The following is a 56,872-nucleotide window of genomic DNA, read 5'->3' as shown; positions in this document are numbered from 1 at the left end:
GGGCGCGCGCGGCGGCTTCGGCGTCCGGCTCCACGCCGATGGTGCGGATGCCGGCGGCGGCCAGCCGCCGGGCCAGTCCGGCGCCCGCGGCGCCGAGTCCGACGACCGCGGCGGTGCCGGTCGTGCTCGCTGTCATGGGGTTCCTGCCTTCCGGGGCGGGCCGGCCGGCGACCGGCCTGCCCGCCGGGGGTCAGTACCGGTCGCCGACGGGCGCGGGCACCGCGTCCAGCTCCGCGAGGTCCTCGGGGCTCAGCCGGAGCGCGGCGGCGCCGATGTTGTCGGCCAGGTAGCGCGGGTTCTTGGTACCGGGGATGGGGACGACGTGCTCGCCCTGCGCGAGCGTCCAGGCGATGGCCACCTGGGCGGGGGTCGCCCCGTGCCGGGCGGCGACGGAGCGGACGGTCTCCACGATGCGGAGGTTGGCGGCGAACGCGGCGTCGCCGAAACGGGGGTTGGTCGCCCTGAAGTCCCCCTCCTCGAAGTCCGGCCGCTCGAACGAGCCGGTCAGGAAGCCCCGGCCGAGCGGGGCGAAGGGAACGAAGGCGGCGTCGTGGGCGGCGCACCATCCGAGGACGTCCGTGCCCGGCGCCTGGGCGTCCCGCGTCCACAGGGACAGCTCGGACTGGACGGCGGAGACGGGGTGCACGCGGTGGGCCCGTCCGGCCTCCTCGACGGTCACCTCGGACAGGCCGAGCCGGCGCACCTTGCCCTCGCGCACGAGCTCGGACAGCTGCCCCCAGGACTCCTCCAGGGGAACGGCCGGGTCCACGCGGTGGAGGTAGTACAGGTCGATGACGTCGGTGCCCAGACGCCGCAGGCTGGCCTCGGCGGAGCGCCGGATGTGCGCGGGCGAACCGTCGCGGCGCATCGCGCGCGTGGCCAGGTCCGTGGCGACCATGCCCACCTTGGTGGCCACGACGGCCTCGTCCCGGCGGCGCGCGAGCACCCGGCCCACCAGGGACTCGTTGTGCCCGTCGCCGTAGACGTCCGCGGTGTCGATGAGCGTGACACCCGAGTCGAGTGCCTGCTCGACGACCGCCACGGACAGCTCGTCGTCGCGCCGGGACTCCGCGTACCCCCAGCTCATTCCCATGCAGCCGAGGCCGATGGCGCCGACCAGGGGACCTGTACCGCTCAACTGACGTGTGCGCACGCGCTCTCCTATGTGTTCGTCGGATGGTGGTGGAGTGGCCCGGGGCGGGGCGGGGAGGGCCCCGCCCCGGTCTCAGGCCGCGGTGAGCACGAGTGCCGCGTTGTGCCCGCCGAAACCGAGGGAGGTGCTGACCGCCACGTCCAGATCCACCGTCCGGGCGCCGCCGGTGACCACGTCGACGTCGACCTCGGGGTCGAGTTCGCGCACGTTGGCCGTGGGCGGCACCGAGCCGTGGCGCAGCGCCAGGGCGGTGTAGGCGACCTCGATCGCCCCGGCGGCGGCCAGTGTGTGGCCGGTGACGCCCTTGGTGGAGGTCACCGCGGGGCGGGTGCCGAGCACCCGGCGCAGGGCCCGCGCCTCGACCAGGTCGTTCATCGGCGTCGACGTGCCATGGGCGTTGACGTGGCCCACGTCGCCCGGGGCGACCCCCGCGTCGGCCAGCGCCGCGCGCAGCGCCCGCTCCAGCCCCGCGCCGTCCGGATGGGGGGCGGTGGCGTGGTACGCGTCCGAGGAGGCGCCGAAGCCGGTGATCCGCGCGTACGTCCGCGCGCCCCGGGCCCGCGCGTCCCGCTCCCGCTCCAGGACGAGCACCGCGGACCCCTCGCCGGCCACGAAGCCGTCCCGGTCGGCGGCGAACGGGCGCGACGCCGCGCCCGGGTCGTCCCGGCGGCTTGAGAGCGCGCCCATCCGGGAGAGCCCGGTCAGGGTCGCCGGGCTGAGCGCCGACTCGGTGCCGCCGGCCAGGACGACGTCGCACAGACCGGCGGCGAGCCAGTCCCGGGCGATGCCGACGGCGGCGGCGCCGGAGGCGCACGCGGTGGCGGTCACCAGGCTCGGGCCGAGGACCTTCTGGTCCATGGCGACGTAACCGGCCACCATGTTGACCATCCCCATCGGGACCATCAGCGGTGACACGTCCTCGGGGGCGCCGTCGTAGAACGTGCGGTGCTGCTTCTCGAACGTCGCGGTGCCGCCCAGGGAGTTGCCGAGGACGACGCCGACCCGTGCCCCGTCCCAGGAGGCGGAGTCCAGGCCGGAGTCCGCGACGGCCTGCCGCGCCGCCACCAGCGCCAGCTGGACGAAGCGGTCCAGCTTCCACGCCGTGCGCCTGCCGAGCAGGGCGTCGGCGTCGAAGTCCGGGACGCGGCAGGAGAAGTCGACCTCGGCGCCGTCGAGCGCGGGGTCGGTGGCGGCCGCGGAGACTCCGGAGGTGACGCGCCGCCAGTTGTCCTCGACACCGGAGCCCGCGGGGGTGACCAGCCCCATGCCGGTGATCGACACGGTGCGGTCCTTGGCGGTGGCGCTCACACCCGCGGGCCCTTCGCCTCGATGACGGTCACCGCGTCGTCGATCGTGTGGGACGACTTCAGCTCGCCCTCCTGGAGCACGACGCCCATCTCCTTGCGGAGGATGAGACCGAGCTCGACGAGGATCAGCGAGTCGATGTCGAGCTCCTCGAAGACGGCGCCGGAGAGGATCTCCTCCTCCGGCAGGCCGAACTTCTCGCTCAGGATGGACACCACACGGTCCTTGATCTTCTGCGTCGCTATTGCCGTGGTCATGACTATTCCTTCCGAAGGGTAGGCGTGGGGTCGGGGACAAGGGCCAGATCCGGCCAGCACAGAGCGGCCGATCCCCAGGTCAGGCCGCCGCCGAAGCCGGTGAGGAGCACCCGGTGGCCAGGCCGGACGTCCCCGGCGGCCACCGCGTCGGCGAGGGCGAGCGGGATGGAACCCGCCACGGTGTTGCCGACCTTGTCGAGATTGACGACGATCTGCTCGTCGGCCAGGCCCAGTTGCTCGCCGACCGCGCGCAGGATGCGCACATTGGCCTGATGGGCCACCACCCGGTCGACCGCGGCGTCCCCGGTCCAGCCGATCCGGTCGGTCAGGTTCTGGGCGGACTTGCTCATGTTCAGCACCGCCTCGGTGAAGACAGCGCGGCCGGCCATCGAGAAGTACTGGTCGCCCTCGGGGGCCGGCTCCCCGGTGGAGCGCTGCCGCGAGCCGCCGGCGCGCACAGTGATCATGCCGGAGCCCGCGCCGTCGCTGCCGAGGTCGAAGCCCAGCAGGGCCCCCGGCTCGTCCGCGTCCCCGGTGCGCAGCACCACCGCGCCCGCCCCGTCGCCGAAGATGGCGCGGGTGGTGCGGTCCCCGGGGTCCAGGATCGTGGAGAAGGTGTCCGCGCCGATGACCAGCGCGCGCCGCGCCGTCCCGGCCGACAGCATCGAGGCCGCGACCGCGAGGGCGTAGACGAAGCCGGTGCACACGGCGCCCACGTCGAAGGCCGCCACGCCGCCCAGGCCCAGCCGCTCGGCCACGACGGGCGCCGTGGCCGGGCAGGGGTGGTCGGGGGTGCTGGTGGCGAGCACGACCAGGTCGATCCCGTCGGCTTCCTCACCGTCCCGGGCGGCCGCCGAGGCCAGCGCCCTGCGCCCGGCCTCGACCGCCAGGTCGGAGGTGGCGTCGCCCGGCTCGATCACATGCCGTCGCTCGATGCCCGTCCGGGTGCGGATCCACTCGTCCGAGGTGTCGAGCTGCTCTGCCAGCACGTCATTGGGCACGACCCTCGGCGGCACCCAGGCGCCGAGGCCGCACACCACGGCGGCCCGGCTCACGACGCCGCCTTTTCCGGGGTTTCGGGCTTTTCCGGCGCGGTCTTCTCCGCCTTCCTGGGTATCGCCTGCGGTGCCGGGGCGCCCGCTGCCGCGCTCGCGCCCATCTCGGTGACGGTCTCGGTGCCCACTCGCCCGGTGCGCGGCAGGGCCGAGAGCACCACACGGGCGCGCCGCAGGGCCATCCTCAGCTCCGCCGGGTCCAGACCGGTCAGGGCCGCGATGTGGCCGTCCGGGCGGACGAGCACGGCCCGGGGCTCCTTGCCCAGCAGCGGGGCGAAGCCGGGCCAGGCCGAGACGTCCTGGGCCGGAAAGCCGGCCGGGAGGGTCGCGATCAGCGCGTCGCGCTGCCGGACCCACGTCTCGTTCTGTCGCTCGCCGGCCCACAGCAGGACGGTCGGGCCCGCGGCGTCGACGGACGGCCAGCGGCCCCCGCCCGCCACCGGGCCGTCACCGGCCGAGCCGTGCCGGCTGAAGACCGGAAGCCGGTCGCCCGCCCGCACGGCACTGGTGAGCCCCGGCAGCGTCTGCCACAGCGACTCGGCGGGCCGGTAGGTGACATCGTGCTGCGCCATCAGCGGGGCACCGAACCGCTGGAGGACTCCCGTACGCTGCGCGGCCCGCACCAGGGTGTCCCGGACGGCGACCTCCCGGCGGCCCCGGAACAGCCCCCAGCTGGTCTGCTTGGCGGTGGTCAGGACCACCCGCTCGGCTGCCAGCCGGCGCTCGGAGTCGTAGGTGTCGAGGATTCCGGGCTCCAGGGTGCCCCGGATGACGCCCGCCAGCTTCCAGCCCAGGTTCACCGCGTCCTGGATGCCGGTGTTCATGCCCTGGGCGCCCGCCGCGCTGAAGATGTGGCCCGCGTCGCCGGCGAGGAAGACCCGGCCGTCGCGCAGGGTCTCGGCGACCCGCCGCCGCGCCCGGAAGATCGTCGTCCAGTCCAGTGGCCCGATCAGGCCGGGGCGCGGGGCCCGTTCGTCCATCACGCGCTGGAACAGCTCGCGCGGCGGCGCGTGATCCTCCGTCCAGCCCGGCACGCTCACCGCCAGCCGGAACCGGCCGTCGCCGAACGGTGCGAAGCCGAGCGCCCCGCCCCGCGTGTAGCAGTAGAGCAGCTCGTTGTCGTGCAGATCGCCGTCGATGGGTCCGTCGCCGATGGCGAAGAGTACGTCCTCACCGCTGCCGAGGAACTCGATGCCGGCGAAGCGGCGCACCGAACTGTGCGCGCCGTCCGCGCCGATGACCCAGTCGGCCTCGATCTGCTCGGTACGGCCGTCCGTCCACGCCACGTCGACCACGGGCCGCCGGCCGGAGTTGTCGAGCCCGGTCACCGTGCCCTGCTCGACCTTCCCGCCGAGCGTGATCAGCCGGTCGCGGACCACGTCCTCCGTGCGGTGCTGGGGGATGACCAGGCCGAAGGGGTAGGGGGTGTCCTTGAGCCGGCTCATCTCGATCGAGCCGAGCGGCCGCTTCTGCGAGAAGTAGGTCACCGCGTCGAGCCGGTTGCCCGCCTCGGCGAGCGGCTCCGCCGCCCCGATCCGGCCGAGCAACTCCAGGCTGCGCGGCCACACCACGATGGCGCGGGAGTGCAGCGAGGAGCCCGGCGGGGTGCCGTCGACGACCCGCACCGGCACACCCTGGCCGAGGAGTTCGCACGCGAGGACCAGACCCACCGGCCCGCCGCCCACGATCAGCACCGGCCGTTCCCCACCGGAGTGCTCACGCAGGGGAATCGTCATCATCACGCCTTTCCGTTTGCCGTTCTATTGCCGTTCTATTGCCGGATCGCCGAATGGACCCGGGACCAAGCTGAGGAGGGGGCTGGGGCACGGCTCAGGGGCGGTGCACCACGACACCGCTCCAGGTGAACCCGGCGCCCGCGCTGAGCACGACGGCGTGCTCGCCGGACCGCAGCCCCCACGGGCCGTCGCCGGCCAGCGCCGCGAGGTTCGAGAAGAGGTCGCCCGCGCCCAGATGACCGGTGCCCGCGCCCAGGTCGACGACCGGGGCCGAGGTGACCGCCGCCACCGCCGGCCCGTAGATGTCACGCGCCGTCGCCCGCCCGAGACGGGGCAGCAGCACCGCGCGCGGGGCCGGGTCGTCCGGTCCGAGGCCCGCCTCGGCCAGCGCGGCCGCGACCACGCGGGTCGTCGTCTCCCGCAGCCGGCCGACGAACGGCTCCCGGCCCGTGCCCGTCAGGAACGCCTTCTTGGTGCGCCGCACATCGACCGTGGTACCGGCCGACAGGGGCGCCTCCTGGAAACGGGACACATCGCGGTGGACGACCTCCAGATCCGGCGCGGCCTCGGTGACCAGGGCGTCCAGGACGAGCGTGGCTCCCGCCGGTCCCTCGCGGCGCTCCAGCACCGCGGCCGTCGCCCCGTCCCCGTACCAGACCCCGTAGTCACCGCGCCAGCGGTCGAACCCGGGGCCGCAGAACCGGTCGCCCGTCGTCACCAGCACCGGGCCGTGGTCCGGCATCGCCACCAGCCGGGTCAGCGCGGTCTCCAGGGCCGCCGCGCCGCCGTTGCACATCTGCTGGATGCCGACGGGGACACTGCCGGTCGCGCCGGTCCGGTCGGCCACGTAGTGCGCCGGGGACCAGAAGTCGTGCCCCTGGTAGTACGTCCACGCGTGCAGCACGGCCCGCACCGACGCCGGTGCCACACCGGCCCGCTCCAGCGCCTCCCGGCCGGCCAGCACCGCCATCTCGGGGGCCGACCGCTGCCCGGACACGGGAAGCTCGTCATAGCCGATCGCTTCGCTCTCGTCCTGGGTGACCAGGCCGTCGGCGAGCGCCTCCACCGCCTTGACGGTGGTAGCCGGCAGCCATTCGGAAGGAGTGAGGAGGACTCCCCGGGGTGCCCTCACACCATCACCTCCTGCATGGCGGCCGCGTAGGCGCGGGACGTCGTCGTGTGCATCCGTCCGGTGGCGATGACCGCGCCGTCCTGCTCGAACTCCACATGGAACGTCCACAGTTCCGGCAGCGATGCGCCGAGCTCGTCCACATGGGCGTACGGCTCGGTCCTGCGGACGTGCACGGTCGTGGGGGAGTCCAGCTCCGCGTAGCGCGTGAAGGAGAAGTCGAAACCGGCGACCGTGGTGCGCGGCGTCGAGGCGCCGTGCGACTCGGAGGCGGTGAACAGGCACAGTTGCCGGGCCGCCTCCATCAGCACCATGCCCGGCACGTGGTCCTGCGCGTGGTCGAACATGCTGCGGTTGTCCACGGGCACCCGGAGCGACGCGGAGGCCCCGTCGGGGCCGGTACGCACGTCGCCGAGCACCACGTTGGCCGGATTGACGCGGCCCACGAGGGACGGCGCCAGCCGCGAACCCGCCCGGGGGAGGTCCGTGAACGGAGTGAGCGGCCTGCCCCGGCCCCGCTCGCGCACCATGGCGTACACCTCGCCGGGTATGTACCCGACGTCGATGCGCACCGTGCCCAGACGGTGCCGGGAGAGCTCCATCTCCGCCTCGTACGTCAGCCGACGGATATCACCGGCCGCCCCGCGGCGGTTGCTCGTGCGCATCCGTATCGCGAGCTCGCCCGGCCGGTCGGTGACGGGCGCGGTCAGCAGCCCCGGCAGGGACATCGACCACGAACGCAGCAGGAACTTGCTGTCCCGGGGCACACCGAAGAACGCGTGGCCCCCGTACGTCTCCGCCTGCCGGCAGCACTCCAGCAGGAGCAGCGGATCCGGCACGCCGAGCCGGGAGCACCCCTCCGTGTAATAGGTGTGCGACGGCGGCAGTTGAGCGGCCGCGAGATACGCGGACTCGCTCACCCGGCGGGCGTCCGTCAGGAACACCTCGGACAGGGCCCAGCGGTGCAGCAAGGACCGGTCGACGGTCCGGTTGAATTCGAGGGTTTCCGTTCCGGACAGACCGCTTCGAGGGACCTTGGATTCCATGAACACCTCCAGAACCTCCGCTATCGCGTTTCCCGCGTACAAATCTCCGGTCACCTCTCTGGCCATCTCGGTGGTGCGCGTAATGAGAGTCTCCCGACGTCGGCACACGCCCCGCTCAAGGCGTTCGGCGGAACCGGGCCGCGAGCCCGGCGCGAGAACCAGGATTCAGCGCCCCGGCCAATATTCAACTCAAGTCCCGCACCAGTGGCCCGGCGATGACCGGCGCTTGTCCCCCGCTTGAGCCGCTGGTGCCGACACTCGATCCGGCACCCGATTCACCGGAGGCATGGAACAGACCGGAGGAAAAACACCGATGGCCACTACACGCGACACGCACGGCATTGGTGCGACGCCGTTCGCCGCCCTCTTCCCGGGGCAGGGGGTACAGCGGCAGGGCATGGGCGCCCGCTGGCGCGGCACGCCGTCGTGGTCCCTGGTCGACACGGTCTCCGAGGCGTCGGGACACGACGTCGCCGAACTCCTCCTGGAAGCCGGCACGGAGGCCCTGGCCCGCACCGATCTCGCCCAGATCAGCGTCTTCACGGCGTCGTTGCTGTCCTGGACGGAGTTCCGGGACGCCCACCCGGAGGCCCGCGTCACCGCCTTCGCCGGGCACAGCCTGGGGGAGTACACGGCCCTGGTGGCGGCCGGGGCCCTCACCGCCGCCGACGGCGCCCATCTGGTCGGGGCGCGCGGCCGCGCGATGGCCGACGCCGCGCGCCACCGGCCCGGAGCCATGGCCGCCGTCATGGGCGCGGACCCCGCGGACGTCGAGGAACTCACCGACCGGGTACGCCGCGACGGCGCGGACCTGTGGGTCGCCAACCTCAACTCCCCGCAGCAGACGGTGATCGCGGGCGCCCCGGACGCGGTCGAGGCCGCCGGGGCGCGGGCCCTCGCGAACGGCTGGCGCTACAACGTCCTGCCGGTGTCCGCCGCCTGCCACACCGCCTACATGGCACCCGCGAGCCAGGCGCTAGCCGCAGCACTGAACGAGGTCACGTTCCGGCCCGCCCACGCGCCGGTGATCTCCAACGTGGACGCCCGCCCGCACACCGACGGCCACGGCTGGCCGGCGCTCTGCGCACGCCAGCTCGTCTCCCCGGTGCGCTGGAACGACACGCTCCACGCGCTGGTGACCGACCTGGGCAGCGCCCGGCTCACCGACTTCGGCCCGGGCCGCACCCTGGCGGACCTGGCCCGCCGCGCCCTCCCGGACGTCCCGGCGGAACCGGTGGGGGGTCGGCGGACGGTTGTCCACGAATAAAGGAGTGGCGGGTACTCGAGCGAGTACCCGCCACTCCTTGTCGTGCCGTGTTCAGGACCGGGTCAGCCCCGATCCGACCACCAGGCCGGTGACACATCGATGTACAGCACGTCCCCCACCCGCTTCTCCATGGGGTCGTCCGGATCGATGTCGCCGTTTCCATAGGGATCCGGATCGGCGACGACGAAGATCCTCGCGCCGGACCCGGACACCCGGTACCTGTGGAAGTCGTCCGTCACCGACGCGTCGTCGTCCGGCTCGACCGAATGCCCCATATCCGTGATCAGGGCACGCAGGTCGTCGAATCCGACTCGATGAGTGAATTCACCGTACGCCTCCTTCAGGGCCGGAGGTACGACGCCCGCGCCGCGGATCAGGCTCCGCATCCGCACCTTGATGCCGGTGCACGACCAGATGCCCTCGTCCTCCTGGAACGACAACTGCACAAGTCCGTAGTCCCGGCCGATGAGGCCCGCCGACGTGTTGTCGGCGTAATCGGGCCCCAGTTTTTCCTCCCATACGGCAGGCCGGGACCCGATTCCCGCCCCCAGTACGTCACCACAAGTGGCGACGTGGGCGTAGAACGCCAAATCGGACATCTCGATCTTCTCCCATGCCCCGATTACGGAATGTTCTCCAGTGCGTCGATCAGGTCCTGAATTTCCTTCGACCGGTCGTTCTCGAACTTCCACTCCGGCTTACGGCCCTCCTTCATCGCCTTGGCGCTGTACTCGAACTTCTCCTTGGCGGACCGTGCGACTCTCAGCATGTCCGCACGGCGCTTCGGATTCGTCCTGAGTTCCTCGAGGGCGGCGTCGATCTGCTTCTGCGAAGGCTCGCCGATCGAACCCTTTCGGCGCCAGGGCAGGCCCATGATGCCACCCTTGCCGTCCGCGCGGATCAGCACCTCCGTCTCGTCCGCCATATTGACGTGAGCGCCCTTGTGGACCCAGTCACCGTCGACCTGGGCCACGTGATCGATCTCGAGGCACTTCTTCTTCTTGGCGTTGTGGACGAGGATCGCCGTGGTGCCGGCACCGACGTAGTAGGTGTGGACGCCGTCGACGGTGAGGTTGTAGACCTTGCGCGTCTCGGTCCACGCCCGGGTGCCGACGACCTCGTTCAGCCCGCCGTCGGGGGTGCGGAGCCGGTCGCCCGCCTTGAGGTCCGCCGCCGTGAGCCAGCGGTGCTGGTTGTCCACCCAGAACGGGTGGTTGCCGGTGGCGGTGACCTTGCCGGTGGCGTCGCCCGACGCACCGTCGGTGTCAACCGTGACCTCGACGAGGTTCTTCTGACCCTGGCCGATGATCACGTTGGTGACCATGCGTCCCTCGGTCCTGCCGGTCTGGGGGTCGGTGGCCAGGACGTCCTGACCCGTCCGGACGTTCTCGATCGGCTTGCGGGTGCCGTCCGCCATCAGGACCGGGGTCCGCGGCGTGAAGCTGTTGTCGGGGAGTTCCTCGGCCGCTTCGATGAGGCATTCCGCATGCACCTTGCGGAGGGCATCGAGGACGCCCTTCCCCTTGTCGATGAGCTTCTTCGCCGTGGCCGACTCCTCCAGGAGCTTGCCGATGTTGGCCAGACGCTTGATGGCCTTGGCGATCTCCGGGAACTTCTCGATGGCTCGGAGAGCCTTGCCCCAGGGGAGGTTGTTCACCAGCGCCCAGAAGCACGCCTCGACGTTGCCGTCGCTGATGCACTTCTTGATGTTGTTGATGTCGAAGTAGTCCGCGAGGAGACCACCACCGATCTCCACCAGGAGGTCCGCGAAGTCCTTGCCCGCGAGCTTCCGGGCCTTCTCATATTCCTCGCGGGAGATGCCGCTCTTCTCGAGGACCTCCAGCTCGTCGTCGGTCAGCTGAGGACTGTCGCTCTTGTCCGCGTTGGCGGCTTCCTCACGCGCCTTGCGCTCTTGCTCGCGTGCTTCCGCCTCGGCCTTCTTGGCGGCCTCGTCGGCCTGCTTGGCGTAGCCGAGGGCGTTGTTGGCCGCTTCCTTCGCCGACGCGGCGTGCTTCTCGGCGGATTCGGCGAGCTTGCCTGCGGCGTCGGCGTCCTTGCGGGCCTGTTCGGCCGCGCCCTGGGCGGTGGCGGCCTCGCTTTCGGCGAGGTCGGCGGCGCTTGAGGCGGCTGCGGCGTGCTGTTCGGCTTCGGCGGCGGCGCCGCGGGCGCGGGCGGCTTCGGCTTCGGCGTCATTGGCGGCCTGGCGGGCGGCGGCGGCGTCGGCGTAGGCCTGGTTGGCTGCTTCGCGGGCTGCCTTGGCGTCGGCCTGGGCCTGGGCGTCGGCCTGGTTGGCGCGGGCTGCCGCGGCACGGGCCTTGGCGCCGTCGACGGCGGCGTCGGCGGCGGAGCGCATGGCGGCGGCCATGGAGCGCGTGGCGTTCGCGGAGGAACGGGCGGCGTCGGCCGCGGCCTTGAAGGCCGGGGCGACCTGGGCGTTCGCACGCTTGGCGGCGGCTTCCGCGTCCTCGGCTGCCTTGACGGCCTCGTTCGCCTTGGCCTGGGCGGAGGCGACCTGCTCCTCGCCCAGCTCCTGGGCGGCGGTGGCGACCTCGGTGGCGAAGTCCGCGTCGATGTCCTTGCCCGCGAACGGGGCGGTCAGCTCGATCGCGGTGTTCGCCGGGTCGGCGATACCGGCAGCGGAAGCCTTGGCGGCGCTGGACGCTTGGACGGCGACGCCGGCTTGGAGGCGGGCCATGGCGGCCTCGCGGGTGGCACCTTCGGCCTCGTCCTTGGTGCGGTTGGCGGCCTGCAGCGCGTTCTTCGCCTCGATCGCCGCGAGACCGGCCAGACGGGCGGCCTCGTGCGCGGCCACACCGGCGCGGGCCTCCTGCGCGGTCGCCTCGGCGGCCTTGACGTTGGCACGCGTCGCCGCCGCGTGGGTCGCGGCGGCCTCGGCCTCGGCACGATTCGCAGCCGCGTTCGCCGCGGCAGCAGCCGCCTCGGCCTTGTTCGCGGCGGCGTTCGCATTCGCGGCATGCGCGGTCGCCTCAGCAGCAGCGGCACGGGCACGCGCGGCCGCACCAGCGGCCTCCGTCGCGGCGGAACGAGCACGGACAGCGGCACCACTGGCCGTGTCGGCGGCACCCTGCGCCTGATCGGCCGCGGCACTGGCGGTGTCGGCGTCCGACCGGGCGGCGACAGCGGCTGCCTGCGACTCTACGGAGTACGAGGTGCCCTTGGCCGCAGCGGCCATCGACGCGGTGGCCTGGGCCCTGGCCTCCTCGGCCTGGTGCTTCTGCCGGGCCGCGTACGCCTTGTCCCGGGCCTCGCGGGCCTGGGTCTCCATGCCGCGGGCGTTGTCGTCCGCCTTGGCGGCGATGCCGTCCTGCTTCTCGGCATCCGCACGTGCCGACGCCGCCGTAGCGGCAGCGGCCTGGGCCTCCGCCCGTGCTGCCGACGCCGTACGGGCCTCGGCCTCCGCACGTGCCCGTGCCGCGGCGGCAACGTCGCGCTCGTGCTCGGCACGCGCACGCGCCGCCGCGGCGAGGTCGCGCTCGCGTTCGGCGATCGCCCGCTGCTCAGCGGCGATCTTCGCCTGGCGCTCCGCCTCCTGGCGGGCCTCACGCGTCTTCTTCGCGTGCTCCCACGCCTCGGCCTCGGCCTTCTCCGCCGCGATCCGCGCCGTCCGCGCACGCGAAGCAGCGTCAGCGGCGATCTTGGCCTGCTTGTCGGCCGCCTCGGCGAGCTTCGCCGCGGTGGCGGCGTGCTGCTCGGCGTTCGCGCGCCACATCTTGGCCTGCTGCTCGTGCAGCTCCGCCTGGTTCTTGGCGTTCAGGCCCTTCGCGTCGGCCTCGGTGGCGTCCACCGCGTGCTGCGCGGTCTCGCTCGCCTTGACCGCCGCGTCAGCAGCCGCCGCGATACCGGAAGCGACCTCCGACCACTGCGTGCCGTACGTCAGACCGGTCTCGACCAGCACATCGGCCTGGACCTTCGCCTGCGCCGCGGCGACCTGCGCCTGCTTCGCGGCCATCCCGGCGAACTCGACCTGACGGGCGACATCGGCCTTGACGTTGTCGTACGACGAGAGCGTCTTGCCGGCACGGTCGGCCGACAGCATCCGGTCCGCCTGCCGCGCCGAACCCGCCGCCAGCGACATCGCGTTCGAGGCGTTCTTCAACGCCTTGACGGCGTCGCCATGGGCGGCGATCAGCTTGGTGCGGGCCTCGGCCGCGCGCGCCGCCTTCTCGGCCAGCTCGCGCAGCTTGTCCGCCGCCTCCTGGGCCTCCTTCTGCGCCTTTTCGATGGCGGCGCGGGCGTCGGCGTCCTTCTGGGCCGCGACCAGGTAGCCCTTCTCCAGGAACTCCGCGATCTTCGCGTCGTCCTTGGTGTCCAGAGCGGCCTGGGCGGCCTTCTTCACCTCCGGGCCACCGGAGGCCGCGAGCATCTCGACGCGCTTGCGGTTCTCCTCCGCCTGCTTCGCCGCGTTCTGCTTGTCCTTCTCGTCCCGCTGCTTGGCGATCGCCCCGCCGAAGGCGAGGAAGTCGGCGCGGTCCTTCGCGGTCGCCTTCGGACCCAGGACGCGCTCGACCTCGGCGTTGAAGTTCCGGCCGCCCGTGCCGCGCAGCTTTTCGATCTCGGCACGGTTCTTGACGTCCGCGCCGTCCTTCTTGTCCTTCGCGCGCTGGCGGGCCTCGGCCTCACCGTGCTCCAGGAACTCCCGGATCGCGTTCGGGTCCGAGCTCTCCAGAGCCTTCTTCGCGGCCTCCTGGACCTCCGGCTCCGGATCGAACTCCGCGAAATCCTCCACCAGCTGCCGGTCGCGATCGGCGGAGAGCTTGTCCAGCTCGGTCCGCGGCGCCGGCACCGCACCCGCCGCCGGCTTCGGCAGCGCCGCGGCCAGCTTGTCCAAAGCGGCCATGGCCTTGGTCGGTGAGACCGCGGCACTCTGGGCGCGCGCCGCCGTGGTGGCCGCGGTGGCCTCCCCCGTCGTGCCGCCCAGGACCGCCACCACCACAGCCGCGGAGACGGCCTTTCTCACCACGCCGGCCACGTCACCACGCAGCCGTCCTCCGGCTCTTGGCCGGAATCTACCCATCACGGGAAGAACCCCCAACGAAATGAAATGGAAAATGCCCCTGAACCCGCGTACGCGGGCAGGGCAGAGCGGACCCGGTCACGACGACCGGGTCCGGATGACCGCCGAAAGCACAGCGGTCAGGGAAGTTCGGCCGACAGGTCAGGCCGGCCGAAGTACGTGAAAAACGTCAGCCCTTGACGCGGTTCTCGCCGTCCCGGGCCTTGTCGAACATGTCCTGCCAGAACCTGGACGTCTCCAGCGCGTTGGCCTGCTCCTGGGACCAGGTCTTCTGGGTGGCGTCGGCCGACCGGCCGATGTTCTTCCAGAGCTCGTCCGAGGACTCCTGGGCGGCCTTCACGATGTTCTTCCAGTTGTCCGCCTGCGCCGCCGCCGTCTCCTGCTCGGCCAGCCACGCCTTGCGCGCCGCCTCGGAGTGATCGGCCACGGCCTTCCAGGCGCGCTCGGCCTCGGCACGGGCCATCGCCGCGTCCGCCGAGCCCTTCACGGCCTTCTCCGCCGCGTCGGCGTCCTTGATCAGACGGGCCAGGGTGGCACGCCGGATCGTTTCCGCATCCGTGATCCGCGTCGCGAAGGCCTCGAAGTCCAAGGTCGCGCCGGTCGACCAGCCGTAGCCGAAGAACTCCGCCACGTCCGCGTCCGTGGCGCCCGGGCGCAGCGCCCACTGGGCCGCCACCCGCACCTGCTCGCCCGGGTCGTGTTCGGCGACCGACGACACGAAGTCACGGTCCTTTGCCGCGACTTCCAGCTTGTGCCGGGTGTCGGCCTCCCGGGTGGCCCGGTCGCGCTTCTGCGCCTCGGCGTACCCGGTCTTCACGAACGCCGCCTGGTCGGCGGCCGTGCCCTTCAGCGCGCGCTCGGCCGCCGCCCGCGTCTCGGGGGAGAACTCCGCCGTGTGCGTACGCACCACCCGCTCGCAGAAGGCCCTGTTACGGGCCCGGACGTCCCGCGCCCGCTGCCTGGCGGCGTCGAAGCCGCCGCCGGGTGCCAGCCACTCCGCGATCGCCTCGTCCCCCCGGGTGCTGCGCAGGGCGTTCCACGCCGAGGTCCGCACGTCGGCCGACGGGTTCGTCTTCGCCACCTTGAGCACGTAGTCACGCGCCGCCCGGTCCGCCGCGGCCTGCGCGAGCGCTGCCTCGTCGGCCGACTGGTCGGCCGGGGCCGCCACCACGGCAGGGGCGTCGGCCCACGCCGGTGCCACGCCTGCCGCGGCGACCCCACCGGTCAGCATGCCGACGGCCAGCGCCTGCGCGATCCACCACTGACGACTCACTCTTCCCCCTCAAGAACGTGTAGCTAAGAACGTGCAGCTCATTGCAGTCGTCCATACGGAGAGGGACAGCGCCCTGGTCAAGACGCTGTCCCTCCGCGCGGTCCATCTGCCGCGCACGCGCGGCATCGACCGCGAGGTCACTTGACCGGTGTGATCTTCCACAGCTGGGCGTCGCTCTGGTTGCAGTACCACTGCTGGGCCTTCACGTTGTTCTCCTTGTTGGCCCCGGGGATGTCCAGGCAACGGTCCTGGACGTGCTGGGGGCGCAGCTGGAAGAGCTTCTTGTCGTGGTCGACGAGGATGGCCTGCCAGCGGGTGTTCGCGCCGCCGTGGCAGGTCCACTGCTGGGCGGCGTCGCCGGCCTTGGTGCCGCTGTTCTCCACCTCGAGGCACTTGCCGCTGGGTACGGACCGCAGCTCGTAGGTGGAGTCGGCGGCGGGGACCATGCGCCACTGCTGGGCGGTGGTGCCGTTGCAGGTGTACTGCTGTGCCTTGACGCCGTTGTCCTTGGCCCCGTTGTTGATTTCGAGGCACTTGCCGCTGGCCGCGACCTGGAGGGTGACGACCGTCTGGGGCGCGTTCGCGCGTTCGTCGGCGGCGCGCGCCGCGTCGGCGGCCGCACGTGCGGCGTCGGCGGCCGCGCGTGCGGCGGCCTCCGCCGCGCGCTGGGCGGCGGTGGCGCTGTCGTCCCCGTCCGCGTACGCGGTGCCGGCGCCGCCGGTCAGGAGGATGAGGCCGGCACCGATGGCCAGCGCGGCTCGGATGGTCCGTGCCATGGTGGGATCCGTTTCTTCTCGAAGGAATCGAAGGATGCGGGTGCCGCTCAGGCGGACTTGGCGGGCAGGAGCTTCCAGCGCTGGCCGGCGGTGCTGTTGCAGTACCACAGCATGATGTTCGCGCCGTCCTCGACGTTGCCGCCCTGGACGTCCAGGCAGCGGTTCAGGGCGTGGGCGGGGCGCAGCTCGTACGTCTCCTTGGCCACGTCGACCATGACCATCCGCCATTGCTGGTGGGGAAGCTGGGCGCACCACCACTGCTGGACGTTCGCGCGGATGTCGGTGCCGCCGTTGTCCACCTCAAGGCACTTGCCGCTGTGCTTGGGGCGCAGTTCGAAGGTGGCGTTGCCGGTGGGAATCACGTCGAAGAGCTGGTTGTCCAGGCCGTCGGCGCACGTGGCCTGCGTGGCCTCGGCGCCGTTGCGGAGGCTGCCCTTCGCGATGGTGAGGCACTTGCCGCTGTGCTCGGCCTGGAGCTGTACGGCCGTCGGCGCGCCGGCGCGCGCGGCGGTCTCGTCCGCGGAGGCGTTGCCCGCGCTGCCGGCCAGCGCGGCGACACTTGCGCCGATGGCGATCGTGGCCCGGGTGATCCGAGACATGGGGGATTCCGTTCTTCTCAGGAGTGGGCTCGGTACCGAGCGGGGTCAGCGGGCGAGCGGGGCGGAGATCTTCCAGGTGGCGTCCTGGGCGAAGTCCTTCTCGGCGTCGTAGCGGTTCTTGCCGCTCTTGTCGGCCGTGTAGAGGTCGCCCCAGAACTGCCGCAGCCAACGCCCCGGCTGACCCGCGGACTCGAAGGACATGCCGGAGCCGGCGAGGCCCTTGCGGGCGCACCAGGTGGCGTCCTTGCGGAAGTCGGTGCTGCTGTCGTCCGCGGACATCCGCACCCGCCGGTCCTTCTGCGCCAGGTAGTAGCCGGGCTTGCGGGCGGACTCGAAGGAGTAGCAGCCGGGCTGGTTGGCCAGCGCGGGGACGATCACCCAGGTGGCGTCCTCGCGGTCGGTCTGCTTGCCCTTGGCGTCGACGGGAGCGATGAAGGCCTCGCCGCCGTCCACGTCGGACTGACGGATGTGGAAGCCGGTCAGCTTGGCGTTGACGGTCTGGAAGGACTGCCGCTTCGCGCGGTACTGGCTGTCCTCCTTGAGGAACCGGGCGACGTCCTCGTCGGTGCCGGCCAGCGCCTTCTTCGCGACGGCGACCAGGTTCGGATTCATCCCGGTCTTCTCGGCCGCGGCCTGGATCTGGAGCGCCTGCCTGCGGCCGGCCTCCGCGATCTTCTTGCGGCGGGCCTCGTCGTCGCGCTTGTACGCTTCCTCGGCGCCGGTGTGGATGAACTGCTTCCAGTCCGCGGGGCTGGAGCTGAGCACGGCCTTCTGGCCCGCGGCGTAGAGCTCGGTGCCCTGGTCGCCGGACGCGGCGCGCAGCAGTTCTCGGATGAAGTTGTCGTCGCCGAGGGCGAGCACGGCCTCGGACGGCGTGATGCCGAACAGGGCGGCCGCGTTCTTGCGCGCGGCCAGCTCCTTGCGGCGCTCGGCCTCCTCGCGGTTCTTCTGCTCGAGCTCCTTGAGCTCGTTGGCCACATCGCGCTGGTGGGCCTCGCGGGCGCCGTTGGCGATGAACTTCGCCCAGGCGCCGGCGTCGCCCGCCAGGGCCTTGGCCGCCGCGTCACGGACCTCCGGCCCGGAGGCCTCGTGCTTCAGCACGGCGCGGATGAAATTGTCGTCGCTGAGGCCCAGCAGGTCGGGGCTGTTCGGGATGCCCACCGCGATCAGCGCCTGGGACTTGGCGTCACGGGCCGCGCGGTCGGCGTCGGCCTTGTCCTTCTCCCGCTGCTTGTCGAGCTTGTACGCCTCGTGGATGCCGGTGGTGATGAACCGCACGCGGTCCTCGGCGGATTCGCCGACCATGGCGTCCTCGGCGGCCAGGCGCACGTTCTGGAGCGTCTCCCCGGCGTCCCGCGCCTTCTGCCACAGCGCGTGGACGAAGTCGTCGTCGCTGAGGAGGAGGACGTCCGGCGTCGGGTCCAGACGGACCACGGCCGCGGCGTCGACGCGCTGCGTGTCGGTGGTGCCGATACCCACGGCCGCGGCGACCGCGCCGGCGGGCGCGGCAACGGCGATGCCCGGCGCGGCCGCACCGGCGACGGCGGCCAGCGCGGTGGTCGCCACGATCCCCCGTTTGACGATGTTCCGTGTGCGCGCAGAGCTGGTCTGACTCTTGTGCATTTTGTTGTAACCCCCAGTAGCGCCTCGTTCGAGTGGCCCGGGCGAACGGGCGAACGAAAGCGTTGTCTGGGCGCAGTGTTGAAGATCCCCGAATAAGAGTCAAACCGGCCATGTACTGGTATGATCCGGACGCGATTGGCCTGCCCTTGGGGGCAATTTGGGGGAATAGGGGCTTGACTTTGCGTTGGGTTATATGTTTGCGCGCCTTGCGGCACCCGGGGGCCCTGGCCCGTCTCGGAGCCGGTCGCACTTCTTGAAGACGAAGTACGGGCTGACGTGGACCTTCCCCGTCAGCGGGATCGCGAACGGGTAGCCGAACGCCCAGCGGAGCTCCGGCTTTACGTGGAGTGCAGGATTTCGCCCGCGCCCAATCGGCGCTGATGCCACGGCCGTTGCACCTTCGAGGGTGTCGCCGTCCGGATCGCCCGACGCGTCCTCGCGCTGGCCGCGGCGATCCGGCACAACCGGCAAGACCGGCGCACCGGCCATGCGATCCCCGATCGCCCACGACCACTGATCACATCCGAATGACTCATCCAAGGGCGGGTCGCTCCGGGTACGCGGCGACCCGGGCTATGGGGTGGTGTCGGCCAGGAGGTCGAGCAGGCCGCGGATGGCGGGCTCGTTCCGGTGGCTGAGAAAGCGTTGCCGGTACTTGTGGGCGAGACCGGGAGGCAGGGTCCCGGTAAGTGCGACGGCGCGGTGGGTGCTGTGGGTGGCGGCGTCGAGTTCGCCGATGGCCAGCTGCGAGTCCACCGCGTGCAGGAGCCGTCTCGCGGTGCAGGGGGAGACAGAGGGCGTGGGAGACGAAGGGGTGGAGCTGAACAGGGTGGCGAAGCAGGGCAATGCCTTTCCGGGCCGCCCCAGGAAGCACCAGGCGTGACCGCGGACCACGTCCAGGTACGCCTCGTTGATGGCGATGCCGGACAGGTCGTCCACAGGTTTCCGGTCGGTGTCGTCGGCGTCCAGCACGCGGACCGCGTGGTCCAGCGCCCGGGAGCTGGCGGTTTCGTCCTTCAGGCGGGCGAAGGCGAGAGCTTCCCTGATGTGCAGCGAGGCCGCGAAGTGTGCTGTGGGGCGCTGGGCGACCGCCCGTGCGGCGTGGACCAGATGCAACGTGTCCTGAGGGCTGCCGGCGATGAGGTGTCCGACGGCGAGCTGGGACATGGAAGCGGCGACGTGCCGCCGCGCGCCGGCGGCCGTGGCGGTGCGGATCGCGGCGAGGGTGTAGCGCTCCGCTCTGGCTTCCTCTCCGAGGGAGCTGCTGAGCCATGCGCACATCGGGGACACCATCAGCCCTGTCGTGCCGGCATCTCCGCGGGGAGAAACGGTATGAGCGCCGACCCTCTCGGCACCCGGCCTGGCACAGCGGGGAGCGCCGTCTCATCGCCCTACGACGACCTCCCTCTTCTCGCCGCATCGTTTCAGCAGCCGGACGCCACCCCCGACAGGCTGCGCCGGCAGATCGAGTTCGCCATCGAGGCCGACCGGCTCAAGAACGTATTCCGGCAAAGCCCATTGCTGGCCGCACAACGCAAAGAGAACGACGCCGAACACTCCTGGCATCTGGCACTGATGACTCTGGTGCTCGCCGAATACGCGGACGAGCCCGTCGACGTGGGCAAGGTCCTTGCCCTGGTCGTCATCCACGACCTTGTGGAGATCTACGCGGGGGACACCTTCGTTTACGATTCCGCAGCCGCTGTGGACCAGGAGTCGAGGGAACAACAGGCAGCAGAGAGGCTCTTCGCCCTCTTGCCTCCCGACCAGAGCAACCGATTCCGGAGTCTGTGGGACGAGTTCGAGGCACGGGACACCCCCGAGGCCCGTTTCGCCAAGGCCATGGACAGGCTTCAGCCCCTGCTGCTCAATTACGGCAACCGCGGTGGGACATGGCGTACTCCTGGAGTCACCGAAGACGACGTGCTCTCCCGCAAGGCGGTCATCAATGACGCCTCTGCGGACCTCTGGCGATACGCACAGGCTCTGATCCGCACCGGAGCCGCCAACGGCTGGGTCTCTCGTACCGACCTCAGCTCCTCCTGGCTCGGGTTGCCGGCATGCCCGGGCAACCCGTCGACGGCAGCGATCTCCAGGACGTTCAGCAATCAGAAAGACCCATGCGAGCGGCGCTCATCCATACCCCCGGCGACATTCGGGTCGAGAGCCTTCCCGCCCCGGGAATCGTCAACCCGACCGACGCGGTCATCCGCACCGTCGCCACATGCGTATGCGGTTCCGACCTGTGGAGCTACCGCGGCATCAGCACCGTCGACGAGCTGCGGACGATCGGCCACGAATACGTCGGCATCGTCGAAGAGACCGGCCTGCCCGCCCTCTCCGATGTCATGGGCACCGGCTGGTACGCGGCTGCGTCCGCCCAGGTCCGGCCCGGCGAGACCGTCACTGTTGACGGCGACGGCGACGGCGACAGCGACGGCGCGGTCGGCCTGTCGGCCGTCATCGCCGCCAACGAGCTCGGTTCCGGACGCGTCATCGCGATGAGTCGCCACACCTCCCGCCAGAAGCCGGCACGTGAGTTCGGCGCCACCGACATCGTCGCCGAGCGCGGCGACGAGGGCGTGGCCCGGATCAGGGAGCCGGCCGGAGGCCTCGGTGCCGACGCGGTGCTCGAGTGCGTCGGCACCCCCGAGGCGATGCGACAGTCCTTGCGCGCCACCCGCCCCGGCGGAAACATCGGGCTCGTCGGCGTCCCTCATGGAGTACTGATCGACGGCAGGGAACTGTTCGACTCGCACGTAGCCGTGCGCGGCGGCCCAACCCCTGGGACCGGCCGCGTGCGGTGCGGCAGCAGAGCCCCGATACGGGGGCAGGGCTCGGACCGCGTATTGCGGTCCGAGCCCTGCCCCCGTGCGGTGCCGCCCTGCGGCGCGGTGCGTCAGCTCTGTGCGGTGTCGTTGCTCGCCTGCGCGGCGGCCTCGGCTGCGCGTGCCTTCTCGCGCATCATGCGTACCAGCTCCGCCTTCCGGTCGGCGGCACCCTGGCGGTCGAGGTTGCGGTGCGGACCGTTGTTCTGTCGTTCGGCGCGGGACAGCTTCTTGCGCTGGCCGCCGCCCTGGCCTACGGGGTTGTTGATGTTCTTGCTGTCGGTCACGGGTTCTCCCGGTGATGATGTGAAGTGGTCTACGGATTCATCGGTGGGGGACGGGCGCGGCGACGTCGAAGGACGTCAGCAGGGGCCCGTCACGCTCTCACTCGTAAATCGGCGTCTGGAAGAACATGACAAAGACGTTACCCGGTTCCGTTGGCCCCGCACGCCAAGATTTTCGCCGACCCTGCGTCGGCCGGGCCTTTGGCGAGAGCCCGTGGTCAGCTCGGCTACGACCGGGGCCTGCGCGGTGGATGATCTAGCACAGCAGATGCTGTGCCACCCGTTTTCGTTACCCTCCGTAGCCGCGTGCTGCTGGAGGCGTCGACGGCGCGGCAGGGGCATCCCCAAGGTACAGGGGAGCGCCCCGCGGGGGTGGGCTGCGCATTCTCCCCAGGGGGCCTTGCGGGCTGCTTCCATGCGTTCGAGGGAGGTAAGTCGATCAATGGCGTCGATGTGCTGCCTACAGCCAGTCCCGCCGCTTGAAGATGAAGTACAGGCTCGTGCACACCGCTGCCATCAGCAGAATCGCGAACGGGTACCCGCCGGCCCAGTGCAGCTCCGGCATGTTGTCGAAGTTCATGCCGTAGATCGTTCCCACCAACGTGGGTGCAAAGAGAATCGCCGCCCACGACGAGATCTTCTTGAAGTCGTCGCCCTTGGGGCGCTGACCTGCGGAGATCGACTGGAGGGGCGCTCTGACCTGCGTCTATCCGTCTTTCCGGCTCTTTCGCCGTGCTGCCTGCTTGTGTGGCCGATCCTCCCCAGCCGCTCCCCAACGGGGCTCCGTTCTCCCCAGATTCTCCCCAGCGGAGGCTGTCTCCGAAGCCGGGTCACCACTGGCCAGGAGAGCGATAGCCGGAGCAAGCCGGACCGATTCCGCCTCACTCACGTGTGGTCAGGTCGACTGCTCTCAGACGTGCGTGAAAGGAGCTAGCCAGCCCTACGAGCAGGCATCCTCCCAGGATTCCGAGCAACGTCCCTTCGGGGCGGAGTTCCCAGGGCGAGCCGAGAGCAGCGGGTGCCGGGGCTGCATACAAGGCCATGCATCCCAAACCAGCAATCACCAGGTACCAGCGCGCTCGTACCGGGTACCCAGCCGCCGAGGCGCAGGCGATGATCACCAGCCCGACGCCTATGGGCATGAGGAAGGGGTAGCCCTGCCAGATGCGGGTGTCCCCGTACTCGCGGGCGGCCAGGAAGAACCGAATTGTGCCGTACAGGGCGAGCATCCCCCCGGTTGCCGCCGCAATCGTCGGCAGGAAGCGGGGCCCGGGTGGCACGATCCGCACACGCCAGCGCGTGCGTGGTGAAGGCGCGGCTCCTGACAGAGAAGCCGTGAAGCAACGGGCCGCCTTGTGCGCTGATTGTTGGGCCAACAAGCTGAAGAGAACGGTGAGGCTGAGCAGCAAGAGGGAGAGCGGTAGCCATGCGTGCAGATAGGCGAGGAGTACGGAGGGCCTGTCAAAGAGCTTGGGTGCCGCGAGCAACGTGGCGAAGGTGCCGATCAGTAGGCCCTGGAGAGCACGTCGGCGTGCTCCGTGACGACGCCGGAGGTCATCGAGCCAGGTGACAGCCTGATCCCAGTCGTCCGCCTGACGCTCTAGTCCGAGATCGCCCAGTAGGTCCGCCGCCAGGCGGCGGGGGAGGACACCCGTGTGGTGGAAGTACATCGTATGGTCGCTGAGGGGTTGGCCGACGGGGGCGATCCATGGCTGTTCGACCTTGTCGGGAAGGGTGGGTCCGAGCATCCGGCCAACCATGTCGTGTGGACTGCTGTACTCGCGCCATTCGATGCGGCAGCGGTGGTGGTCGAGCTCAAGGGGGTGTGGGGGCCGTGCTTGCAAGGCTGCACGGATCAGCCGCATCTGCAGGGAGGCTGTGGCGATAGATGCGACAACGGCAGCCCCGTGAGCCAGATCGAGATGCAGACTGGGCATGGTAGAGAGGGTCCGATGCAGTTCTGCGGCAAAGGCCTCACGATGAAGCTCTGCGACGTGTGCATCATCGAAGGCGCTCAACGGCGTCACCGTCATCTGAAGGGCTAGGTATAGCCAGCGCAGGGCGGTCTGAACCAGCCACCCCAAGGGTTGCCAAGTCCAAGGGCCGAGCCCCCACAGGCCTGCGGGGGCGATGCCTATGAGTCCCCACAGGCCGGGTCCGATGCCGCTGTCGTCGAAGGTCTTGAGCAGGCTGATCGGCTTGAGGCCGGAGCCCACCCCGATGAACCTTCGGACCTTCGGGTGCCGACGGTCAGCAGTGGGGGATAGTAATCGGTGCATGAGATAGCCACCCTGCGAGTGGGCGACGACTACGACCTCGTCGCAGTGGCGTTCCATCCATTCCACCTTCTGGTGGAGGTGCATGAGGAGGCGTTGCGTACGGTCCTCGTCGATGGCGGCGACTCGGACATGCCATAGGAGATTGCGGCGGGAGCGGACGAACCAAGCCAGCAGTGCTAGGAGGAGTGCCGATACCAGCATATTGCTTGTCGTCAGCAGGATGCCGTAGACGAGCGCGGTCGAGATAACCGCCAAGGTGAGGAGCCGCCACAGCAGCCTCATCTGGGCAAGCCGAGCTTCCCCGCGGTCTCGGAGACCGCGAGAAGGAGAGACGAGAACCCGTAGATCGCGCTGGTCCGGACCGACCACCCAAAACAGGAGAGGAACGCTCGCTATGAGGAACGTCAGAGTCCGCCGGATGGATGGTCTACCCAGCGTGGTGAACTTGTCGGCCCAGAGAGCCTCGGCGAACAGGGCGCGGTGGTGCGTGCCGCCGAGGGAGATGACGACTTCGGCGTGCCGGTTCGTGGCGTCCTCGGGCGAGGTCGCCAGTGGCTGGTCCTTCCAGGAGACGACTCGCTCACCGTGTACGTCACGGAGAGCGTTGAAGATGCTCCTGCCCCACTCAAGAGTGGTACCCGGCTTTTGGTTGCCAATGCCGTGTACGAAGAGGTATCCGATGCGCCAGTGGGCTTGGCGCTGCTTGCTCTTGGTCAATGAAGGCAACCTCTGGATCAGTTGACAGATGTCGTACCAGTCTGTCCCTCGCCACTGACAACGAGTAGTGCCCAAACGGCCTTGCCGCAGGTCGGTGAGGGTTCGTCGGCACTGCGGGTGGCCGCCCTGCACCGCTCAGAAGGGCACAGCTGGGGCACGCACCTGTCGTCCCCTGGAACGGAACACGGCTTGACATCGCCGGCGCGCTTCTGCGGCGCTCGTCAGGTGTTCTCGGTAGCGTATTGCGGACGGGAGTATCGTCGATCCAGCCTCAACCGAGCCTGAGCCTCAGGCCTTTGACCCCTGGCCAGTGTCGTCTCCTGTGCGCATTCGATGGTGGATTTCTGCGGCTGCTGTCCACTGATGCCCGAGAGCGCGAATGCGCTGTCCGGCGGTATGGACACCAGCGATGCATCGGTACCCCTGATCAGAGCGGTCGAGAACGCCGATCCGCCTTGAGGCAAGAAAGTCGAGAGTTTCTACGACTTCGTCCTCCGCGATGCGGTACCCACGGGTTCGGAGTTCGCGTCGAACCGAGGTGAGATCGAGCCAGCCACCCTCCTCTAGCGGGTCTTCCGCCTCCATGTTCAAGATGTCGACGAGGGCATACTCGAGCTCGCCGCGGATCTCCTGGTCCCGCCAGTGCCCGCGGATTGCCTCTCTACGCTGTGCCGCGCGCAGCGCCGGGTCGATGAGGGGCGCGAGTTGGGTCGGCGTGAGCGGGGTTCTTTCTTGGCGCCGGACGACCTCGGCCAGCAGTCCGGTCTCGATGACGGCGATCGCCGGGTCCTCGTCGGCCTCCTTGAGCAAGCTCGGCTCGAAGCCTGGGCCGATAAGAAGGGTGACCTCGGCCCCGATCTTCGCTCGGTGTCCTGCCAGAGGGAACAACCTCTGATTGACAACCCGCCCCGAGGCTGCGGTCTTTGCCTCGACGGCCAGGACTCGCGAGTCCGCACCAATGCCGAAGTGCACGCGACCGTCCACTGCTTCGTTACCACCTACGTGTTCGCCAGGCATGCCCAGGTACGCCAGCGCGGCGACGGCGGCCTTCTCCAAACGCTTGTGGGTTGCGCTGGCGAGTGCGGAGCTTTCCAGCTCTGCTGCAATGTCCGACCCGAGCGAGTCCGGTGGCAGCGTGCTGCCCAGAGCTTCTCGGTGGCTTGCGTCGGCGTCGTCGGCGGCAGGGGCAGCGCGGGAAGGGCAATTGTCGGAGGTGAGACAGGGCACAGAGCGCTTGAACGCCCGGCCGAGAGCAGTCGTACGGTAGGCGGTCTGGGAGAGCCGCGTGACCAGTCCGCAGACCTCCAGCAGGTTGAGGCGCGTATTGACGGCGCTCCGGATCAGCGGCTTGCCGCGATTGGGAAGATACCGCGTGCTGTGCTCCACAAGCGTGCCGGACGTGCAACGGGCGGCTTCGTCGAGTACGCCCAACATCTCACCAAAGAAAGCGATCGAGGCATGGACGGTGCGTGCGAGGTCCAAGGGTTCGCCTGACTCGACCCAGGCAATAGCGGCCGGAGTGGCGCTCCAGGTCTTGGATGACGTCTGCTGAATGAGCCCCAGAGCCTTGAGAGTGTCCTTGGCGGTGCGTGCCGTGGCTATGGTTTGGGCCTTGGGGAAGGTGTCCTTCACGAATTGCCTGAAGTCCGCTTCCGTGATCGACGGCATGGCGGCCTCGACAAGCACCTGAAGTGCATCCATCGTGCCGCCGTTCGCGGAGGTGCCGGGAACGTACAGATTGGCGCCGTCCGCCCTGGCCCTGAGTCCCGCTTCGTCGAGCTGCTCGATAAGCTGCGCGACGGCACCCACAGCGGGCGTCAGCTGCGCGGTCGTGTCGGTGTCGTCGGGTTCGGGCCTCCCCACCACGATGCGCGCCATGACGTCGCGGCCGGCGTCCGTAAGGTGGACACGACCGTCGAAGAGATCGACCATGCCCGTGACTGTGAGCCACGTCGTCCGGTCGCGCACCGGCGCCGAGGTCTCCCACGACAGGTCGAAGGATTCGCGTGCCAGATCCAAGAGTTGCTCGTGTGTCCGAGGTCCAGCGGTGAGCGCATCCATGACCTCGCCGACGAACCTCACGTTGTGGTGGAAGATCTCCACCAGCAAGGCCGCGTCGCCGCCTTGGCACCAAGCGAGTGCGGCGGCGCTAGGCAGGAACGTCCGGCCCTCTCGCAAGAGCAGTCCGGCTCGGACAAGGCGCTGCAGCTGATGCCGGTTGAGTCCACCAGCCTGCGGCAGCGATTCCTGATCGCTGAGGTCCCGGTCCTGATGGGCGGAAAGCTCCTCGATCAGCGCTCGCAGCGTACCGATCCATGTGGCCCGTGAGCCGGGCAAGACCGGCATACCTGGTGACCGTTCGCCCCAGGCACGAGGCTGTGCGAGTTCTCTCATGGCCGCACATTAGCGGCGCGCGTGGCACTGGTGGTTCGTTCTCTGGAAAGAGTCCCTGAAGGTATGGCAGAAGTAGTTGTCTGTGTCGCGACGTACCTCTGAGCGGTACGCCCAGCCAGACCTGGCAAGCATCGTGCCCAAACGATCGGCGGACGGGCAGGGCACCTCGCAACGCCCTCCCTTCGGCCCGCGAGGGGCGTAAGGTCGGATCAAGGTGGGATTCGGTGGCGGCCGAGAGGTCGCTTTCGGCCGCCAGGGTTGCGGAGATCCGTGCCCACGTGCCTGCGGCGACGGTGGTACAACCCCATCTCGGGGCCTTGATCTCGTTCTCGGACAGGTGCGCGCAGCCGGGGATGTGCGCGTACTGCGTCGGCGATACGAGGATGGCGTTCGGGTTCCAGTTTTCCCAGTCGGGATGGGTGGCCGTCTTACGCTGAGGCGGCTCCGGAGAGCACGCGCAGCCTGCCCCGATGGTCAGGTTGCAAGGGTCGCAACGGCTGGTGGTCAGGGGCTGGTGTCCTCCGACGAAACGGCGAGGCTCGTCCGCGCATTCTGGTGGAGAGCGATCGCCTCTCGGCACCACGGGGGTACGCGGAGCCGTGGGAGCACCGAGACGGGGAACCAGCGGAGCATGATGCCCTCGGTGAGGGGGAGGGCGTGGGCGTCTCCGTCCCAGTGGCCGGTGTAGATGGCAATCGGGCCCTTGCCGAGGTGTTCGGCGTTGCTCTGTTGGACGGTGGTGAACTCCTTGAGCGGGATGGTGAGTCCGGTCTCCTCCGCTACCTCGCGTGCGACGGTGTCGGTCGGCGATTCGCCCGGTTCGGGGCGTCCGCCGACAGGTGTCCAGTAGCCGGGCCAGCAGATGCCTTCGATGTCGTCGCGGAGGTGGAGCAGGTAGTCGCCCTGGCTGTTCGTGATCAGTGCGGATACCCCAGTACCGGACTTGATCGCTTCCGCTTCGAGCTCGGTGTCGGTCATCCCGCCATCGTCCACCCCGCAGGTGAGGGTGGAGCGTCTACGACACGGGCCGGCGGTCGCGTTCCGAGGGCACGCGACCGCCGGCGTGGGGGTGGAGAGAGCGGTCAGGCGGCAGCGGCGGTTTCGCGGCCCCTGCGGGTACGGCGGTGGAAGATGTCTTTGAAGGTCGCGCGGGCACCTTCGGGGTCGATGTAGTGCATGGCCAGCAGGGCGGCGATGACGGCGCCGACGAGGTCGTTCTGGACCTCGGACCAGCTGTGGGTGTCGTCGCAGGTGGTCAGGCCCTTCAGCCCGTGGAGGGCGTGCATGGCCTCGCCGGCCTCCTCGGCGACCTTGCCCACCTGGAGGGCCTTGAGTTCCTCGTCGGGGAGGTGTTCACCGGCCTTGTGGCAGACGGCGGAGAGCTTGGCAATGTTGTCCCACAGGTTGTCCATGACGGATCTCCCATCCGTGTGTCCCGGCCCCGGGGTGGGGCCAGGCCTGGGGTTCTATGCCTGTGCGGGTCGGCCTAGTTGGCGCACGGTCCATCCGGCTGTGCGCCAGGTGTCGGCGTTCAGGAGGTTGCGGAGGTCCACGAGGACCGGTTGCTCGACCAAGGCGGACAGGGCCTTGGGGTCGGCGTTGCGGAACTGGGGCCACTCGGTGGCCAGGACGATCAGCTCCGCGCCCTTGACCGACTCCTCCAGGTCTTCCGCGTAGTCGAGCTCGGGGTGGCGTACGAGTGCGGTGGGCACCGCGTGGGGGTCGTGGACCATGACGGTTGCGCCGCGCTGGTGCATGAGGGCGGCGATGGCGAGGGCGGGGGACTCGCGCACGTCGTCGGTGCCGGCCTTAAAGGAGGCGCCCCACACGGTGACGCGTGCCCCTGCCACTGGTCGGCCGAGGGTCTGTTTGATGAGGGCGAGGGCGGAGGCGGGGCGGGATTCGTTGACCTGCTCGGCGGCTCGCAGCAGGGCTGCCGCGTCGAGGGCGCCGAGGCTCTGTGCGGAGGCGGTGAACGCGCGTACGTCCTTGGGCAGGCAGCCCCCTCCGTAGCCGGGCCCGGCGTTCAGTCCACCGCGACCGATGCGTGGGTCCAGGCCGATGGCCTCCGTGAGCTGATGGACATCGGCGCCAGCGGCGGCGCACATGTCGGCCACGCCGTTGATGAAGGAGATCTTCATGCCGAGATAGGCGTTGGCGGCGCCCTTGATCAGTTCGGCGGTGGCGGGGTCGGTGACGAACAGGGGGATCTCGTTGTGCAGCAGCGGGGCGTAGACCTGGCGGACGACGTCCTCGGCGTGCGGGGAGGGGACGCCTGCGACGATGCGGTCGGGGCGGAGGGTGTCCTCGATGGCATGGCCTTCGCGGAGGAACTCCGGGTTCCAGACGACCTCGACGTCGTTGCCTGCAGGGGCGAGGCGGGCGAGGAGAGTGGCCAGGTCGCGGGTGGTGCCGACGGTGACCGTGGACTTGCCGATGATCACGCAAGGGCGGGTCAGGTGCGGGGCGAGCGCGCGGGCCGCGCCGAAGACCTGGCCGGTGTCGTAGCTGCGTCCGTCGGCGTCGATCGGTGTGCCGACGGCGAGGAAGTGGACGTCGGCGAAGGCTGCGGCCTCGGCCAGGTCGGTGGTGAAGCGCAGTCGGCCGGACGCGGTGTGGGTGGCCAGCAGGTCCGGCAGACCCTCTTCGTAGATGGGGCATTCGCCCGCGTTGAGCCGGTCGATCTTCGTCTGGTCGAGGTCCACGCCGATGACCTCATGGCCGATCTCGGCCATGGCCGCGGCGTGCGGGATGCCCAGGTGGCCGCAGCCGATGACGGATACGCGCATGGTGCCGGCGCTCCTTTCCCTGTCTCGCCTGCCCGGTGGTCCGGGCCGGTCAGGGGCGACACGCTAGCGCCGCTGTCCGGCCCGGACCTGATTGTGCAGGTAGGTCAGTTGGTGGGCTTGGCGAGGAGGTTGACGAGTTCCGGCAGGCCCTCCGCGGCCGGCTTCTGGCAGACCAGATCTTCGTCCTGGGGGCCTTCCAGTGGGTACGGCTTGAACTGGCCGTTGTGCCAGAAACCCTCGGGGTCGAGGTAGACGACCTTCAGGCCGCGCTCGCGGGCGCGGGCCTGGACCTTGCGCCGGTCGGCGTGCAGACCGACGACGAGCAGGGCCTTCGCGCCGTCCACCCACTCGACGTCCGGTACGGCCTGGTCGTAGCGGCGCATGAAGCACTCCTCCAGGCCGGCGCGGGCTGCCAGCACGTCGAAGTTGTTGGTGATCACGGGGCCGACCAGGTGTCCGGCGTCGTGGAGTTCCTTTAGCGCGTGCATGGCGGGCGTTGGCTCGGCCAGGAAGCACGCTTTGAACATCTCGGTGAACTCGGCCGTCTTCTCTTCCGGCTCGGTGAGCACTTCGTGCAGAAGCGGGTCAAAGGCGGGGGAGAGGACGAAGCGGTGTTCGCGTGGGTCGCCGCCCTGGCGGTCGGTGACGCGGTAGATTTCGTGGAGGCGGTGCAGGGGCGGGATGCCGGCCTCCACGGAGGTGCCGCAGCCGATCTCGACCTGGAAGGGCAGATGATCGGCGAGAACGGACAGGTCCGGGACGACGGTGGGCGTGCCGCGCCGGTCCTTGACCCGGATGCCGGAGGCCAGCACGTCCCAGGGCCGTTGCCGCACGGCTGGTGGTGGGGCGTACTGGGTGGAGGTGATCTGGACGTCGAGGCTGCGGTAGTTCTGCGGGAGCTTGCGGCGGGCCACGGCGTCCTGGGGGTGCAATGCGTACTGCGTGATCTTGCACTTGAGGTCGCGGCGCATCCACAGCGCCCCGCCGGGAGCGCGCTTCCATCCACCGACCGCGAGGGCAGCCCTTAGCGCGTCCTCGTGGGCGGTGATCTCGCCGGCGGGCGCGGTCATGGAGTGGTACAGGTACAGGTCGGTCAGGCCGATCGCCGGGGCGGCCGTGGTCGGCACCAGGCCATACCGGTAGCGGTAGTGGATGAGGCGGCGACGGGCATCGTCACCCCCGCTCCACCCCGACTGACCGGCGGTGGCCTCCTCCTGGGTGCGGCGCCAGATGCCCTCCTCGATGTAGCGGGGGCGGTCGGCGTCGCCGAAGTAGGTGTTCCACACCTGCTGCTGCGACGGGGTGAGCTGGTCGACGACGATGTACGGGATCTCCACGGGATTTCCTCCCTGGTGCTGGTCCGCCTGCCCACAGCGGTGGGCGGCCGATCGGATGCCGTACGACATGTACAGGTCGATCACCGTTCCGCCCGGCGGAGCCGAGCCGCTGGCTTCCGCCGGGCGGAACGGGTTGTGCTGCGGGGCAGCCCGCCGTAGCTCGGGCGGCCCCTCACCGCACCTCCTCCAGGGCGGTGTCCGGTGCTCCGGCACCCGAGGGGGTAGGCCCCAGGCCGGGGGCCGGAGCGGTCTAGGGGGCCGGTTCGGCGTTGTCCGGCACGGAGATGGCCGTGGGCCACTCGGCGGAGAGGAGATCGGCAGCCTGTCCGCGCAGGATCCACGCGGGGCCGGCGAGGCCAAGCAGGGCCAAGGCGGTCAGAGCTATGCCGCCGGATTCGCGGTGAGTCGGGCTGCTCGGACCGTGGTCCAGCGCGCGGTGTCGTCCCTGGGTAATCACGGTGCCTCGCCGGGGGAGCGCTCGCTGTCGACGAGCATGCGTCCGATCTGGGTGTGCAGGCGCTCCAGGTCGGCCGACGTGAGGATCAGCGCGGCCTCGCTGCGGCCGCCATCTTCGTGATGCACGAGGAGGGCCACCGACCCCTGCTTGGCACGCGGGTCGTAGACCGGGTCGGTGACGAGCAGGGTGGCGTGCGTGGGCCTGGCGGGCACCGGCTCCAACGTGCTGGAGTCGGCCGGCGCGGACCATTCCGGGCCGCCGCCCGGCGGGCGCAGGTGGTACGTCACGGCGCCTTCGCCGGGGAGGGCGACGACGACGCCGACTCGGCCGTTCCGGGCGGTGTCGGCGGCGAGGTCACCGAGCTGAGGAAAGAACGGGGCCGTTGTGCCTAACTCGGCTCCCTGTGAAGGCAGATGGGGAGTTGGTCGTCCGCTCATGCCCCTGACGCTAGGAACGGGTCAGGGGGCGAATATGAGCCCGAGGAATACGACCCTCATCCGTCCAGGTGGAAGCGGTCGGACATGTGCCGCAACTTCTCTCGTGTCGCTGCTCGTTCGGCGTAGACGATGCTGCGAAGGGTGGAGCGGGCGATGGGGTGGTTACGGATGAGCTGGGGTGCGATCCGCTCCGCCCTCTCCAGTTCGCCCAGTGCCTTGTCGCGGTTTCCGTCCCACAGCCAGGCTCGCGCGAGGTCCATGTGGTGATGGCCCTGACGCGAGTTGGGCATGGAAGCGACCAGCTCCGGGCTGGTGCGGTGGTTTATCGTCAGGGCCTTTCGCTGCTGTCCCATCTCCAGAGCCACGCTGATGGCGTGGATCTGGACGTTGCCGGGTGAGAACGTCAGCGAGTGCCGGTCGTACACCGGAGGCCCGGCGTACTCGCCCATGCGGTCGGCCGCCGTCCTGGCGAGATCGATGCGGTCTTCCGCCTCCGCTGCTCGGCCGCCTCGTGCTGCGGAGACCGCGGCACGGAGCTGGAGCGTGCCCCATGCCCGCAGGGCCAATGGCTCGCCACGCTCGTAGTCCTGCTGAAGAGTGCTGATGGCCTTGTCGGACAGGACGATGGCGTCTTCCCAGTCCGCGCTCGCCCACATGTCCCAGACCCGCATCCAGTCGGCGACCGCGGGCATGACCGGGTCGCCGGACAGCCGTGCGGACCAGGCGGCCCGCTCGCAGGCCATGGCGACCAGCTCGGGGTGGCCCAGGGCGTGGGCGGCGGTGTGCGCGAACTTGCAGCACACCGCGTAGATCGCGTAAGCCTCCTCCCGCTCGTGGCCGGTGGTTACTTCGGCGAGGGCGCGTGACTCGCGGAGCAGGTCCGGCAGGACGCGCAGGATGGCCACGTTTGCGGCGGCGTCCCGCAGTCGGTGCAGCCGCGTCATCTCCCGCCACAGCTTCGCCGCCGGACGCGGGGTGCCGTCGAACACGGGGGCAAGGTCGTAGCGGCGCAGTTCCCGCAGGATCGAGGACGCGGCAACCTGCCACTGGTTTTCGTCGGGGGAGCTGGTGTACGGGCGGCCGATCAGATCGTTGGGGTGGATGTGCAACTCGGCCGCCAGCAGGTTCAGGACGCCGACCCTGTCCAGTTCGATCAGGCCGCGCTCCATCTTGGAGACCCAGCCCTGCGACTTGCCCAGAGCGGCGGCAAGGTCGGCCTGCGGCATGCCCAGGCGGAGGCGGGCACGACGGGCTCGGCGACCGATCTCCTCGGCTTCTTCCAGCATCAGCGCACCCCCGACCTGCTGATGGGCCGGCTTGGCTCAGTCGTTCGGCAGGGCATGGTGCCTCCGTCCGTTCAGGCGTCTCTGTCAGAACGGTACCTATGCCAGGGCGGAGGCGAACTCGTCGCGGTCCATGTCGGGCGCAGAGTAGGTGTCAGTGTGGCGCAGGGTTCTGTCAGCACCGAGAGGGTAGACCGGCCGACGCCGTGATGCCGGGCGATTGCGGTGAGGGCCGCCCCTGAGCTGCGGGGGACAGTAGTCTCAGTGGCCGGGGGGCAACATATGTCGTCGGTTCTCGCGAACATCCTGATCGGACTGATCACTAGCCTCATCAGCGGCACGTCTGTGTGGTTGTGGCAGCGCGCCAAGTCAGCGCGTGTATGGCGCCGTCAGGCGGCATTCTTCGGTATCAGTCCAGGTCAGTCTGGCTTGATCATTTTGACTCATCATCACTCCTCGCCCTGGGTCACGTCTCACTACGACGTGTACGCGTTGCTTGAGGCAGCAGCCCTCGTGGACCAGGTTCGGGGGGAGATCGCTGTCGAGGCGGCAAGTGAGTTTCGAGGCAGTAACGGAAATCGCACCGAGTTGTGCATTGGTGGGCCCGACGCCAATGAGCGTTCTGCTGGTCATCTCGCCTATCACCTGCCTGGCGTCAGGTTCCTCCCGTTCAGCTCCGGACCCGATGCTCTTGGGATTGTGGTTGGGGACCGCGAGTTCTTGTGGGTGCGTGGCGAGCGGGAGTACGCAGTCGTTGCTAAGTTCACTCTCGCTGGAGCGTGCAGTCCGGTGTTCCTTATCTGTGGTCAGACGGGAAACACGAATCACGCGGCGGTGCACTTTCTCAGGCACCACTATCAGGAGCTGATGAAGACCCTGCCGTCCATCGATCGGTTCTGCCTGATCGTCCGGGTGTCGGTGCCGAATGTCTATGGGCATGAGCTGGTCGAGCTTGAGTGCGATGTCACTACCGAAGCGTTCGCTCCGTGAGCCAAGAGGCATCATATGCAGCTGCTTCACCTGCTTTATGGCCTCCCAGCGTCCAAGTCAACGGCTTCGTCGTATGCAGCGAGGGTGCGGTAGAGGGTGGAGCGGCCGACGCCGAGGTGTTCGGCGATGGCAGTGACGGACTCCTTCGTGTCGCGGCGGCGAAGGACGACCGCGAGTATGTCGGCGTCGACGGCCAGGGTCGGCCACCGTGGTTGCCGTTGGCCGCGGCGGTGTCCAGGCCGATCAGGGTCCGTTCGTGGATGAACTCCCGCTCGACCTCCGCCATCGCGGCGAACACCACGAACAGGACCTTGTCTGCGCCTTGCGGTCGTAGACGCCGGACAGCGGCCCGCCGAGGATATCCAGGCGGTGGTCGCGTTCGGCGAGGTCCTGCGCGGAGGTGATGAGCTCGACCATGTTCCGGCCGAGCCGGTCGAGCATGGTCACGGTGAGCGTGTCGGCCGGGCGCAGATCGGCGAGCGCCGCGTTGTACTCGGGGCGGATCTTCTCGCGGGTGCCGACCTTCTCGACGTAGATGCGGACGTAGCCGGCTTCCTTCAGGAGGCGGACCTGCCCAGCGAGGTCCTGGCCCTTGCTGGAGACCCGGGCGTAGCCGATGCGGTCACCGGCCCGCGCTAGCGCGGCACCCACGGCATGGTCGGGTTCGGGACCGGGCACCCAAGCGCGGCCGGGACCGCACGCCGCCGGGATGCGGATCGCGGGCCCGGACTTGAGCGCGGGGATCCTCGCGTAGCGGCCGGCGTGGTAGTCGACGACGACGCCGGAGTTCGTCCGGCACACCGAGCCGGGCGGCGCCGCGCACCCCGGGCACGGTTCGCGCTCGACGAGCTCGGCGCGGGCAATCTCATCCAGGCCGCCGTTCACGCGTTCTTCTCCTACCCGGCCGCTCGAAGCGGCCCGTCCCGAATACCTATCCCGCTTCTCTTTCGCGCCCGCCGGTTTCGAGACGCTTTCCGGGACGGCTCCCGCGCTCTGGCCGTCGCGGCGGGCGGCCGTCCCGGAACCGGTCGTTTCAGGGACGGCGAGAGCGCGGCTTTCGCGCGCCGGGATCAGGGTGGATGCGACTGAGCGCTTGAGCTGGCCCGTGAGCGGTTGAGTTGGCCCGCTGAGCGCCGGAGATGACCGACGGTCAGCCCGCCAGGTATCGGTCCACCTCAAGCTCGGCACGCAGGCGCTTGATGAGCTGCGCCCGCGCCTCCTCCTCGGTAGCAACGAGTCGTGCGTATGCCGGATCCTCGCTCGTCCCCGGAACGATGACTTGGTCACCGACCCGTGACAGGTGATCACCTTCAATGGTTTCGGCATGGAGGCGCAGCGCCGCATCCGCCGCCGTGCTCCAGTGGTCTCGAACCTCTTGTGAGGCGAACAGGGCGACCCGGGCACGAAGCTCGTGTCGCAGTTGATAGTCCTCGGCCGACCTCGGCCCATAGCCAACGAGGAACGGGTCGGAATCGGCTGCGAAAGAGACCATCCCCCTGAGATGCTTCAGCAAGTCGAGGTAGAGCCCCGCACGACAGTCCCAAAGATCCTTGGCACGGGTTAGCTCGCGCTGCTGCCGTGCCTGCCAAGAGGCAGCACCGAGGCTTCCCACCAGCGTCAGCACGCCACCAAGCAGAACCCCAAGTAGCTGAACCATGACCTCTCCCGATGGCTTCCGGTCGCGACTGTAGCGCGGCGCATCGTCGACCAGCTGCACGACAACGTCGCGTACAGCCTTTCGGATGATCGCCGAGCTGTCACCAACTACTGACACCGACTCAGCGCCGCCACTGACATAACCCTGCGTTCCCCGCTGACATCCACCTTGCGCCCGACAGTCAAGCCCGGGGTCACCCAGGCTGGCGTGGCGTTGCTTCCGCGAGGCCATCAGCGCTGGGATCACCGGTGTCGGGCAGGTGCCATATGGGCATGGCCGGGCTGTGCCGGTCGCGCTGTCGCAGTCGTGCGGGCTTGGGCGGCTCGTGCTCGGGCGCCAGAGGCTCGCCTGGCGGCGAGGCGTTGGATGCGCCAGGTGAGGGTCCCGGCGGTGGAGCGGGCGTCGTCCAGGGTGCGCTGGCGGGCGGCGTGCTGGAGGAGCTGCTCGGGGTCGTGGCCAGCCTTCTCGGCTTCGGTCAGGGCGGCGGCCAGTGCCGGCCAGGCGGGGTCGTCGAGGACCTGTTGGGCGTAGTCGGGTACGGCCATGAGGATTCGCTGGGCGTGCCGTTCCATGGTGCGGGCCGGTGGCTCGCTCTGGGCCAGGGTGGCTAGCGGCTGAGCGGCGGCTTGCTGGTAGGCGGCCTGGAGATGGGCCAGGGCCTGGTGGGCGGCGGTGACCTGCTGGTCGTGCTGGCGGGCCTGGTGCCAGCGGGCGGTGGCGAGGACGACGAGGATGGCGATATCGAGGAACATCGCCAGCCCGGACCCGTCACCGGTGACCGGCGCGGCACACAGGGCCCGGACGGCGCCCCGGAGGGCGCGGGCCTGATCCTGCTGGGCGCGGATGCGAGAGCGGGTGGCGCGTTCGAAGACGACAGAGGCCTGCTGTAGTTGTGGCCGCAGGTGGCTGGGGGCGAGCAGTGGCAGGAAGTCGATAGCCTCGCCGAAGGCCGCGATGTGGGCCTGGGCGGCTTCGTCGTCGCCGTGGTCGAGGTGGTGGGGGATGCGCTCAGCCGCGGCGGTGGCCTGGTGCCAGGGGTTGGGCCTGCGCCAGCTGCCCAGCTCGGTGGCGGGTGGGGTCTCGATGGCGGTGAGGCGTTCGCGGATCTTGGGGAAGGACAGGTCGGGGGCGAGTTTGGCGCCGGAGAACCATACGGGCTCGTCGGCGGCGTTGGTGTCGCCTTCGACGGCGACCTTGTACCCGCGTATGTCGCCGGAGGGGAAGTGCTGGACGTCGACGAGCACGCCCTCGACGCCGTCGAGCAGGTGGAAGAAGTCCTCTGGACTGGCGGCGATGGAGACCAGCTGTCGGACGGTGGTGCGCAGGCGTTCACGGGAGGTTTTGTCCTTGCCGGCGCGGCGGGCCTTCTCGGTCTCGGCGCGGGTGGGGCGTTTGGCTGCGGTGCGGTCGCCTCGTACGACCTGCTGGAGGCCGTATTCCTTCTCGACGGCGGCGAGTTCCTTGTCGGCCTTCAGGTAGTCGTTCCAGTGCCGGGCGATGCGCAGGTCGCTGCGGACCTTGGTGGCAGCGATGTGGATGTGGTCGTCGGCGTGGCGTACGGCGACCCACCGGCACCCGTCGGGGTCACCTTGTGGCGCGATGCCGGTGGCCGCCACAATCCGGCGCGCGATGTCCGCCCACTCGGCGTCGGTGAGGTGCCGGTCGCCGGGAGCGGCACGTACCGAGCAGTGCCACACGTGCCGCTCGGGCGCCCGGCCCAGTCGCCTGGCCTGCCTGACCCGCAGGTCGAGGTCCGCCACGAGGAGCTTTTTTGTGGCTTCGAAGTCGTCGGCGCGGCCGGGGTCGGGAGCGAAGCCGTCCCAGGAGGCGACCAGGTGCGGGTCGGTGTGGTCTTTGGCCTTCTTCGTGTCGAACAGGTACCGGATCAGGCCGGCGGTGCTCTTGCCGCTGCCGATCTTGGCGATCATCAGGCGGCCTTCGCGGAGACGGCGTGGTTCATGACCTGCGCGATGTCGCCGATGGCGGCGCGGACGGCGTCCAAGGTGCGCTCGGCCTGGGCGAGGACGGTGGTGTCCATAGGGTGTGGAACGCCTCCGGCGTTGAGGCGGCGGGCGATCTGGTTGACGTTGTTGCCGATGCGGGCGACCTCGGCTCGTAGGGCGTCGAGCTTGTCGAGGTAGTCATCGAGCTGGGTGCGCTGACCGGCCAGTCCCATGGTGAGATCACCGTCGAGATAGGCCATGATCACGGCGCCGACGAGGTGGGCGCCGGCGATGCCCATCTCGTCGGCGCGGGTGAGGATCCGGGCCTTCTCGTCGATGCTGTAGCGGACGTCGACGCGCTGTTTGCGCTGGACGTCCTCGCGGGTACGGCGGCGAGCGATGCGACGCAGCGTGGCTTCGTCGGCGGAGGCGGTGGGTGCCTCCTCCTCGGGCACCCCCTGGTGCCCAACGTCCTCCGCCACCCCCGGGGCGGAGGTGTTCGCGTTGGACCGGCCCTTGGACGGTCCAACGTCATACCTTGCTCCGCCCGGGGCTGGGTCAGCGGGTGTCTCCGGTCGGGTGGTGGGGGAGGGGGCGGGGCTGTGCTGATTGCGCATCGGTGGGCCTTCTGGCGATGGACTGGAGGGGAGGGGAAGCGGAGTTCGCCCCAGGAATCTCTGGGGCGAACGATGGAGCTTGCGGACAGGGCCGGGCCTATGCGGCGTCGGCCCGGGCTCGGTCGAGTTCGTCCTGGAGGAAGTTCTTGGCCTCGTCGAGGCGTTCACGGCCGATGCCGAGGCCCTTGTCGCGGATGGCCTTCTCGATGTGGCGACGGGATACGCGGCCGCCACGTCCCAGCGGTGCAGTGCGGCCGATCTCGATGGCCTGTTCCAAGGTGGCGCTCGGCTGTGGGCCGGGCCGTCCGGCGGGCCGCCTTTTGGGCTGAGCCACTTGATCGGTGGCGTCCTCAGCCACATCGCTGACCGGCACTGGTTCCGGGGTAGTTGTGGCGCCACTTGCTGGGCCGGCGACGGAGACGGGGACGGTGGCGGTGTGGCTGGGCTCTTCGTGCGGCTCCATCTGGGCGGGACGGCGCTGGACGAGGAGGTAGAGGTGGACGGCGCCAGCTAGGGCGAGTGGGGCGATGGCGGAGATGACGCCGACGGTGATGTCGTCGAGCGCGAGTCCGCTCCGGCGGGTCTGCTGGTTGAGACGGACGGCGTGCAGGACGTTGGCCCAGATGCTCGTGCTGGTGGCGATACCGACCAGCACCGAGACGTACAGGCGAGGCCGCAGGGGTGAGGTGCGCAGGACGAGCAGGGCGCCGATGCCGATGGCGATGAAGCCGTCGATCACGAGAGGGAAGGCGTAGGTGAGCACCTGGTGGATGTGGCTGGCGGCGGCCATCTGACGCAGGGCGTCGTAGGAGAGGGCGAAGGCGGCCAGGGCCAGCAGGGCCACACCGGTGCGGATCGAGGCGGCAAGGGCCGCCGGTGCGGAGACGGAGGTGAGAGTGGTGGTGGGTGAGGGCAAGGGTGGGGTGCTCCAGGAGTTAGGGGTGGAGAGTGTGGCCGTGGCGGGTGGGGACCCGTTGCGACTCGTCGCGTGCCTGGTCAGAGCAGGTACGGGACAGGGCGTTGATGTCGGGTCGACTCGTTGCGGGCCGGTGAGTCGTCCCGGCTCTGACCTGCGCGGCGACGAGTGGGGACGGGTGGTGTCGGGTCAGGCGCCGGTCGTGGACTCCGGCTCGGCCGTCGGCTCGGGCTCGGGGCAGTAGCGGGCCCAGGCATCGGTGAACTGCAGGCGGGTGAAGCCCTTGGCCTGGTGGCCGTCGGGGAAACGGCGGTTGGCCGAGCCGATCCCGTAGTCCTTCAGCAGGATCTGCAGCCCGCGTGCGGTCAGGCCCTTGTCGCTGTACCCCGGCCAGGGAGACTCGGCGTCCTCGTTCAGGGAGTCGATCAGACGGCTGGTGCGGATGATCGCCGGGTTGCCTTCGGCGGCGAAGACGCGGCGGACGTCGGCGAGGAGGCGGATGTTCAGGGCGCTGTTGTCCTGGTCCTGCTCGGCCTCGTGCTTCGTCATCGTCAGGCAGGCGGCGCGGGCGGCTTCGGGCCAGGGGCCGCCGGCGAGGTCGGCGACGGCGATGAGCGGCTCCCAGGTGTCGGCGGCGCGGTCCTCGACCGGCATCGGCGGCGTGAGGTCCATCGCGGTGGCGTGGAGCGGGGCGAGCCAGGCCACGAGGCGGTCACGCAGGGCATGCAGGGCAGGGGTGTCGCGGACGGTGCGGAACTCCGCGACCTTCTCGCCCGGCCTGCGGCGACGCATCCGGATGACGACCGAGCGGTCCGTGATCGTGTCGGGGAGTTCACCGATGCCGGCGAGGGCAGCCATGGCGAAGGTGGGGAACTTCGACACCTCGTGGTTGGGGCCGGAGACCCGCAGAGTGGGGCGGTTGCGCTGGTGGCCGGCGTTGAGCAGGCCGCGCATCTCCTCGTTCTTTTCCGCGACCTTCGCCGAGCCGAAGAGAGTGTCGGCCTCGTCCACCAGCAGGGTGGGCGGGTTCTCGGTGATCGATCGGAAGACCGCCGCCGGTGAGGCGTTGACCGTGATCAGCGGGTCGTGCACGGTTTCGGTGACCACGTCCAGCAGGCGCGACTTGCCGCATCGCTTGGCAGGGCCGACGACCGCGAGGCGAGGGGCGTGCTGCCACGCCGTCTGCAGGTGCGTGGCCGCCACCCACAGCGTCACCGCAGTGAGCGCGTCCTCGTTCGGCAGCACCACGTACCGCCGGAACTGTGCCCGCAGGTCGGACAGCACCTGCTCGCCTTCGGAGGGCTGAGCGGGATCGGGTCGGGATACAGCCGGTTCGCCAGGGACAGCGACTGGCGGCCAGGACGGCTGAGCGTCCTCGGGGCAGGGTATCGGGGTGGCGGCTTCCAAGGCGGCTCCTTCACTGGCGGTCATATAGAGACCACCTCGGGGATTGGGCGGGGCATCCGGCGTGGCCGGGGTGCGTGGACAACACAGCCACACCCGGTGCGTGAAAGTCCAGCCTTAGCGCTGGAATCCACGACAGTTCGTTTTGCCGGTCTGCTGACTGTAAGTCCGCGATCCCGGTTGGCGAAATAGCCCCGGAAATTCGCCGACGGTCGGGGCATCGCTCACAGCAGACAGAGAAGATTTCCCAAGTGGTCGGCACGCGAGCTACAACACACCGATGCCGCCACGCCCACTTGAAATCGGACCCGCTGGACAAGCCGCCGCCCGCGCCATCGAACGCACCCGCATCGCCCGCGGCTACTCGCAGCGCCAGCTTGCCGCCCGTGTCACCGCACTCGGCCGGCCCATGACCTTCACTGCGCTTTCCCGCATCGAACGCACGGTCCGCCGCTGTGACATCGACGACCTCGTCGCCATCGCAGCCGCCCTCGGGACCCCGTCCCACACCCTCCTCGTTGGCCCTGAGCCGGTCGGAGCGGGCGAAATGTAGCCGACGATCTCCGGTTCTCCTAACCGGGGACTCTCCGGACCATTGGTCGTCCTGGCGCTCCCTGCAGTCGAGGTGCGCTGCCAATTCCTGCTTGCCGATTTAAGGAATCCCACTTGCCTGTCGTCACCTCCATTACCTCTCACGCTATGTCCGCAGTCGGAGGTGGCCCCACCATCGGTCGTGCATTTCTCGGGGTGAAGGACACCGCTGCGTACCTCGGGATTTCGCCCCGCACGTTGTACGTCTGGCGCCACCGTCGGCAGGGGCCGCCGAGCTTCCGGATGGGAGCCCACGGTCGAGTGACGTACCGGCTCGATGCTCTCGACGCGTGGATACGCGAGCAGGAGCAGGCGGACTCTCGCTCGAACCCCGCCTTGAACCCCGTGAGCGCTGCGCCGCAGCGCCGTGTCAGCTACACGGCCACCGCCTAGCACCACCAGGACGACGGCTCCCGATCCCCCACCTGCAAGGAAGTCCTTGGCCGGCTACATCGAAGACCGCTGGATCAACAAGAAGAAGGACCCCGTCACCGGCAAGCGGGAGCGCACCGCCCGCTACGGGAAGGGCACTCGATATCGCGTCGCCGGAATCCCCGGCGTGCGGGACATGTCGTTCGACGTCCTGGAGGACGCAAAGGCGTGGCTGCGCCGGGCTGGCACCGACAGCGAACGGGGAGAGTTCGTCGACCCGCGCGACGGCTCCATCACCGTCGCCGACTACGTCACCCGCTACTGGAAGACGGGCGTGCGGGGCACGCCGGGGACGATTAAGCGGGTCGACGAGCGCATGCGCCTCCACATCCTTCCGCATCTCGGCGAGTTGGCGCTGAGGGACGTCTCCGCGACGGTCCTGCGCAGTTACATCGCCACCCTCGAAGGTGAGTGCGCACCTCGCTACGCCCGGCAGATCCTCACCACCCTCTCCAACGTCTTCGAGACGGCGATCGACGACAAGCGGCTCGTCCGCAACCCGATGCGCGCCAAGTCGGTGCGCTGGCCTAAGGCGCCGGAGGACCAGCGGGAGGCGTGGCCGCTGGAGACCGCGCAGCGCGTGCGGGACGCAATCAAAGCGCGGTACCGCATCGCGGTCGTCGTCGCCCTCGGGTGTGGGCTCCGCCAGGGCGAGGTCTTCGGCCTCTCCCCAGAAGACGTCGACTTCGAGCGCGGCGTTATCCGTGTGCGTCGACAGGTCCAACTCCTCAATGGACGCTTGTACTTCACCCTTCCGAAGGGTGGGAAGACTCGCATCGCCGATATGCCCCGGTCCGTCGCGACCGAGTTGGCTGCCTACTTCCTGCAGCACCCAGCCGTCGAGGTGGAACTGCCCTGGGGCGGCCCGGAGCCCGAGCGTGAGAAGCGGACCTTCCCGCTCGTTCTGACCACGACGTACGGAAACGCGATCCGCGCCAACATCTTCAACGATGAGGTCTGGAAGCCTGCCCTCGCCGCAGCAGGGGTCATCCCCATGCGGGAGGAGGGTAAGCGCTGGAAGGCATCCCGCAAGGACGGCTTCCACGTCCTCCGGCACACCTTTGCCTCGATCATTCTCGAAGCGGGCGAGTCCGTCGTCACCCTGGCCCGATGGCTGGGCCACTCCAGCCCGACCATCACCCTCGACCACTACGCCCACTTCATGCCGGAGGCCGGCGGTAAGGGGCGTGCCGCGGTCGATGCGCTGCTCGGCCCGGTTCCCGAGCACGTCCCAGAGAGCTCGATCGCGGCCTGAGCAACGGGTGGCACAGCACATGCTGTGCCACCCGTTCTCGTTGGCGCGTCGCGGCGCGCGTGTCATGCCACTCGACGCCACGGCAAGCGGGAGCCTCTCGTGGGCAGCGCGAGCAGTTCGTGCAGGGGCCTACCTTTGTGGGCCCAGCGGTCCAGCCGGTTGCGGTCTACCCACCGCACGCCATGTCGGTCGCCCCAAGTCATGGCGTCGCGGGTGAACGAGCCGTTGGTGACGACGACGGCGTGGTCCGCCTTGTGCGCGGGACCCGCCGTGCCCTTCACCTGGTACATCACTGACGAGCCGACCTTGCCTCCGGCGCGTGTGTGTTTGGCCTGCACCACGATCCGCCCGAGAGGGGTCCGGACGCCGATCACGTCGGCGGCTTGGTCCCCGGCCCGGCCCACCTTCCTAGCCGCCCAGCCGTCGCGGACGAGGAGGTCACGCAGCGCGTACTCGAACTGCCCGTCGTCCATCGCATCGAACTCCGCCAGGGTGATGCGCAGACGAGCCAGCCGGTCGCTGTCCGCGCGATCTCGACGGTGGCCCCGGATCCGGAGGCTGACCACGGCGACGGCCAAGGCGAAGACGACCAAGCCCAGCAGCGGCCATGCCGCAGCGGCCTTCGTCATCAGGTTCGATGCGGCCTGTGCCAGGGCGACCATGACCGCGAGGGCCACGGCTGCCGCACCCAGGGCGTCCACGGTGCCGCGCGGTCGCCACCTGAGCCTTCGCTGCGGCCGGGCTGTCACTGCCCGCTCGCCGGCGCGGAGACGGCAGGCGTCGGGGCAGGCTGCGGCTCGGCGTCGCTGTCGCCGAACCCGAAGACCTGACCCCACAGCCATACGACCGCACACAAGCCGGCCACGGCCCAGACGCTCAGCCCCTTGGCGGACTTCGGCCCCGGCTTGCGGCGGATGTGGCTTCGTACGCGCACGTACCCGTCCGGAACCTTCGGCATGCTGCATCCCCTCCCTGTCGGTCCGCGCTGCGCGGACCTCCAGTTCGGTTGTAGCGGTGGCCACTGACAGAACCTGACGCCCCGTCATGATCGTGCGGCAAGCAAGGGTGCGAGTCGGCCATGGCCTCGCGAGTGCCTCTCCACCTGCGCGAACCGCTGGCCTGCGCCGAGCCTCTCGGCTGGGCGTCATGCTGCGGAAATGTAAGACGTGTCAAATGGCCAGTTCCTGCGGTGCACGGTCAGTGGCGGCTGCGCCGGGCGCCGACCCTCGACGAGGTGTGATCCCTGCACTTGGTCGCCAGCAGGTGCAGTGCCCGCACACGCTCTTTGGGCAGCCACACGCGGCGTCTGGCGCCAGTACAGGCTCCTCAGATCGAGATGTTCGGGAGATGCCCGATCGGCGTTCCACGTCTCGACGTTCGCCCGGGTGAATGCAAGCCGTGCGCAGCCGAGGCTCGATGGCCCTGCCGTGTTGAGGAGACGACCAGGGCGCCTCACGTCATGAACTTCGACCGCCGATCCGCAGCGATTGCGCCGCATGGGTTGCACTTTTCGGTCAACTGCCTTGAAAAGATGTTGGGTTGCAGACGATGTCGCGCCCTTGAGTACTACCGCGAGGGACTATCAGTCCATCACGCACGCTCGTAGCTTGTTCTCAACCACCTCGGGGGATTCGCTTGCTTGATGCGGAGGACGTTGCTGGCAGATGTGTTATGTGCACCTGGAGAGTGCGGCGGGGCCTCTGGAATGGTGATAGGTCGTTGATGTCGAGATCGCGGCCCAGTGGAGCTGTATGTTGACCGTGTTCCTCGCTGCCTCTCCGCATAGCGATCGAGTACTAAGGTGCTTGGCGCCTTCACCTACGAAGAGGGTCCACATCGGGCCCAATGTAACCGCGAGCGCACCAAATTCATCCGAAAGAACTAGGCATCCGGCGCTAGCCGCGTCGACGGGCAGGGGGAGCGTTGGCAGGCACTGATCCGGAGCCGCAGCGGCACATCATCGAGCAGCACAACCACGGCGATGGTGCCTTCGTTGGTGGTGACAACCACGGCGAGATCCACGTCGAGGCAGTCGATGCGAAGACCAAGGCGCTGCTCAGGAAGATTTGCAAGGATTCACCCGCCTTGGTCCGGCTACTTGAAGAGGCTATGGAGGACGGGGTGATCTCCCCCGATACCGCGGGTCTGCTTGCAGTGGCGGCTCGCAGCATCAACGAAGATGTCGCCGCGATGCTTATCCACGCAAGCCGCAGCATCAACGAGGATGTTGCTGGGATGCTTACGCACGCAAGCTACAGCATCAATGAGGATGTGGCAGGGCAGGTATCCCATGCCGCGGAAACCTTCGAAAAGGTGTCCAAGCAGCTTGACCTCAACGAGTTCAACAGTATTGTCAGCCGCATCGAGGGGGCCGTTAGCTCGGGAAACGGCGTCATCGACCTTGAAGGCCTGGTTATGCGTCTTGAGGGAAGTCTGAGTTCTCTGGACCGACTGGTCAGGGGCATGGAGAACTTGCAGAACAGGGACAAGCCCCTCGGCCGGATCGAGGAGATAGGGAACGCGCTGAATGGCGCGGCTGGACGGATCGAGGCTACAGTGACTCCGCCTCCTCCAGAGATCCTCCCAGAGCACAAGGCGCGTGCCTTTGCATTCCTTTGGGGCCTCGGAATCGGCGCATTCTTCATCCTCTACCTGGTCAACCGATGAACTGGCGCAGCCGGTGCGTGTGCCTGAATTCGTCATCACTCACATGGCTTCGGCGGGAGCAATATTTTGTGAGGGCTCGCGATGGCACAGCCAACCGGCCCGACGGAAATTAGTTGGCAAGCGAGTAGTCGTCGTAGCGGTGTAGAGGCGTGGCGGGCGGCGCCGAACCACACCTCGCAGTTGGCTTCGGGGCGACGGTGGGCGGTTGTGGGCGTCGAGGGGCGCTGAATTCTCCGGTGTGCCTGTGTCAGCTCTTCGTGGCCGCTGACCGCGCCCGTGAGGCGTTCGTGGCGGCGTTGTCGCGTGCGAGGTATGCCCTCTCCTGGACGCTGTTGCCAAAGTCCCCCCACCCGTAGAAGACGGCCACAAGGGCGGCCGTCGTTGCCACCCCGGAGGAAGTGGCCGCCAAGGCTCGGGCCATCCCTGCGGGCAGATGTGCGAGTATCCCGCCCCTCGTGCGGACAGTGATGTCGGCGCACCTCCCTGCCCACACTTCGAGGCCCTGCGCGGCCCTCGCGAGGAACGCCGCGACGCAGGCGAAGAAGGCGTATGTGAACACGATCCCCACCACGAGCCGCGTCGCTATGCCGGGAGTCGGGCCTGCACCGGAGAAGGGTAGGCCTCGGATGCAATGGACGACTGCGGTCCCGAATACGGCTGCCAGGAAGGCGATAACGAAGAGTGACCCGCTGATGCGTTCGTAGTCGTCCACGGTTGCGTCGGGGCCGTTGGTCGACGTAGGGCGACTCCGCCGTTGAGCGGGTATGAACAGGTTCACGATGCTGCCGAGAACGTTGCCGGCTACGAATGTGCCCGAACCGTGGTTCGTCTGGTTCACGACCCTCGTCTCAGTCTCGGGCGGCTGGTCAGTCACGCTCGAGTCCACCATGGTTGATCGTCAGGCTGCCATGGTTGTCACCACCGATGAACAAGCCGCTGCCGGTGTTGTGCTGGTTGTACACGGTGGGTCCTGTGACGGTCAGGGCCTTGAAATCGGGGATCGCCTCCGGGTGTGAGTCGAGGTGCGCTCGAATCAGCGGCGTCAGGCGGGATACGAGTTCCTCCGAGGTGGCCCCCCGATCGTTGAGAACAGCGATCAGAGCGTCCTGCTCGGCAGGGGTACCTTGATGAACGAGCTCGCGAACCTTCAGTCCAACCCAAGCCATGCCGCTTGTGACCGCTCCAGTGACCAGCGCGACAGCCGATCCAGTCGCAACTTCTCCAACAACATCGGGCAGACTCACGATTGTTGACCCCCGCGAAGAGACGAAGTGAAGCCCTCAACGTACTGCCATGGGCTTGAGCGGGGAGTATCTTTCGCGGTCGTGTCCATCACATGCACGGGATGTGTTCTCCTGTAGCCGCACGAAGCGGTCTGCCGTGCACGATGGTCCGTCCACCTGGACCCCGGCGCACTGCAGCGAACCTGATCGGCAATGGACGGCCCGATCGCGAGCGGATCGGGTAGAGGCGGGGATGGCGCACCTGCCGGGGCGGATGCACCCTGAGGCTGTCACCGTTACCTCAAGAACTTCCTGTAGGGGCCGCGCCGCTTCAGGGCGGCGCGGCCGACGGCCGGGTGTCGAGGTCCATGGGATGTGGGGTTAGGTGGCGGAAAGGATTGCCCCGCTCCCAGGTTTCGCGCGTTCTCCCCAGATTCTCCCCAGAGGGTCGGGAGTCGCCCTCGGTGTCATTCGCGTACGCGAAGTCGATCAAGGAGGTTGGCCCTCGCCGCTACAGCCAGTCCCGCCGCTTGAAGATGAAGTACAGGCTCGTGCACACCGCTGCCATCAGCAGGATCGCGAAGGGGTAGCCGAACGCCCAGTGCAGCTCGGGCATGGCGTCGAAGTTCATCCCGTAGATCGTCCCCACCAGCGTGGGTGCAAACAAAATGGCCGCCCACGACGAGATCTTCTTGATCTCCTCGTTCTGCTCGAAACCCGCCTCCGCCAGGGCTCGCATTTCCGCGTTCTGTTGCTGGGTGACGAGTGTGGCGTTGACCTGGAGGATGTCGGTGAGGGCGGAGCGGAAGCCGTCGACGCGCTCGCTGGTGTGGGTGACGTGGTCGGCCACGTCGCGGAGGTAGCGCTGGAGCTCGTCGTCCGTGCCGTACTTGGCGAAGCCGGCCATCAGGCCGTGCAGCATGCCGACCAGGGGGCGGGTAGCGCGCTGGAACTCCACCATTTCGCGGGCGAGTTCGTAGATGCGGCGGGAGACGGCCGGGTCGCCGCCGAAGACCTCGGTCTCGATCTCGTCGAGGTCGTTCTGGACGCCCGCCACGACCGGGGCGTAGCCGTCTACGACGGCGTCGAGGATCGCGTAGAGCACGGCCTCCGGGCCGAGGGCGAGGAGCTCCGGGGTGGTCTCCATGCGACGGCGGACGGCCGGGAGGTCCGGGGCGGCGCCGTGCCGGACGGTGATGACGAAGTCGGGGCCGACGAAGACGTGGAGCTCGCCGAAGTCGACCTCCTCGGGGGCGTCGAGGTAGCGGGCGGCGCGCAGGACCACGAAGAGGGTGTCGCCGTAACGTTCCAGCTTGGGTCGCTGGTGGGCCTCCAGGGCGTCCTCGACGGCGAGCTGGTGGAGGTCGAACTCCCCGGCGAGCGAGAGGAGTTCCTCCTCGGAGGGGCGGTGGAGGCCGATCCAGGCCATGCCGTCGGGCTGCTCGCGCAGTCGCCGGTAGGTGTCGGCGAGCGACGTCGGGGTGGCCACGCGGTGGCCGTCGCGGTAGACGGCGGCGTGGACGACGCTCGTCCCGTCGACGGCCTTGCCATCGGCGGCGCGGTCGGCCGGCGGGTCGGCGGCGGGGTCCTGGCCGGGCGCCGGGGAAGCGGCCGTGCGGCCGTTCGTGGGGCGCAGCCACGAGTGCTTCCTGGGGGCGGACCGGTGGCGCGGAGGGCGCTCGGGCATGGTTCGTCTCCCTCTCGCTCGTCGCGGGCCGCGGAACAGGGTACGCGGAACAGGATATACATCCCCATTTGCAGCCTCTGAGGGGATGTCTCGCCGGGAGGCTTGTCGGGCTTTGTGGCGGCGCCGGGTCAGTCGTCGTCGCCCCGCAGCGACCGCAGGTGCAGCCGCAGTACCCGCCGCATGTCGCCGACGGGGACCCGGTCCGGGTGGAGCACGGCCGTGAGGGTCAGGCCGTCGATGAGCGCGAGCGTCCGCAGCGTCTCCGTGGGGACGTCGAGGTCCTCGGGGAAGCCGCCGGCGCTCCGACCCTCGCGCAGGACGCGCTCGATCAGCTCGCGCATGCCCGTGTGGAGTCTGTCGGCGCTGGGCCGCAGTTCGGGGCGGACGCGGGCCGCTGTGCCGAAGGCCAGCCACAGGACGGCCTCGTCGTGGCGGTCCTGGTCGAGGGGGAGGAACTCCGCGAGGAGCTCCTCGACGAGCGTGGCGCGCTCCGGGGCGGGCGGCGTGGCCAGCAGTCGCTCGGCGTGGCCGCGTACGCGGCTCTCGACGCGGCGGGCGAGCTCCCGCATGGCGAAGAGCATCAGGTCGGAGTGGTCGGCGAAGTAGTGCCGTACGGAACCGACGGCGAGTCCCGCCTCCTGGGCGACGTTGCGCAGCGACGCGTTCTCCAGGCCGTCGCGCCGGGCCACCCGGAACACGGCGTCGGCGACCGCCCGGCGGCGGGCCTCGGGGTCGACGATCTTAGGCATGTTGCCGTTATAGCACGGGCGGGTTAAATTCTTTTTTGGCACGAGTGGGCTACAAAAATGAACCATGAGTAATGAGCTACGCAAGGAGTCGGAGTGAACGCCTGGCTGTCGACCGCCCTCATCGCCGCGGTCGCCGTGGCCGTCGTGGTCAAACGGCTGCGAGGGGAACCCCTCAACGCGCGCGACCTGTTCGCGGCCCCGCTGATCCTGACCGGCCTCGGCGCGTGGACGCTGTGGAAGGCCGAGGGGATCGGTGTCGCGGACACCGTCTGGGTGGCGGCCGGCGTCCTGCTGGGCGTCTCGCTGGGGGCGGTGCGCGGGCTGACCATCCAGGTCTTCGAGAGGGAGGGGGTGCTCTGGCAGCGCTACACCGGCCGGACGTTCGCGGTGATGGCGGTGTCGGCGCTGATCTCGATCGGCTTCGGGCTCCTCGCGAGCCGGATGGGCATGCACCCGCAGGCGCGCCCCGTCCAGCTCTCGATCGGCGTCGGCTTCCTGGGCGAGGCCCTGGCGGTGGGAGCGCGCGGCCTGATGACCGGGGTCCCCTTCGCGCCCGAGTCCCGGGACGGGCGCCGCCGTTGAACGACGACGCTCGCCCCGGACGAGCGCAGGGGCAGACGGTCAGTCCGGCAGCTCCCGGCTCCACAGGTCCGCCGGTGTCTCGCGGCGGACCAGCAGACGCGCGCGGCCGTCCGTGACCGCGGCCACCGGGGGGCGGCCGACGAGGTTGTACGACGAGGCCATCGACAAGTGGTACGCCCCCGACGCCGGGACCGCGAGGACGTCCCCGGGGCGGACGTCGGACGGCAGCGGGACGTCCTCCGCCAGCACGTCGCCCGCCTCGCAGTGCCGGCCCACCACCGTCATCGGCCGGGCCGGCGCCGCCGAGGCGCGGCCCGCCAGGCGGACGGTGTAGCGCACCCCGTACAGCGCCGGGCGGGGGTTGTCGCTCATCCCGCCGTCCACGGCGACGAACGTCCGTCCGCCCGAGACCTTCACCGCCAGTACCCGGTACAGCGCCACGCCCGCCGGGCCCGCTATCCAGCGGCCCGGCTCGACGGCCAGCCGGGGCACCGGGAGGTCCGCGTGGGCGCAGCGCAGCGCCAGTTCGGCGGGGACGCGCGTCGCGTACTCGGCGGGGTCGAAGGCCGGTTCGCCGTCGCGGTAGGCGATGCCGAAGCCACCGCCCAGGTCGAGCTCGGGGAACGTCACGCCGTGGACGTCGCGCAGATCCGACAGGAACAGCACCAATTTGCGGACGGCCGCGAGGTAGGGGCCGACCGAGGTGATCTGGGAGCCGAGGTGGCAGTGGAGGCCCACGAGTTCCAGCCGGGGCTGGCCCAGGATGCGCGCCACGGCGTCCGCCGCCTCGCCGCCGTCGAGGGACAGTCCGAACTTCTGCCCCTCGACGCCCGTCCGCACCGCCGCGTGGGCGCCGGCCTCGATGCCGGGCACCACGCGCACCAGTACCTTCTGCCGGGCGCCGGGTGGCACCAGCGCCGCTAGCCGGGCGATCTCCCCGGTGTTGTCGAGGACCACGCGCCCCACGCCCAGGCGCAGCGCGGTCCGCAGGTCGTCGGGGCTCTTGGCGTTGCCGTGGAGGATGACGCGCTCGCCGGGGAAGCCCGCGTGCGCGGCGAGTTCGAGCTCGCCTGCCGAACAGACGTCGAGGTGGAGTCCCTCCTCCTCGACCCACCGGATCATCGCCCGGGTGAGGAACGCCTTGCCGGCGTAGGCCACGTCGGCGTCCGGGAGCGCCGCGCGCCACGCACGGGCACGCGCCCGGATCTCGTCCTCGTCGACGACATAGGAGGGGGTGCCGAAACGGTCGGCGAGCTCGGCGAGGGGCACCCCGCCGACGGCCAGCCCGCCCGAGGGCAGGACACGGGCGGAGGCGGGCCAGACGGGGCCCGGCCACGCGGAGTCCGGTCGCGCGGAGTCCGGCCGCGCGGGGCGGGCAGAGGCCGACGGGCCGGCGGCCGGCACGGGCTCCCCGGACCGCGGGGACAGGGCGGCGGGGGAGAGGGGGAGGGACACGGATGATCTCCTTCGGGGGAAATCGGTGCGGCGCGAGGAGTCAGCCGGGACGATCAGTTGGGGAAGTCGGGCAGTACGGGCGCGGCCTCCTCGGCCACCGGCAGCACGGGGCGGGCCGTCAGCTGCGGGTCGACCGAGACCTGCCCGACGCCCAGCGGCGCGGCCAGGGCCCGTACGGCGGGCAGGGCGAGCCGGACCGAGGGGACACCCGGCCCCAGACAGTCGGAAAGCCGCCGCCTGCTGGTGAAGGCGACGGCCGTCCGGGCGCCGAGAGGGGTGCGGAAGACGCGCAGGGCGAAGCCCACGGGGCAGGGCCGTACGGGGACGTACAGCGGCCGCTGCGGGTCCGGATGGCCCGGATGGGAGGGCTCGCCGTCGTCGGCGGGGCGGCTCCCGGCGGTGTCGGGGCACATCGCCGCGGCGACGGCCGCGGCCTCGGCGGGAGTACGGCTCAGATGCATGACGGTCCTTGGGAGGTGTCGGCTGGGAGGCGTCGGTGAGGTGCGTCGGTGAGGTGCGTCGGTCACGCTATGCCCGGCCCATGCCCGGGCGACCGCCTCCTTGACAGCACATTGACCCCACCCGGGAGTCCCTTGACGGCTCGTTTACGCGCCGGGAACCGCCCTCGCGTCCCCACGCGCCCTCGCGCCGGTCCGGCCCGTGGACGCGCCGCCGTACCGGCAGCCCTACCCGCCCCGTCCGCCCCGGAACCGCCGCCTCCGGCCGCCGGAAATCTTTGGAACAATCCGCCCCGCGCGCACCGCCACCGGCCCCGCGTCCCGCCCCGCGCGCACCGGACCCCTCCGGGGCTGGTCAGACGTGGATCATTGCCGCACGATGCTTACCGGCGGGGGCGGCGGAGCCCCGGGCACTCTGGAGGACGAAGTGACGGCGACGACGAACGTGACCGCGAAACCCGGCCCGGCGGACGGCTTCCGGGCGGCCCGGGACTTCCTGCTCGACCACCGCGAGGACTACGCGGCGGCCCGCGAAGGCTTCTCCTGGCCCCGGCCCACCGCCTTCAACTGGGCCCTGGACTGGTTCGACACGATCGCCCGCGGCAACGACCGCACCGCCCTGTGGATCGTGGAGGAGGACGGCGGCGAGGAGAAGCTCTCCTTCGACACGATGCGCCGCCGCTCCGACCGCGTCGCCAACTGGCTGCGCGCACAAGGCGTACGGGCCGGCGACCGGATCGTCGTCATGCTCGGCAACCAGCGCGAGCTGTGGGAGACCGCTCTGGCGGCCATGAAGCTGCGCGCCGTCGTCATCCCCGCCACCCCGCTGCTGGGCCCGGCCGACCTCGCCGACCGCATCGAGCGCGGCCGGGCCCGCCACGTGCTCGTACGGGCCGAGGACACCGGCAAGTTCGCGGACGTCCCCGGCGACTACACCCGTATCGCCGTCGGCGAAGGGCCCGCGGGGTGCTGGCTCGCGTACGAGGACGCCGACGACGCCGAGGAGACGTTCGTCCCCGACGGGCCCACCCACGCCGACGACACGCTGCTCCTCTACTTCACCTCGGGTACCACCGCTCGCCCCAAACTCGTCGAGCACAGCCACATCTCGTACCCCATCGGTCACTTGACCACCATGTACTGGATCGGTCTGCGCCCCGGCGACGTCCACCTCAACATCTCCTCGCCCGGCTGGGCCAAGCACGCCTGGTCCAGCCTCTTCGCCCCCTGGAACGCCGAGGCCACCGTCTTCGTCCACAACTACACCCGTTTCGACGCGGCCCGCCTCCTGGCCGAGATGGACCGTTGCGGCGTCACCAGTTTCTGCGCCCCGCCCACGGTGTGGCGGATGCTCATCCAGGCCGACCTGGGCGCGCTGCGCAATCCCCCGCGCGAGGTCGTGGCCGCGGGCGAGCCCCTCAACCCCGAGGTCATCGAGGCCGTCAGGCGCTCCTGGGGCCGTACCATCCGCGACGGCTTCGGGCAGACCGAGACCTCCGTCCAGATCGCCAACCCGCCCGGCCAGCCGCTGAAGCCCGGCTCCATGGGCCGCCCCAGCCCCGGCTTCACCGTCGCCCTCCTCGACCCGCGGACCGGGGAGCCCGCCGACGAGGGCGAGATCGCCCTCGACCTGCGCGATCGCCCCGTCGGCCTGATGACCGGCTACGCGGGCGACCCCGAGCGCACCGCCGAGGCGATGGCGGACGGCTACTACCGCACCGGCGACATCGCCGCACGGGACGAAGAGGGGTATCTGGTCTATATCGGGCGCGCCGACGACGTCTTCAAGTCCAGCGATTACAAGATCAGCCCATTCGAGCTGGAGAGCGCCCTCCTGGAGCACGAGGCCGTCGTCGAGGCGGCCGTCGTCCCCGCCCCCGACCCGCTGCGGCTGTCCGTGCCCAAGGCCTATGTCGTCCTCGCCGCCGGCTGGGAGCCCGGACCGGACACCGCCAAGGCCCTCTTCGCCCACTCGCGCGCCGTGCTGGCCCCCTACAAGCGCGTCCGCCGGCTGGAGTTCGCCGAGCTGCCCAAGACCGTGTCCGGCAAGATCCGCCGCATCGAGCTGCGCGAACGCACCGCGCGGGGCGGCGGGACCGAGTACCGAGAGGAAGACCACCGGTGACCACACCCTCCCCCTCCCACACGGCAGGCCCCATCGACACCCCGTTGCTCGACGACACCATCGGCGCGAACCTGGCCCGTACCGTCGCGCTCTTCGGCGACCGCGAGGCGCTCGTCGACGTCCAGGGCGGCCGCCGCTGGACCTACGAGGAGTTCGGCCGGGCGGTGGAGGAGGTCGCCCTGGGACTGCTCGCCAAGGGCGTGGCCAAGGGCGACCGGGTGGGCATCTGGGCCGTCAACTGTCCCGAGTGGGTCATGGTCCAGTACGCCACCGCCCGGATCGGCGCGATCATGGTCAATATCAACCCGGCCTACCGCGTCCACGAACTGGCCTACGTCCTGCGCCAGGCGGGGATCGGCATCCTCGTCTCCTCCGTCGAGTACAAGACGAGCGACTACCGCCGCATGGTCGAACAGGTCCGCGGCCGCTGCCCGGCGCTGCGCGACGTCGTCTACATCGACGACCCCACCTGGACCGGCCTCGTCAGCCTCGGCCGGAGCGTCGACCCCGACCGTCTCACCGTCCGCGAGGACCGGCTGAGCCCCGACGACCCCGTCAACATCCAGTACACCTCGGGCACCACCGGCTTCGCCAAGGGCGCCACCCTCTCCCACCGCAACATCCTCAACAACGGCTATTTCGTGGGCGAGGGCCTCGGCTACACCGAGGAGGACCGCATCGCCCTGCCCGTGCCCTTCTACCACTGCTTCGGCATGGTCATGGGCAACCTCGCCGCCACCACCCACGGCGCCTGCGTCGTCATCCCGGCCCCCACCTTCGACGCCACCGCCACCCTCCACGCCGTCGAGCGCGAGCGCTGCACCTCGCTCTACGGCGTCCCCACCATGTTCATCGCCGAGCTCGGCCTGCCCGACTTCGCCACCTACGACCTCGGCTCGCTGCGCACCGGAATCATGGCGGGCTCGCCCTGCCCGGAGGAGGTGATGAGGCGCGTCGTCACGGAGATGAACATGTCCGGGGTCGCCATCTGCTACGGGATGACGGAGACCTCCCCGGTCTCCACCCAGACCCGGCGCGACGACGACCTGGAGCGCCGCACCGGCACGGTCGGGCGGGCGCTGCCGCACATCGAAGTGAAGATCACCGACCCGGCCGACGGCGCCACCGTCCCGCGCGGCGAGCCCGGTGAACTGTGCACCCGCGGCTATTCGGTGATGCTCGGCTACTGGGACGACCCCGAGCGCACCGCGGAGGTCGTCGACGCCGAACGGTGGATGCACACCGGCGATCTCGCGGTGATGGACGAGGACGGCTACGTCCGGATCGTCGGCCGCATCAAGGACATGATCATCAGGGGTGGGGAGAACGTCTACCCCCGCGAGATCGAGGAGTTCCTCTACACCCACCCCAAGATCTCCGACGTCCAGGTCATCGGCGTCCCCGACGAGAAGTTCGGCGAGGAGATCATGGCCTGCGTCATTCTGCGCGACCCCGCCGAGACCCTCACGCGCGACGAGCTCGCCCGCTACTGCCGGGGCCGGCTCGCGCACTACAAGGTGCCGCGCCATCTGCGGCTGATGGACGCCTTCCCCATGACCGTCAGCGGCAAGGTGCGGAAGGTGGAGCTGAGGGAGGAGGCCGCCGCGCTGCTCGTCGGGGTGGGCGTCGGCGTGCGGGGCTGACGGCGTACGGACGGGGCGGGCCGCGTGCGGCCCGCCCCGTCGCCCCCCGTTCTCCCCCGTGAACGGTCTCTTTCTCCCCCGTGGCAGGGCCCGCAGTCCCCCGTGTCTCGCGGGCCCTGTGCTCAGTCTCCGCCTCATCGCACCCAAGTGGCCATGATGGAACGTCAGTTCAGAGGAAGAATTGAGCTTCGGGTCACCTCCTGCCGCGCCGCACGAGCTCGTCGGCCCACTCGTTGAGAGCCTGCGGAGTGCCGGTCAGGTCCATCACGAACAGCGGGAGCCGCAGGTCGTCCGCCCGGCAGCGGGCGTCGCGGGCGTACCCCGCCAGGGAGAAGCAGACGCTCGTCGCGGAGTCCAGCAGGCCGTACAGCCACAGGCACTCGATGTCGCGCAAGGTGGTCGGGAGGGTCGTGGGGTCGACACGGGCGACGACGCCGGTGGCGCACAGGTCCACGCCGCTCGCGGCGGGCGCCGGGCAGTTGCCGGGGCGGCGTACGTCCGGGAAGCCCAGCCAGCGCAGATAGCGCTCGGCGGACATCACCGCGTCGCGTTCGGTACGGATGGCCACCGGCCGGAACGGCGGCTTCGAGATCGCGCGGGGGCGCGGGGCGGTGTCGGAGGGCGCCTCGGGCGCTGCCTCCTCCGGGCTCTTCGCGCCCTTGACTTCCTTGGCTTCCTTGACTTCCTGATGAGGGGTTTGCGCGGCGTCGCGCGGCGGCAGGACGGGCAGCAGGACGACCGTCCCGCAGGAACAGCCCAGTTCGGGCCGGGGCCACTGGCCCTGCCGGTCGCAGGACGGACAGCGCACCGCCACCCAGGAGTCGCGCCAGGTGCGGTGGGCGAGTAACTCGGGGGTGGCGTCGGGCGGTACCGGCAGGGTCAGCGGGTTGCCGCAGGCGCAGGGAAAGGTCGGCGGGGTGAAGGAGTGCTCCCGGTGACACGTGGGGCAGTGCACCGGCACGCTCTTGGCCATCTTCGGCTCCAGCGTAGGGTCCGTAGGGGATAGGGGACCCCATCGTCCACGATGCGGGCGTGGTGGGGGAGCGAATCGGCAAGGCGGGCGCGGGAGAGTGCTCCGGGCGGCGCCGCCGGGGCGCGAACAGGATGGATGCCGGCGCCGCCGCCCGGAGGTCAGGGGATCGGCTCGGACTCCTCCACGGCGTCGATGTTCACGCCGTGCGGTGTGTTCGCCTCCCGTTCGATCATGATCTCGACGAGGACGGGCCGGGAGGTGGCGACCGCCTCCTTACGGGCCCATTCGATGGCCGGACGGATGTCCGCCGGCTCGACGACCCGCCGCCCCGAACAGCCGTAGGCTTCCATCAGCTTGACGTTGTCGGTGCCCGTCTCGTCGTAGTGGACGTCGACCTGGTAGTTCATCCCGTAGCCGATGGACGCCTGCCGGATGAGGCCCAGGTA

Annotated in this window: 49 protein-coding genes and 4 pseudogenes (2 of these 53 running past the window's edge); 11 read left to right on the top strand and 42 right to left on the bottom strand. The window is 69.8% G+C overall.

Annotation, left to right across the window (positions count from 1 at the left end):
- From AB0E98_RS05050 to AB0E98_RS05015, 8 genes are all read right to left on the bottom strand, one after another.
- On the bottom strand, positions 1-136 hold the beginning of the coding sequence (locus AB0E98_RS05050; protein WP_361698700.1) for a 3-hydroxyacyl-CoA dehydrogenase NAD-binding domain-containing protein. The gene continues 1,514 nt to the left of window position 1, outside the view; the window shows 136 of its 1,650 coding nt (coding positions 1-136); its start codon is at positions 134-136; its stop codon lies off the left edge, out of view.
- A 54-nt stretch (positions 137-190) separates the two neighbouring features.
- Positions 191-1,153, bottom strand: coding sequence for an aldo/keto reductase (locus AB0E98_RS05045; protein ID WP_361698698.1), 963 nt, complete (start codon positions 1,151-1,153; stop codon positions 191-193).
- A gap of 72 nt (positions 1,154-1,225) precedes the next feature.
- Complete coding sequence (locus AB0E98_RS05040; protein ID WP_361698696.1) at positions 1,226-2,461, bottom strand: beta-ketoacyl-[acyl-carrier-protein] synthase family protein; 1,236 nt, start codon at positions 2,459-2,461, stop codon at positions 1,226-1,228.
- Positions 2,458-2,715: a phosphopantetheine-binding protein gene (locus AB0E98_RS05035; RefSeq protein ID WP_361698694.1), complete on the bottom strand. Its 258-nt coding sequence runs from the start codon at positions 2,713-2,715 to the stop codon at positions 2,458-2,460. The genes AB0E98_RS05040 and AB0E98_RS05035 overlap by 4 nt, the downstream gene beginning before the upstream one ends.
- Before the next feature lie 2 nt (positions 2,716-2,717).
- Positions 2,718-3,770 (bottom strand): beta-ketoacyl-ACP synthase III, encoded by a 1,053-nt coding sequence (locus AB0E98_RS05030; RefSeq protein WP_361698692.1) that lies wholly within the window; start codon positions 3,768-3,770, stop codon positions 2,718-2,720.
- Positions 3,767-5,506 (bottom strand): FAD-dependent monooxygenase, encoded by a 1,740-nt coding sequence (locus AB0E98_RS05025; protein ID WP_361698690.1) that lies wholly within the window; start codon positions 5,504-5,506, stop codon positions 3,767-3,769. The genes AB0E98_RS05030 and AB0E98_RS05025 overlap by 4 nt, the downstream gene beginning before the upstream one ends.
- 94 nt (positions 5,507-5,600) lie before the next feature.
- The gene (locus tag AB0E98_RS05020; RefSeq protein WP_361698688.1) at positions 5,601-6,638 is read right to left on the bottom strand and encodes a ketoacyl-ACP synthase III family protein; all 1,038 of its coding nucleotides are present in this window, start codon (positions 6,636-6,638) and stop codon (positions 5,601-5,603) included.
- Positions 6,635-7,681: an AfsA-related hotdog domain-containing protein gene (locus AB0E98_RS05015; protein WP_361698686.1), complete on the bottom strand. Its 1,047-nt coding sequence runs from the start codon at positions 7,679-7,681 to the stop codon at positions 6,635-6,637. Before AB0E98_RS05015 ends, AB0E98_RS05020 begins: the two co-directional genes overlap by 4 nt.
- A gap of 313 nt (positions 7,682-7,994) precedes the next feature.
- Here AB0E98_RS05015 and AB0E98_RS05010 point away from each other — a divergent pair, with 313 nt between their 5' ends.
- Positions 7,995-8,948, top strand: coding sequence for an ACP S-malonyltransferase (locus AB0E98_RS05010; RefSeq protein ID WP_361698684.1), 954 nt, complete (start codon positions 7,995-7,997; stop codon positions 8,946-8,948).
- 62 nt (positions 8,949-9,010) lie between these two features.
- Here AB0E98_RS05010 and AB0E98_RS05005 read toward each other — a convergent pair whose 3' ends face one another.
- The 7 genes from AB0E98_RS05005 to AB0E98_RS04975 form a co-directional block, all read right to left on the bottom strand.
- A complete protein-coding gene (locus AB0E98_RS05005; protein WP_361699348.1) occupies positions 9,011-9,547 on the bottom strand; it encodes a hypothetical protein in 537 nt (178 codons plus the stop codon).
- Between the two features lie 23 nt (positions 9,548-9,570).
- Positions 9,571-13,929 carry a polymorphic toxin-type HINT domain-containing protein gene (locus AB0E98_RS05000; RefSeq protein ID WP_361698682.1) on the bottom strand — a complete coding sequence of 1,453 codons (4,359 nt, stop codon included), beginning with the start codon at positions 13,927-13,929 and terminating at the stop codon, positions 9,571-9,573.
- Between the two features lie 223 nt (positions 13,930-14,152).
- Positions 14,153-15,256 carry a hypothetical protein gene (locus AB0E98_RS04995; RefSeq protein WP_361698680.1) on the bottom strand — a complete coding sequence of 368 codons (1,104 nt, stop codon included), beginning with the start codon at positions 15,254-15,256 and terminating at the stop codon, positions 14,153-14,155.
- Positions 15,257-15,393: 137 nt separating this feature from the next.
- Positions 15,394-16,032, bottom strand: a complete 639-nt coding sequence (locus AB0E98_RS04990) for an RICIN domain-containing protein (RefSeq protein WP_361698678.1) — start codon at positions 16,030-16,032, stop codon at positions 15,394-15,396.
- A 47-nt stretch (positions 16,033-16,079) separates the two neighbouring features.
- The gene (locus AB0E98_RS04985) at positions 16,080-16,631 is read right to left on the bottom strand and encodes an RICIN domain-containing protein (protein WP_361698676.1); all 552 of its coding nucleotides are present in this window, start codon (positions 16,629-16,631) and stop codon (positions 16,080-16,082) included.
- Between the two features lie 45 nt (positions 16,632-16,676).
- Complete coding sequence (locus AB0E98_RS04980; RefSeq protein ID WP_361698674.1) at positions 16,677-18,197, bottom strand: AbfB domain-containing protein; 1,521 nt, start codon at positions 18,195-18,197, stop codon at positions 16,677-16,679.
- Between the two features lie 630 nt (positions 18,198-18,827).
- On the bottom strand, positions 18,828-19,535 hold the full coding sequence (locus AB0E98_RS04975) for a hypothetical protein (RefSeq protein ID WP_361698672.1): 708 nt from the start codon (positions 19,533-19,535) through the stop codon (positions 18,828-18,830).
- 51 nt (positions 19,536-19,586) lie between these two features.
- Between AB0E98_RS04975 and AB0E98_RS04970 the strand changes: the two are divergent.
- Positions 19,587-20,165, top strand: a pseudogene (locus AB0E98_RS04970) (HD domain-containing protein); the annotation flags it as partial.
- A gap of 209 nt (positions 20,166-20,374) precedes the next feature.
- A pseudogene (locus AB0E98_RS04965) lies at positions 20,375-21,034 on the top strand (zinc-binding dehydrogenase); the annotation flags it as partial.
- 119 nt (positions 21,035-21,153) lie between these two features.
- On the opposite strand, the gene AB0E98_RS04960 reads toward AB0E98_RS04965, so the two are convergent.
- From AB0E98_RS04960 to AB0E98_RS04915, 10 genes and pseudogenes are all read right to left on the bottom strand, one after another.
- Positions 21,154-21,369, bottom strand: coding sequence for a DUF6243 family protein (locus tag AB0E98_RS04960; protein ID WP_361698670.1), 216 nt, complete (start codon positions 21,367-21,369; stop codon positions 21,154-21,156).
- 457 nt (positions 21,370-21,826) lie between these two features.
- Positions 21,827-22,018: pseudogene (locus AB0E98_RS04955) on the bottom strand (Loki-CTERM sorting domain-containing protein); the annotation flags it as partial.
- Positions 22,019-22,247: 229 nt separating this feature from the next.
- Entirely contained in the window at positions 22,248-24,362 is a 2,115-nt protein-coding gene (locus tag AB0E98_RS04950) for a hypothetical protein (protein WP_361698668.1), read from the bottom strand.
- Positions 24,363-24,650: 288 nt separating this feature from the next.
- Positions 24,651-26,756, bottom strand: coding sequence for a hypothetical protein (locus tag AB0E98_RS04945; RefSeq protein ID WP_361698666.1), 2,106 nt, complete (start codon positions 26,754-26,756; stop codon positions 24,651-24,653).
- Between the two features lie 504 nt (positions 26,757-27,260).
- Positions 27,261-27,734 (bottom strand): NUDIX hydrolase, encoded by a 474-nt coding sequence (locus AB0E98_RS04940; RefSeq protein WP_361698664.1) that lies wholly within the window; start codon positions 27,732-27,734, stop codon positions 27,261-27,263.
- Positions 27,735-27,838: 104 nt separating this feature from the next.
- Positions 27,839-28,168: a MazG-like family protein gene (locus AB0E98_RS04935; protein ID WP_361698662.1), complete on the bottom strand. Its 330-nt coding sequence runs from the start codon at positions 28,166-28,168 to the stop codon at positions 27,839-27,841.
- 54 nt (positions 28,169-28,222) lie between these two features.
- Positions 28,223-29,545 carry a UDP-glucose/GDP-mannose dehydrogenase family protein gene (locus tag AB0E98_RS04930; protein ID WP_361698660.1) on the bottom strand — a complete coding sequence of 441 codons (1,323 nt, stop codon included), beginning with the start codon at positions 29,543-29,545 and terminating at the stop codon, positions 28,223-28,225.
- A gap of 104 nt (positions 29,546-29,649) precedes the next feature.
- Positions 29,650-30,882 carry a hypothetical protein gene (locus tag AB0E98_RS04925; protein ID WP_361698658.1) on the bottom strand — a complete coding sequence of 411 codons (1,233 nt, stop codon included), beginning with the start codon at positions 30,880-30,882 and terminating at the stop codon, positions 29,650-29,652.
- A 453-nt stretch (positions 30,883-31,335) separates the two neighbouring features.
- On the bottom strand, positions 31,336-31,776 hold the full coding sequence (locus AB0E98_RS04920; RefSeq protein WP_361698656.1) for a hypothetical protein: 441 nt from the start codon (positions 31,774-31,776) through the stop codon (positions 31,336-31,338).
- A gap of 56 nt (positions 31,777-31,832) precedes the next feature.
- Entirely contained in the window at positions 31,833-33,062 is a 1,230-nt protein-coding gene (locus AB0E98_RS04915; RefSeq protein WP_361698654.1) for a helix-turn-helix transcriptional regulator, read from the bottom strand.
- 279 nt (positions 33,063-33,341) lie between these two features.
- Here AB0E98_RS04915 and AB0E98_RS04910 point away from each other — a divergent pair, with 279 nt between their 5' ends.
- Positions 33,342-34,049 carry a hypothetical protein gene (locus AB0E98_RS04910; protein ID WP_361698652.1) on the top strand — a complete coding sequence of 236 codons (708 nt, stop codon included), beginning with the start codon at positions 33,342-33,344 and terminating at the stop codon, positions 34,047-34,049.
- A 35-nt stretch (positions 34,050-34,084) separates the two neighbouring features.
- Here the strand turns inward: AB0E98_RS04910 and AB0E98_RS04905 are convergent, their stop codons facing one another.
- The 7 genes and pseudogenes from AB0E98_RS04905 to AB0E98_RS04875 all read right to left on the bottom strand — a co-directional run bounded on the left by AB0E98_RS04905 (position 34,085) and on the right by AB0E98_RS04875 (position 40,613).
- Entirely contained in the window at positions 34,085-34,228 is a 144-nt protein-coding gene (locus tag AB0E98_RS04905; RefSeq protein WP_361699346.1) for a helix-turn-helix domain-containing protein, read from the bottom strand.
- 187 nt (positions 34,229-34,415) lie between these two features.
- Positions 34,416-34,700 (bottom strand): annotated as a pseudogene (locus AB0E98_RS04900) (recombinase family protein); the annotation flags it as partial.
- A 499-nt stretch (positions 34,701-35,199) separates the two neighbouring features.
- Entirely contained in the window at positions 35,200-35,766 is a 567-nt protein-coding gene (locus tag AB0E98_RS04895; RefSeq protein ID WP_361698650.1) for a hypothetical protein, read from the bottom strand.
- Between the two features lie 182 nt (positions 35,767-35,948).
- Positions 35,949-37,634 carry a relaxase/mobilization nuclease domain-containing protein gene (locus AB0E98_RS04890; RefSeq protein ID WP_361698648.1) on the bottom strand — a complete coding sequence of 562 codons (1,686 nt, stop codon included), beginning with the start codon at positions 37,632-37,634 and terminating at the stop codon, positions 35,949-35,951.
- A complete protein-coding gene (locus AB0E98_RS04885) occupies positions 37,634-38,266 on the bottom strand; it encodes a MobC family plasmid mobilization relaxosome protein (RefSeq protein WP_361698646.1) in 633 nt (210 codons plus the stop codon). Before AB0E98_RS04885 ends, AB0E98_RS04890 begins: the two co-directional genes overlap by 1 nt.
- A 97-nt stretch (positions 38,267-38,363) precedes the next feature.
- The gene (locus AB0E98_RS04880; RefSeq protein WP_361698644.1) at positions 38,364-39,182 is read right to left on the bottom strand and encodes a DUF2637 domain-containing protein; all 819 of its coding nucleotides are present in this window, start codon (positions 39,180-39,182) and stop codon (positions 38,364-38,366) included.
- A gap of 189 nt (positions 39,183-39,371) precedes the next feature.
- Positions 39,372-40,613, bottom strand: a complete 1,242-nt coding sequence (locus AB0E98_RS04875; protein ID WP_361698643.1) for a DUF3631 domain-containing protein — start codon at positions 40,611-40,613, stop codon at positions 39,372-39,374.
- 253 nt (positions 40,614-40,866) lie between these two features.
- Here AB0E98_RS04875 and AB0E98_RS04870 point away from each other — a divergent pair, with 253 nt between their 5' ends.
- From AB0E98_RS04870 to AB0E98_RS04860, 3 genes are all read left to right on the top strand, one after another.
- On the top strand, positions 40,867-41,139 hold the full coding sequence (locus AB0E98_RS04870) for a helix-turn-helix transcriptional regulator (protein WP_361698641.1): 273 nt from the start codon (positions 40,867-40,869) through the stop codon (positions 41,137-41,139).
- Between the two features lie 146 nt (positions 41,140-41,285).
- Positions 41,286-41,570: a helix-turn-helix domain-containing protein gene (locus AB0E98_RS04865; RefSeq protein WP_361699344.1), complete on the top strand. Its 285-nt coding sequence runs from the start codon at positions 41,286-41,288 to the stop codon at positions 41,568-41,570.
- Positions 41,571-41,616: 46 nt separating this feature from the next.
- The gene (locus AB0E98_RS04860) at positions 41,617-42,864 is read left to right on the top strand and encodes a site-specific integrase (RefSeq protein WP_361698639.1); all 1,248 of its coding nucleotides are present in this window, start codon (positions 41,617-41,619) and stop codon (positions 42,862-42,864) included.
- A gap of 62 nt (positions 42,865-42,926) precedes the next feature.
- Here the strand turns inward: AB0E98_RS04860 and AB0E98_RS04855 are convergent, their stop codons facing one another.
- Positions 42,927-43,526, bottom strand: a complete 600-nt coding sequence (locus AB0E98_RS04855; protein ID WP_361699342.1) for a restriction endonuclease — start codon at positions 43,524-43,526, stop codon at positions 42,927-42,929.
- An 83-nt stretch (positions 43,527-43,609) separates the two neighbouring features.
- Positions 43,610-43,822: a hypothetical protein gene (locus AB0E98_RS04850; RefSeq protein WP_361698637.1), complete on the bottom strand. Its 213-nt coding sequence runs from the start codon at positions 43,820-43,822 to the stop codon at positions 43,610-43,612.
- 965 nt (positions 43,823-44,787) lie between these two features.
- Here AB0E98_RS04850 and AB0E98_RS04845 point away from each other — a divergent pair.
- Entirely contained in the window at positions 44,788-45,531 is a 744-nt protein-coding gene (locus AB0E98_RS04845; protein WP_361698635.1) for a hypothetical protein, read from the top strand.
- A gap of 247 nt (positions 45,532-45,778) precedes the next feature.
- Here AB0E98_RS04845 and AB0E98_RS04840 read toward each other — a convergent pair whose 3' ends face one another.
- The 4 genes from AB0E98_RS04840 to AB0E98_RS04825 form a co-directional block, all read right to left on the bottom strand.
- On the bottom strand, positions 45,779-46,405 hold the full coding sequence (locus tag AB0E98_RS04840; RefSeq protein WP_361698633.1) for a hypothetical protein: 627 nt from the start codon (positions 46,403-46,405) through the stop codon (positions 45,779-45,781).
- On the bottom strand, positions 46,398-46,775 hold the full coding sequence (locus tag AB0E98_RS04835; protein WP_361698631.1) for a hypothetical protein: 378 nt from the start codon (positions 46,773-46,775) through the stop codon (positions 46,398-46,400). Before AB0E98_RS04835 ends, AB0E98_RS04840 begins: the two co-directional genes overlap by 8 nt.
- A 490-nt stretch (positions 46,776-47,265) precedes the next feature.
- Positions 47,266-48,441, bottom strand: coding sequence for a magnesium and cobalt transport protein CorA (locus AB0E98_RS04830; RefSeq protein ID WP_361698629.1), 1,176 nt, complete (start codon positions 48,439-48,441; stop codon positions 47,266-47,268).
- A gap of 128 nt (positions 48,442-48,569) precedes the next feature.
- Complete coding sequence (locus AB0E98_RS04825) at positions 48,570-49,190, bottom strand: TetR/AcrR family transcriptional regulator (RefSeq protein ID WP_361698627.1); 621 nt, start codon at positions 49,188-49,190, stop codon at positions 48,570-48,572.
- Positions 49,191-49,283: 93 nt separating this feature from the next.
- On the opposite strand from AB0E98_RS04825, the gene AB0E98_RS04820 reads away from it, so the two are divergent.
- A complete protein-coding gene (locus AB0E98_RS04820; RefSeq protein WP_361698625.1) occupies positions 49,284-49,772 on the top strand; it encodes a DUF1453 domain-containing protein in 489 nt (162 codons plus the stop codon).
- A 39-nt stretch (positions 49,773-49,811) separates the two neighbouring features.
- Here the strand turns inward: AB0E98_RS04820 and lysA are convergent, their stop codons facing one another.
- Complete coding sequence (lysA, locus tag AB0E98_RS04815) at positions 49,812-51,227, bottom strand: diaminopimelate decarboxylase (protein WP_361698623.1); 1,416 nt, start codon at positions 51,225-51,227, stop codon at positions 49,812-49,814.
- 53 nt (positions 51,228-51,280) lie between these two features.
- Positions 51,281-51,688, bottom strand: coding sequence for an SAV_915 family protein (locus AB0E98_RS04810; protein ID WP_361698621.1), 408 nt, complete (start codon positions 51,686-51,688; stop codon positions 51,281-51,283).
- Between the two features lie 442 nt (positions 51,689-52,130).
- On the opposite strand from AB0E98_RS04810, the gene AB0E98_RS04805 reads away from it, so the two are divergent.
- Positions 52,131-53,810 (top strand): AMP-binding protein, encoded by a 1,680-nt coding sequence (locus AB0E98_RS04805; RefSeq protein ID WP_361699340.1) that lies wholly within the window; start codon positions 52,131-52,133, stop codon positions 53,808-53,810.
- Entirely contained in the window at positions 53,807-55,453 is a 1,647-nt protein-coding gene (locus AB0E98_RS04800; RefSeq protein ID WP_361698619.1) for an AMP-binding protein, read from the top strand. Before AB0E98_RS04805 ends, AB0E98_RS04800 begins: the two co-directional genes overlap by 4 nt.
- A gap of 193 nt (positions 55,454-55,646) precedes the next feature.
- On the opposite strand, the gene AB0E98_RS04795 is transcribed toward AB0E98_RS04800, so the two are convergent.
- Both AB0E98_RS04795 and gcl read right to left on the bottom strand, forming a co-directional pair.
- Positions 55,647-56,426: a hypothetical protein gene (locus AB0E98_RS04795; protein ID WP_361698617.1), complete on the bottom strand. Its 780-nt coding sequence runs from the start codon at positions 56,424-56,426 to the stop codon at positions 55,647-55,649.
- A 158-nt stretch (positions 56,427-56,584) separates the two neighbouring features.
- Positions 56,585-56,872 carry the 3' portion of a glyoxylate carboligase gene (gene gcl, locus AB0E98_RS04790; protein WP_361698615.1) on the bottom strand. Its footprint extends 1,428 nt past the window's final position, so only the last 288 of its 1,716 coding nucleotides appear in the window; its start codon lies beyond the right edge, outside the window — the gene reads right to left on this strand; it ends in the stop codon at positions 56,585-56,587.

The sequence above is a fragment of the Streptomyces sp. NPDC037389 genome (assembly GCF_040636475.1).
GTDB classification, from domain to species: Bacteria; Actinomycetota; Actinomycetes; order Streptomycetales; family Streptomycetaceae; genus Streptomyces; species Streptomyces hesseae.
The sequence above is the reverse complement of the archived record's forward strand: the minus strand, read 5'-3'. Positions and strand labels throughout refer to the sequence as shown.

Excerpts from the sequence above, each read along its gene's own strand:
- AB0E98_RS05035 (WP_361698694.1), bottom strand. The coding sequence starts at position 2,715 with ATGACCACGGCAATAGCGACGCAGAAGATCAAGGACCGTGTGGTGTCC.
- AB0E98_RS05025 (WP_361698690.1), bottom strand. The coding sequence starts at position 5,506 with ATGACGATTCCCCTGCGTGAGCACTCCGGTGGGGAACGGCCGGTGCTG.
- AB0E98_RS05015 (WP_361698686.1), bottom strand. The coding sequence starts at position 7,681 with ATGGAATCCAAGGTCCCTCGAAGCGGTCTGTCCGGAACGGAAACCCTC.
- AB0E98_RS05010 (WP_361698684.1), top strand. The coding sequence starts at position 7,995 with ATGGCCACTACACGCGACACGCACGGCATTGGTGCGACGCCGTTCGCC.
- AB0E98_RS05005 (WP_361699348.1), bottom strand. The coding sequence starts at position 9,547 with ATGTCCGATTTGGCGTTCTACGCCCACGTCGCCACTTGTGGTGACGTA.
- AB0E98_RS04990 (WP_361698678.1), bottom strand. The coding sequence starts at position 16,032 with ATGGCACGGACCATCCGAGCCGCGCTGGCCATCGGTGCCGGCCTCATC.
- AB0E98_RS04985 (WP_361698676.1), bottom strand. The coding sequence starts at position 16,631 with ATGTCTCGGATCACCCGGGCCACGATCGCCATCGGCGCAAGTGTCGCC.
- AB0E98_RS04975 (WP_361698672.1), bottom strand. The coding sequence starts at position 19,535 with ATGTGCGCATGGCTCAGCAGCTCCCTCGGAGAGGAAGCCAGAGCGGAG.
- AB0E98_RS04945 (WP_361698666.1), bottom strand. The coding sequence starts at position 26,756 with ATGAGAGAACTCGCACAGCCTCGTGCCTGGGGCGAACGGTCACCAGGT.
- AB0E98_RS04940 (WP_361698664.1), bottom strand. The coding sequence starts at position 27,734 with ATGACCGACACCGAGCTCGAAGCGGAAGCGATCAAGTCCGGTACTGGG.
- AB0E98_RS04935 (WP_361698662.1), bottom strand. The coding sequence starts at position 28,168 with ATGGACAACCTGTGGGACAACATTGCCAAGCTCTCCGCCGTCTGCCAC.
- AB0E98_RS04930 (WP_361698660.1), bottom strand. The coding sequence starts at position 29,545 with ATGCGCGTATCCGTCATCGGCTGCGGCCACCTGGGCATCCCGCACGCC.
- AB0E98_RS04920 (WP_361698656.1), bottom strand. The coding sequence starts at position 31,776 with ATGAGCGGACGACCAACTCCCCATCTGCCTTCACAGGGAGCCGAGTTA.
- AB0E98_RS04915 (WP_361698654.1), bottom strand. The coding sequence starts at position 33,062 with ATGCTGGAAGAAGCCGAGGAGATCGGTCGCCGAGCCCGTCGTGCCCGC.
- AB0E98_RS04910 (WP_361698652.1), top strand. The coding sequence starts at position 33,342 with ATGTCGTCGGTTCTCGCGAACATCCTGATCGGACTGATCACTAGCCTC.
- AB0E98_RS04890 (WP_361698648.1), bottom strand. The coding sequence starts at position 37,634 with ATGATCGCCAAGATCGGCAGCGGCAAGAGCACCGCCGGCCTGATCCGG.
- AB0E98_RS04885 (WP_361698646.1), bottom strand. The coding sequence starts at position 38,266 with ATGCGCAATCAGCACAGCCCCGCCCCCTCCCCCACCACCCGACCGGAG.
- AB0E98_RS04875 (WP_361698643.1), bottom strand. The coding sequence starts at position 40,613 with ATGACCGCCAGTGAAGGAGCCGCCTTGGAAGCCGCCACCCCGATACCC.
- AB0E98_RS04870 (WP_361698641.1), top strand. The coding sequence starts at position 40,867 with ATGCCGCCACGCCCACTTGAAATCGGACCCGCTGGACAAGCCGCCGCC.
- AB0E98_RS04865 (WP_361699344.1), top strand. The coding sequence starts at position 41,286 with ATGTCCGCAGTCGGAGGTGGCCCCACCATCGGTCGTGCATTTCTCGGG.
- AB0E98_RS04855 (WP_361699342.1), bottom strand. The coding sequence starts at position 43,526 with ATGGTCGCCCTGGCACAGGCCGCATCGAACCTGATGACGAAGGCCGCT.
- AB0E98_RS04850 (WP_361698637.1), bottom strand. The coding sequence starts at position 43,822 with ATGCCGAAGGTTCCGGACGGGTACGTGCGCGTACGAAGCCACATCCGC.
- AB0E98_RS04830 (WP_361698629.1), bottom strand. The coding sequence starts at position 48,441 with ATGCCCGAGCGCCCTCCGCGCCACCGGTCCGCCCCCAGGAAGCACTCG.
- AB0E98_RS04825 (WP_361698627.1), bottom strand. The coding sequence starts at position 49,190 with ATGCCTAAGATCGTCGACCCCGAGGCCCGCCGCCGGGCGGTCGCCGAC.
- AB0E98_RS04810 (WP_361698621.1), bottom strand. The coding sequence starts at position 51,688 with ATGCATCTGAGCCGTACTCCCGCCGAGGCCGCGGCCGTCGCCGCGGCG.
- AB0E98_RS04795 (WP_361698617.1), bottom strand. The coding sequence starts at position 56,426 with ATGGCCAAGAGCGTGCCGGTGCACTGCCCCACGTGTCACCGGGAGCAC.